This is a genomic window from Pseudomonas sp. EA_35y_Pfl2_R111 (genome assembly GCF_963970955.1).
Lineage (GTDB): Bacteria > Pseudomonadota > Gammaproteobacteria > Pseudomonadales > Pseudomonadaceae > Aquipseudomonas.
Window position 1 is genome coordinate 1 of record NZ_CAXAOM010000007.1, and the last position, 55,612, is coordinate 55,612.

Below are 55,612 nucleotides of genomic sequence, written 5' to 3' on the forward strand. Positions count from 1 at the left end.
GTGTGGGGTTTCCCCATGTGAGAGTAGGTCATCGTCAAGCACCTATACCAAAACCCCCGATCGTGAAAACGGTCGGGGGTTTTACTTTGCGCCGCGAAAACAAACTGAGCGTAGGGCAGCCTTTGATCCGAAAGGGCGGCGTCAAGGCGCGCTCTTCCGAGCGCGCCAGATAATCAGTTAATCGCGTCGCTCAGCGCTTTTGCCGGCACATATTTAATGACTTTCTTTGCTGCTATTTGCAAGGCTTGACCCGTTTGAGGATTGCGACCGGTGCGAGCAGGGCGTTCGCTTACTTTGAATTTCCCAATCCCCGGTAGAGTGATTTCGTCACTGTTTTCGAGCGCGTCACTGACAATTTCACTCAGTTGCTCGAGTGCGGCGCGCACGGTGCTTTTTGGGGTATCTATGGCCTCTGCAATATCGCTGATCAGTTGGTCTTTGGTCATCGCCATGGTGTTGCTCCTGGTTTGGGTATTGACCTGAGAGAGGTCGTGCGGTGAGTGTGCCATAACCCTAGTGATGAGGCGTGGTGGGATGGTTTTAGCTTTGTTTCGCGCGGCCAGCGGTAGTCTATGCTGATGCTACTTGGCCATTCTTTTGGAGCATCCAACCATGCTGCGCGCCTTCGCTGACTTAGGGTTTCGTTGGAAGATTGCTCTGCCGATTTTGTTGCTGGCGGTATTGATGATTACTATGGGTTTTCTTGGAATGCGAGGGATTGCCCAGGTTGCAGATTCAAGTACCAAGCTGACTAATCGTTTCTTGCCTGGTATCAGTTTTCTGCTTAATGCTGATCGGGATCTTTACCAAGCTTTTGTTGCTGAGCGCAGCTTACTTGACGAGGGTGTGGGGGCGCATGCGGAGGCTCTAACTGCCGCGCATACAGAGAACCTACAACAAGCTTATGATCGCGTGCATAAATTTGCTGACATGCAGCCCGGCAGTGAAGCAATGCAGTTGGTCACCCAGTTCGATACGGGGTTTGAACGGTGGAAAGCCACTTCGCAAAAGGTTTTGCAGTTGGCTTCTAGTGATCCTCAGGCAGCCAGTCTGTTAAGTTTTGGTGGTAGTGAAGAGCAGTTCGAGCTTATGCGCACAGCCATCGACAAGTTGGGTGAGATGGACGACGCAGCCGCTAATGCTGAAGGGTTGGCAGCTATTAAGCTGGGTGAAGCCTTGAGTTGGCAGCAGGGCGTGATTATTGCGATTGGCTTGGGCGTTTGCTTGGTGTTAGTGGTTGGCTTTCCAATTCTTGTCACTGGGCCTTTGCATAATTTGCTTAATCGTATCGAGCAGATTGCTGATGGTGATGGCGATCTGCGAGTGCGTCTGGACGTATTGTCTAATGATGAATTGGGCAAGCTCAGTCATGCGTTCAACCGGTTTCTCGATAAATTGCAGCCGTTAATCAAAGAGGTCGGGCGGGTTACCGGAGAGGTTGAAAGCTCTGCGCAAAGTCTGGCTGGGATGGCTGCAGCCAATGATAGGTTGATTAGCAGTGAGCATGCAGCAGTCGATCAGGTCAGCACCGCAGCAACAGAGATGAGTTCGGCTGTGCATGAAGTGGCGCGAAATGCGCAAAATGCAGCCGATGCTGCTCGTAGCGCTGAAGCCCAGTCACGAGAAGGCGCGCAAGTCGTGGGCGCTACGATCAACTCGATTCGCCAGTTAGCTCAAGAAGTTGAGAGTGCATCGGCAACCATTCAAACCCTTGAGCAAGAGGCCGCTAACATCGGCGCGGTATTGGCTGTTATCAGGGGCATTGCAGAGCAAACCAATTTGCTCGCACTCAATGCGGCTATTGAGGCGGCGCGTGCCGGCGAGCAGGGGCGCGGCTTTGCGGTTGTGGCTGATGAGGTGCGTGCACTAGCTGCGCGTACTCAGGAGTCGACTAAGGACATCCAAGTAATGATCGAACGCCTGCAGATCGGTGTGCAGAATGCTGTTAAAGCCACCCATTCTGGGAGCAGCAAGGCAAGGCAAAGTGTTGAGCAGGCAGCCGGGGTGGATCAGGCGCTCACTGACACCAGTGACTCGGTGCAGCGCATCAACGATATGACGGCGCAGATCGCAACGGCCTGTGAGGAGCAGAGTAGCGTAACCGAAGAAATCGCGCGCAATATTAGCGACATCCGTGACCTGTCCAATGAGGCGGCGCAAACCTCTGAACAGAGTGCCCAAGCCAGCCAGAAACTATCCGAGTTATCGCATGGTTTGAGTGCGCTGGTGGGGCGGTTTCGTGTCTGATGTGTGTTTCGAAGTGCTAAGTGTTTGAAACGGTTGTAACTTCGACTCAAGCCGGTACAATGGCGCGGCTCGCTTCCTGCGGGCTTCGTTATGGTGACCCTACCGGTCCCCTCGCAACGATCAGCCGTGAACCCGGTCAGGCCTGGAAGGGAGCAGCCGCAGCGGTGACATTGTGTGCCGAGGTGTGGCTGGTGGGGTTGCCTCCAGTTATCTAGCTGATTGATTAATAAAGGTTTTTCACTCTAGGCCATACGGTGGTACAAAGAGTGATACAACCGTTGTCCAGCGTTCCTTCCTACCTTCTACTGTCTCGCTATCCGGTCTACTACTTACGAATTGTGGGCCTGGCGCCATGCGTCCGTTGTTCCCTCAGAGGGAAGTCAGGCGCTCTCTCCGGGCCCGTTATAGGCGCGAAGCGTTGATCCGTGGGGAGGCTGGGTGCAAGTTCAGCAGCCATCCACCGAAGCTTTTCCAAATCTTTAAGCTGTCGGCTGACCGTTTACGGGATGAGCAGGATCGGGCGGAAAAAGACTCGCTGGCTGGGCGATTCAGAACAATAAATTTACTTGGCTGTTGAGTCGCTTGCCCTGCCGACGGGCAGGGCGCTGAGTGGTCTTAGCTTGTATGGTAGTTAAGCACGCTGTCTTGTTCCTTCAGTGCTTTTCGCATGTCCGCCGGGATACTGCCAGAGCGCACGGCAAGTTCTAGGCGGATGTCTTCCAGGCTTTGGGCGAAGGCTTGTGGGTCGATGCGCTGTGCTGTGCTGAGTACGCGACTGTAGGCGGTTGCGTCGCTGGCATCCAGCAGGGAGAGAACAACCCCGCCATCGGGGCGGGGTGAGCTGAATGTGGCGCGCAGTGGGGAAAACAGTTGTTCAACAAGTTCGCGGTTGATGTTATCCATGACCATGCTCCATCCTGAGGGTGATAATTTCAGACCTCTAAGATGCTCGATGGTTCTCGAGCCCCGTGAATCAGGCGGTCAGTGATTGTCGGGCACGCTCGATGACCTGTTCCAGATAAGCTCCGCTGTACTGGCCGGGATACAGGCGCTGACTGTGCTTGGCGATGCCGGCATCGTTGACGATGGTGAAGCTGAAGCTACCTTTACGGGCAGCTAGGATGCGGCAATCAAGCGGTGCAAATGCACTAGAGAGGGTGCGAATAGCATCCTGAATTTGGTGTTGAGTATTCATTTTTTTGGTATTTCCTAAAACAACAGGCGCGTCATTGCGCTAAATAGAGCTCCAGGCTGTCGACTTAAATTGTCGATTGCATGTGCAGATAGGAGCGGGACTGCGCGCACAAGTTCCCATTGAGGTCGCTTTGTGCGGGTCGGTACGTCGGAGGCGGGCTTGAGTCAGCGCTTGCGCGGGACGGCCAGATCAGTCAGCAGGTTGGGATATGGGTTAGAGCTGTGCGGCATTACCCGTGGGTGATGCGCTCTACCTGGAAACCATCGAGGGGGCCAAAAGGCCTGATTGACTTACAGCGTGGTACGAACGGGCGGATGATACCCGCTTGGTTAGTTTTTCGCTAGTTTATTTGCAAGCAATGCTGCCGGGTGGCCATTCGTAGGCTGCGCATTGGATGCAATTTGCCCCATGCTCCGTTAGGATTAGCCCCACTTTTGCTTTCCTCTCGTGACGGGTTTCGATGAGTTATCAGGTTCTTGCACGCAAGTGGCGTCCGCGCTCGTTCAACGAAATGGTTGGCCAGACTCATGTGCTCAAGGCGCTGATCAATGCGCTCGATAGCCAGCGTCTGCACCATGCCTATTTGTTCACGGGCACTCGTGGCGTGGGCAAGACTACGATTGCGCGAATTATTGCCAAATGCCTGAACTGCGAAACTGGCATCAGCTCGACGCCTTGCGGTGTCTGTTCGATTTGCAGAGAGATTGATGAGGGGCGCTTTATCGACCTGATCGAAGTAGATGCTGCCAGCCGAACCAAGGTCGAAGACACCCGCGAGCTGCTCGACAACGTGCAGTACTCGCCGAGCCGTGGACGCTTCAAGGTCTACCTGATCGACGAAGTGCACATGCTTTCCACCAGTTCGTTTAACGCGCTGTTGAAGACCCTGGAAGAGCCACCGCCCCACGTCAAATTCCTCCTGGCGACCACTGATCCGCAGAAGCTGCCGGTCACCGTATTGTCGCGTTGCCTGCAGTTTTCGCTGAAGAACATGCCGCCGGAGCGGGTGGTTGATCACCTCACGCATGTTCTGGCAGCGGAAAATATTCCGTTTGAAAATGACGCGCTCTGGTTGCTCGGCCGCGCGGCCGATGGCTCGATGCGCGATGCCATGAGTTTGACCGATCAGGCGATTGCCTTTGGCGAGGGTAAGGTGCTGGCGGCCGACGTGCGCGCCATGCTCGGTACGCTCGACCATGGGCAAGTGTATGGCGTGCTGCACGCATTGCTGGAGGGGGATGCGCGCGGTTTGATTGACGCGGTGCGGCATCTGGCGGAGCAGGGGCCGGACTGGAATGGTGTGTTGTCCGAGATGCTCAATGTGCTGCACCGGGTGGCCATTGCCCAGGCGTTGCCCGAGGCGGTGGATAACGGCCAGGGTGATCGTGAGCGGGTGCTTGAGTTGGCTCGAGTTCTGCCCAGCGAGGACGTGCAGTTCTATTATCAGATGGGCTTGATAGGGCGGCGCGATCTGCCATTGTCGCCCGATCCGCGCAGCGGCTTCGAGATGGTGTTGTTGCGTATGTTGGCCTTCCGCCCGGCGGATACCCACGATGCGCCGAGGGTGGCGCTAAAGCCGCTAGGGATTAGCCAGGCCACTGCTGATCCTTCGACCAACCCAGTGGCCGGTGCGGCTATCGCTGCACCGGTCAGCGTTCCTGTTGCGACCTCTCCTGCACGGCAGCCGGCTCCTGTTGTAGAGGCGGTCGCTGTCGCGCCTGTGGAGGTGTCCGAGGTTCCTGCTGCCGTCATATTGCAACCGCAGGCAGAACCTAAGATTGCCGAAGTGGTTGCGGCGCAGCCTCTGCCGGTCGAAATTGCACCTGCACCTGCACCTGCACCTGCACCTGCACCTGCACCTGCACCTGCACCTGCCGTCGCTGCTGTTGTTGATCTGCCCTGGGAAGAGCAGGTCCGAGCGCTAGTTGCTGAGGTGACTGAACCTGTCGCGGCTATTGCTCCCGAAGTGATTGCTGAGGCGGCGCAGCCCGCAATACTTGAAGAGCCGCCGGCCGAGTCTGTACCGCTAGCTGATGCTGATGACGACGAGCCGCCATTGGGTGACTACGACTACGTGGAGATGGATGCTGAGTCGTTCGATTATGATTTTGATGCAGTCGAGCGCACCGCATCTGCCGAGCCTGAAGTCTTGCCAGCGGCGCAGCCGGCGACCGGGCTGGCGGCTGACTGGCTGGAGTTGTTCCCGAAGCTTGGCTTGTCCGGTATGACCGGCAGCATCGGGGCTAACTGCACGTTGATCAGCGCTGAGGGCGATAATTGGCTGCTGCACTTGGATCCGGCGCATTCAGCGCTGTTCAACCCAACCCAGCAGCGACGTCTGAATGATGCGCTCAATCAATTTCATGGGCGCGAGCTCAAGGTATTGATCGAGTTATGCAAGCCCGAGCAAGAGACGCCGGCGCAGGCGGCGGCGAGCAAACGAGCCAATCGCCAGCGCGATGCAGAGGCATCCATCAAGCAGGACCCGGTTATTCAACAAATGATTCAGCAGTTCGCCGCAGTTATCCGCGCGGACAGCATTGAACCCCTGGACACTCCCGTTAACCCCTAATTACCGAGGACTTACACCATGATGAAAGGTGGCATGGCCGGCCTGATGAAGCAGGCTCAGCAAATGCAGGAAAAGATGCAGAAGATGCAGGAAGAGCTGGCGAACGCCGAAGTAACCGGTCAATCCGGTGCTGGGCTGGTCAGCGTGGTCATGACTGGGCGTCACGACGTCAAGCGTGTCAGCTTGGACGACAGTCTGATGCAGGAAGACAAGGAAATCCTTGAAGACCTTATCGCAGCAGCGGTAAACGATGCCGTGCGTAAGGTTGAGCAGAACAGCCAGGACAAGATGTCCGGTATGACTGCCGGTATGCAGTTGCCACCAGGCTTCAAAATGCCCTTCTAAGCGGTCATCCGCCGGCGCTGTATTGAAGCGCTGGGAGTCGGTGTGGGTATCCTCAGCCCACGCCGACTGTGCCTTGCTCTGTCAGGGCTCAATAGCCCGATAGGGTTTTGTTGGTAAAAGTTGTAGCCGTCGAGTATTTCTCCAATGAGTTTCAGCCCGCTGATTCGCCACCTGATCGATTCTCTGCGCATTCTTCCCGGCGTTGGACAGAAGACTGCTCAGCGTATGGCATTGCAGATGCTTGAGCGTGATCGCTCCGGCGCCTTACGCCTGGCCCAGGCGCTGACGCAGGCGATGGAAGGGGTTGGCCACTGTAAGCAGTGCCGCAGCCTAAGCGAGGACGAGGTGTGTCAGCTGTGCCTGGATCCGCGACGCGATGACAGCCTTTTGTGCGTGGTCGAAGGGCCTATGGATGTGTATGCGGTCGAGCATACCGGGTTTCGCGGTCGCTACTTTGTGCTCAAGGGGCATTTGTCGCCGCTCGATGGCTTGGGCCCGGAAGCGATTGGCATTCCCGAGTTGTTAGCGCGTATCGCTGCAGGCAGTTTTACCGAGGTGATTCTGGCCACTAACCCGACGGTGGAAGGCGAGGCCACCGCGCATTACATCGCTCAGCTGCTGGCAGGCAAAGGCCTGATTGCCTCGCGCATTGCCCATGGCATGCCGCTGGGCGGTGAGCTGGAGTTAGTTGATGGTGGCACCTTGGCGCACTCGATTGCAGGGCGTCGACCTATCCAGCTCTAGGCTTATAAGTTCAAGCGGCTTGATCGCCCTTGCGCATGGCGTAATCCTCTTCTTGTAAACCAAGCAAGCGCTTGGTAATTTCCCTGAAACCTCAGTGGGAATACCTCATGTCTGCCTTTCAGGAATATTTCGACGAATCCCATCAGTTGGTGCGCGATTCGGTCAGGCGCTTTGTCGAGCGCGAAATTCTGCCGCACATCAATGATTGGGAAGAGGCCGAGGAGTTTCCTCGCGAGCTCTATCTCAAGGCCGGTGCTGCAGGCATTCTTGGCATCGGTTACCCGGCAGCGTTCGGCGGCAGCCATGAGGGTGACGTTTTTGCCAAGGTCGCGGCCAGCGAGGAGTTGATGTGCTCGGGCTCTGGAGGCTTGGTGGCAGGGCTCGGCTCCCTGGATATCGGTTTGCCGCCTGTGGTGAAGTGGGCCACGCCGGAACTGCGCGAGCGCATCGTGCCGCAGGTGCTAACAGGCGAGAAAATCATGGCGCTGGCGGTGACTGAGCCGTCCGGTGGTTCGGATGTGGCCAATCTGAAAACCCGTGCGGTGCGTGATGGCGTTTTTTACCGTGTCAGCGGCAGTAAGACCTTTATTACCAGTGGCGTGCGCGCCGATTACTACACCGTTGCCGTGCGTACTGGGGGCGATGGCTTTGGCGGTGTCAGCTTGTTGCTGGTGGAGAAGGGCACGCCTGGCTTCACCGTGGGGTGCAAACTGAAGAAGATGGGCTGGTGGGCGTCGGATACAGCGGAGTTGTTCTTCGATGATTGCAGGGTGCCGGTAAGCAATCTGATCGGCGCCGAGAACATGGGCTTTGCCTGCATCATGGCGAATTTCCAGAGCGAGCGGTTATCGCTGGCGATCATGGCCAATATGACGGCGCAGCTGGCGCTTGAGGAAGCACTGAAATGGGCCAAGGAGCGCGAAGCGTTCGGTAAGCCTATCGGCAAGTTTCAGGTGCTCAAGCATCGTCTGGCGGAGATGGCGACCCAGCTTGAAGTGTCGCGCGACTTTACCTATCGGCAAGCGGCGAAGATGGCTGCGGGTAAAAGCGTGATCAAGGAAATATCCATGGCCAAAAACTTTGCCACTGATATTGCCGACCGACTGACCTACGATGCGGTGCAGATCATGGGTGGCATGGGCTATATGCGCGAAAGCCTGGTGGAGCGGCTATATCGCGATAACCGCATTCTGTCGATTGGCGGTGGCTCGCGTGAAATCATGAACGAGATCATCAGCAAGCAGATGGGCTTATAGAAAAGGCAGGTTTTACAAGCGCCATATAAAACAAACCCCGCGAGCGCGGGGTTTGTTTTAAAGCAGGACAGGGGCTTAAGCCACCTGTACCTCTTCAGCTTGCATACCTTTCTGACCGCGAGCGGCCACGTAGGTAACAGTCTGGCCTTCTTTCAGGCTTTTGAAACCGTCGCTTTGGATGGCTTTAAAGTGAACGAAGAGGTCATCGCCGCCGTTAGTCGGGGTAATGAAGCCGAAGCCTTTCTCATCGTTGAACCATTTGACGGTGCCAGTTTCGCGATTTGCCATGGTGTGTCTCTTAAATCGATACGAAGTGCGGTGCCAGAGTGCTCATAGCACCTATGCGGTTTTGCTGATAACTACAAGTCAGCTCAGCCATAATAGGCCGTTTTTACGGGAAGTGTTGGGTTTAACGTTAATTATTCATAATTTTCTCTGCTCACAATCCGCCAAGGCCCTATTTGTATGGGCTGCAGGGCGATTAAACATCTGTTAATTGCTGTTGCCGGTCACGGATTCTGGCCAGTTTTGCCTGCTGAGCGGTAATTTGACCCAAGTAGAACGCCCTGTTGCTTTCGAAAAGTGTCGGGGCGTTTTTTCAGTTTGCTTTAACCGTTTTATGCCGAACTGCGCAGGCGGGTCAGGTCGCGCAGCGGTGGAGCCCCGAACAGGCGGCTGTATTCACGACTGAACTGCGACGGGCTTTCATAGCCGACGCGGTAACTGGCTGAAGCCGCCTCCAGCCCTTCGCAGAGCATCAGGCGCCGCGCTTCCTGCAGGCGTAATTGCTTCTGGTATTGCAGTGGGCTGAGAGCGGTGACGGCCTTGAAGCGGTGATGCAGGGTCGAGGTGCTTAGGTTGACTTCGCGGGACAGGTCTTCGATGCGCAGGGGCTGGTCGAAATGCAGGTTCAGCCATTCGATGGCGCGGCTGATGCGCTGGCCTTGGCTGTCAGTGATTGCGATTTCGTGCAGGCGATGGCCCTGCGGACTGTGTAGCAGTCGGTAGAAAATCTCGCGCAGGGCCAGCGGCGCAAGCGTGGCTATATCGCGCGGGGTCTCCAGCAGGCGCAGCAGGCGCGATACCGCGTCGAGCAGTTGAGTGTCCAGGCGATCTAGGTACAGCGCTCGACGTGGGCCGGGGTCGGGCACGCCAATGGGGCCAATGTCGGCGATCAGGCTGGTGATCAGTGCCGGATCAATCTCCAGGCGCAGGCCCAGGAAGGGCTGCTCGGGGGTTGCACCGATCACTTGGCCGGTCACCGGCAGGGTGACGGAGGCCACCAAATAGTTTAGTGGGTCGTAGGTGTACTGCTCATCACCGAGGCGCACATCCTTGCGGCCCTGGGCAATGATGCACAGGCATGGCCGGTACAGCGTTGGTATGGGCAGGCTGGGCTGCGTTGCGCAGACCAGGTCGAGGCCCGCAATTGCGCTGCTATGCAGACCATCCCCCGGACATTGTTGCTGGATCAGGGCAGCCAGTTCAGCTTGGCGCGAGGCTAGGTTGTCATCGAGGGTTGAGATGTTTGCAGGTGATGTCATGGGCCGGGCTCCGGTTGCTGGCTGCAGACTATCTCGGTTTTTCAGGCAAGTCTGCGCTGCATGTAAGACGCTGCAGGATCAGGCAATAATTCGCCAGCAATAGGCAAATGGCCAATTTTTATGGGCTATCAGCATGATGCGGCCCTGGCCATGGATTCTGCTCAATGGTCTATGTCTAATTTGATACTTGCAGTTTTAGGCAATAATTCGCCAGAAATCGTCTAACCCTAAGTGCGTCATCTCGCTGAATCTGTTGCTGTCGCGGCAGCCCTGCCGCTTATCAGCAGAGGATTCGGCCATGTTGAATATTCAAGACAAAGTCATTCTGATCACAGGCGCCAGCAGCGGTATCGGCGAGGCCTGTGCGCGCTTGCTGGCCGAAAAGGGCGCGCGGGTGTTGCTCGGCGCAAGGCGTACCGAGCGCCTGGAGCAGTTGGTCGGCGAGATCCGCGAAGCAGGTGGTAACGCGGATTACCGCCGCCTGGATGTCACCAGCCAGGCCGACACTCAGGCATTTATCGATGCCGCCCTGGCGCAGTACGGCCGCATTGATGTGCTGATCAACAACGCCGGGGTTATGCCGCTGTCGCGCCTGGATGTGCTTAAGGTCGATGAGTGGAACCGCATGATCGACGTGAATATCCGTGGCGTTCTGCATGGCATCGCCGCCGCGCTGCCGGTGATGCAGCGTCAGCGCAGCGGTCAGTTCGTCAATATTGCCTCCATTGGGGCTTACAGCGTGGTGCCGACGGGCGCGGTGTATTGCGCGACCAAGTATGCGGTGCGCGCCATCTCCGAAGGCCTGCGTCAGGAAGTGGGCGGCGATATTCGCGTGACCCTGGTTTCGCCAGGCGTGGTCGAGTCGGAGCTGGCCGAGAGTATTTCCGATGAATCGAGCCGAGAGGCGATGAAGGCGTTCCGCAAGGTCGCCATCACCCCGGATGCGATTGCCCGCGCCATCGCTTATGCAGTCGAGCAGCCAGCAGATGTCGACGTCAGCGAGCTGATCGTGCGGCCGACTGCCAGCCCTTACTGAGGACGTGCCCATGAACAGTAAATGGTTACTGACGCCATTAGTGGTGGTGTTTGTTGCGACAGCTTGTCTTGACGCCCTTGCAACTGAGGACCGTCGCAGGAGTAAAGGTGAGGCAGTAATAGCCGAGCTGAGTGGCGGAGCAGGGCAACCGGTGTTGCAGGTCCTGCATAAGGATTTTCCTTTTCTAGCCAGCGCGACTACCGACTATGCCTTGGGCGAGGTTTGGGGGCGCAGTGAGCTGGATGCGCGTACGCGGCAACTGGCTACGGTGGCCGTGTTCGCCGCCCAGGGCAATTTGCCCCAGATGAAAATCCATGCCGGTTACGCATTGCGCGCCGGGGTGTTGCCAGCCGAACTCAAGGAAATGATTTACCTGACAACGGTCACCTCAGGTTTCCCCCGTGCTCTGGATGCGGCTCAGGCGCTGCGCGAGGTATTGGCCGCGCAGCCGTAACGTACTTTCACTGATAGAGGGAGTAACGAAGATGGTCACCCACACGACAGTGGTGCGCGCCGTTCGTGGGCGCTCTGAGCAATTGGGCCAGTGCCTGCATACATTGCAGGAACCCATGCAGCATATGGTCGGATGTCTGGGCTTTGCGGTAACGCGTGTGCCGGGGGATCCTGCGTCGTGGCAGTTGCAGGGCTGCTGGCAGTCGGATGCAGCCCTGCACGAATTTTTTGTGGCGCCCCGGTTGCAACAGGTATTCGACCAGGCCATCCGCCACTGTCTACTCGCCAGCGTGGAGTGCTAACGCCCGTTCTTGGGTGCCGCTTCGCTCGACTCCGACTACGAGAAGGCGGCCCGCACAAAAACGCCTTGGCGCACTGGCGCCAAGGCGTTTTTTCGGGTTGGACTACTGGAGGTTGGCTTTCAGCGCGGCGGCCGCTTGCTGTATGGCGCTTTGCGTACCAGGGATCTGACTGATCACGTTAAGCAAGCCGAAGTCATGGATCATGCCGTTGTAGCGCACGGAGGTGACGTTGACCCCGGCCGCATCCAGCTTGCGCGCATAGGCTTCGCCTTCATCACGCAGCACGTCGAACTCGGCGGTTTGCACCAGGGCTGACGGCAAGCCTTTCAATTGCTCCACCGATGCCTGCAGCGGCGATGCGTAGATTTCGGCGCGCTGTTTTGGGTCGGTGGTGTAGTTATCCCAAAACCACTGCATCAGGCTCTTGCTGAGGAAGTGACCGCCGGAGAACTGGTTATAGGAGGCGTTGTTGAAGTTGGCGTTGGTGACCGGCCACATCAGCAGCTGGAATTTGATCGCTGGGGTACCTTTGTCTTTGGCCATCAGGCTGACGACTGCAGCCATATTGCCGCCCACACTGTTGCCGGCCACTGCCAGGCGCTTGCCGTCGACACCGATCTGCGCGCCGTTCTGCGCCACCCACTGGGTTGCGGCGTAGGCCTGGTTGATCGCGGTTGGGTACTTGGCTTCGGGTGACGGGGTGTAATCGACATACACCGCCGCCGCGCCAGAGCCCACCACCAAATCATGGATCAGGCGTTCGTGGGTCGGGTAGTCGCCCAGCACCCAGCCGCCACCGTGGAAGAACATAAACACCGGCAGCGTGCTCTGGGCATCGGCCGGGCGCACGACTTTGAGTTGGATCGACTGGCCATCAACCTCAATGGTCTTGTCGACCACCTTGATGCCCGATACATCGACCTTGACCCCGGCCTGCGCGCCGACCAATACGGCGCGGGCCTCTTTCGGGCTCAGCTGTTCGAGGGGCTTGCCACCGCCAGCGGCGAGGGCATTGAGGAAACCTTGAGTAGTGCGCTCCACCCCGGGGCTACCAGCGGCAAATGCGCTGTTGACGGCAAGGGCGAGTACGGCGATCGACAAACCTTGTTTGATGTTCATGTGCAGCCTCCTGGGGCGGGCCGCTGACTGGCAGCGGCCGGGTGGTGAGTGGTTTGGGCTTAGTCGAGCAGCGTCAGGGTGACGTCGATATTGCCGCGGGTAGCGTTGGAGTAAGGGCAAACGATGTGTGCGCGGTCGATCAGGGTCTGCGCTTGCTCGCGGTCCATGCCCGGCAGGCTGATGCGCAGTTCAACTTCGATGCCGAAACCGTTGGGGATCGCGCCGATGCCCACTACACCTTCAATCGAAGCGTCTGCTGGCATCGCCAGCTTGTCGCGGCCAGCGACGAACTTCATTGCGCCGATAAAGCAGGCCGAGTAGCCCGCAGCGAACAGCTGCTCGGGGTTAGTGCCCGCACCGCCGGCACCGCCGAGTTCTTTTGGGGTGGTCAGGGCGACGTCGAGTACGCCGTCGGAGGAAATGGCACGGCCGTCACGGCCGCCGGTGGCTTCTGCATAGGCACGGTAAGCAATGGTTTGAATCGACATGGTGGTAATCCTCAAAAGCTGTTTGGGTTGGTTTGTTTAAGGCGTTGCGGTGTCAGGTGGCGATCAACCTTCGTGGTTGATCAGCCAGCTTGGGTAAAGGCCTTTGCCATCTGCCTGGCTGTCGTCAGCCAAAACCGGGGCGGAAAGAGCGAGCAGGGCGGTGAAGGCGATCAGGGTTTTCATAACGGTTCTCCACGAATCTCAGGGCTGTTGGGTTGGGTGAAGACAACTGCAGGTCTTCGTGGTCTTTTCGCGCTAATGTTTTGTGCGCTAATCAGTTCCATGGAACGAACTCTAGTGTGCATTAATTTAGTGTGCAAGATATATTTTTGAACATTTAGCGATAAGAGCTGCCGTGCTCAGGCATAAGTGAGGATTGGCGGCTATTGCGCGCTGTTTTCGAGGGCGACGGCAGGGCGAAATTGTTGTGCGGAGCGGGGAGGTGACGGGGGAGCGTGATGCGATTTGTGCGGCAAGATCGCTGGGGCGGGCGACAGGTCTGTCGCCCAGGTGCTTACACGGCCTGTTGCAGGCTACTGCGCAGGGCGACCAGCTCAGCCTTGAGAGCGCCGAGTTCCGCAGCGGATTGCTGGGTGGCAGTGAGGATGCAGCCGGGGATGCGCTTGGCTTGTTCGCGCAGGTCGCGGCCTTTGTCGGTGAGGAACAGCTCGACCACGCGCTCGTCGACACTGCTGCGGGTACGCTTGAGCAGGCCTTCGGCTTCCAGGCGTTTGAGCAGCGGGGTAACGGAGCCGGGGTCGGTGAGCAGACGGCTGCTGATGTCACCCACGGTGATGCCATCGCCTTCCCAGAGCACCATCATCGCCAGGTACTGTGGGTAGGTCAGGCCCAGCGCCTGCAGCAGCGGCTTGTAGACCTTGGTCAACAGCAGCGAAGTCGAATACAGGGCAAAGCACAGCTGGTTATCGAGCAGCAGTTCGGCGCAAGGGTCTTGCGTGTTCATAGCGTTCTCCAGCGGTACAGGACAGTTGGCGACAATTTATCGCGCTAACTACAGTTATGCCAATTGAATGTACGCGGCGTGCATCTCGCGCAGGCAAACGCCAGGCGTTAAAAATGGCCGGGAGCCATTTTTAACGTCGCATAGCGACGGCCCGCAGGGTGGCTGCCAGGGATGGCAGGCATAAAAAAGCCCCAGACACCGGCGGCGCTGGGGCTGTGGGCTGGCCGATTATTCCACGGCAGGCTGGGCTTTCTTGCTCGAACCTTTCGGCGCGAAGCGTGCTGCCAGGCGCATGGAGGCGGTCACCAGGCGCTGGTAGAAGGCTGGCAACAGGCGCTGCATGCCATCCAGGGCATAGGCATCCGGGCCGATCAGGATGCGCCGCCTGTTTGCCAATGCGCCGTTGATGATCACCTGGGCGGCTTTTTCCGGCGTGGTGCGCAGCAACTGGTCGTTGAACTGTTCACGCGCCTTGTCGGCATCCTGCCCGGTAACGCTGCTCAGGCTGGCGTTCATCCGCGCGGTTTTGGCGATATTGGTCTTGATCCCGCCGGGATGCACGCAGCTGGCCGATACACCGCAATCGGCCATGTCCAGCTCCTGGCGCAGCGACTCGGTAAAGCCGCGCACGGCGAATTTGCTGGCGTTGTAGGCGCTCATGCCCGGTTGAGCGAACAGACCGAACACGCTGGAGACGTTGACGATATGGCCGCTGCCGGATGCCTTGATATGCGGCAGGAAGGCTTTGGTGCCGTTGACCACGCCCCAGAAGTTGATGTTCATGATCCACTCGTAGTCGGCGTAGTCATTGCCTTCCACGGTGCCGCCCTGGGCTACTCCGGCGTTGTTGAAGATCGCGTTGACCCGGCCGAACTCAGCCACCACCTGGTCCGCCCAGGCATGTACCGCTTCACGGTCGGCGACGTTGACCAGGGTTTCGCTGACCTGCACACCGAGCTTGCGCGCCTGGGCGGCGGTTTCCGCCAGCCCTTCGGCATTCACATCGGAGAGCGCCAGCTGGCAACCCTGGCGGGCCAGACCGAAGGCCAGGGCGCGGCCAATGCCGGAACCGGCGCCGGTGATGGCGGCTACCTTGTTTTCAAACGACTTCATGCGCTGGCCTCCTGGGCAGTCAACTGGATAGCGCTGTTCTGCGCCGGGTGTGCCGCGTGCTTGCGGCTGAAATGATAGGCCGCTGGGTCAAAGTTGCGCGTCAGCAGGCGAAAGCGCCAGGTAAAACCAGGCCATACCGTGCAGTTACGGCCACTGTCCGGGTGCAGATACCAGCTGGTGCAGCCGCCGGCATTCCATACTGTGTTGCCCAGGCTGCCTTGCAGCTTGCCGTTGAATTTGTCCTGCACGGCCTGCTTGACCTCGAGGCTCTGCAGCTCTTGCTCACCAACCAGCTTGAGCGCGCCAAGCACGTAATGGATCTGCGACTCGATCATATAGACCATCGAGTTGTGGCCCAGGCCGGTGTTCGGCCCCATCAGGAAGAACAGGTTGGGGAAGCCGGCGGTCAGAGTGCCTTTGTAGGCCTGTGGGCCTTCGGGCCAGGTGTCGAGCAGGTCGACGCCGCCACGGCCAAACACCACACCGCGTGGCAGCGGGTCACCTGGGGTAAAGCCGGTGCCGAAGATGATCGCGTCGATCTCGCGCTCTTTACCGTCCACGGTGCGGATGCTACCGCTGCGGATTTCCTCGATGCCATCTGTGATCAAGTCGACGTTGGGCTGGGTCAGCGCCGGGAAGTAATCATTGGAGATCAGCACACGCTTGCAGCCCATCAGGTAATCCGGGGTGACCTTGGCGCGCAGGACCGGGTCCTTGATCTGCTTGTTGATGTACCACTTGCCGACTTTCTGGGCGAGGGTCATCACCTTGGGCAGCATGGCAAAGCCGATCACCCGGCTTTCCAGCAGCGCATAGATGGTGCCGCGCCAAAGCTTCTGCAGCAGCGGGAAGCGCTTGAAGCGGTTGCGCTCGCGCTCGCTGATGGCGCGGTCCGGCTTGGGCATGATCCACGGCGCGGTGCGCTGGTACAGATCGAGCTGGCTGACCTGCTTCTGGATCTGCGGCACGAACTGGATTGAAGAGGCGCCGGTGCCGATCACCGCGATGCGTTTGCCGGTGAGGTCATAGCTGTGATCCCACTGCTGCGAGTGAAAGATCTTGCCGGTGAAGTCGCCCAGGCCCTTGAGCGCCGGAATCGATGGGGTGGACAGCGCACCCATGCCGGACACCACAAACTGTGCGGTGTAGCTGTTGCCGGCGCGATCACTGATCTGCCACAGCTCTTGCTGCTCATCCCAGGTCAGGCGAGTGATTTCGGTGTTCAGCTGGGTGTGGTTTTGCAGGCGGTACTTGCTCCAACAGCCTTCCAGATAGCCCTGGATTTCCGGCTGCTTGGCGAACATCCGCGTCCAGTTGGGGTTCTGCTCAAACGAAAAGGAATACAGGTGTGATTGCACATCGCAGCCGCAGCCCGGGTAATTGTTCACCCGCCAGGTGCCGCCGACGCCGGCTTCTTTTTCGAACAGCAGGAAGTCATGTTCGCCGGCCTGCTTCAGGCGGATGGCCATACCCAGGCCGGAGAAGCCCGTGCCGATAATGGCGACCTTGCAGTGACGGGTGGCAGAAGGGGGTGAGACGGGTGCATTCATGGCCAAGCTCCTGTTATGTTTATTGCTGGCGTATACAGCTGTATACCAAGGTAGACAAATGTATACTCGCCAGCAAGTGCCATTCTCACAAGCCAACTTTTAGGTAGGGTTCGTCATGCAGGCAGACGCCAGCGAGCAGCAGCCAGCCGCAGAAAAAGCCACCGAGGCCCCGGGCAAGACCCTGTTACTGGAGGCCGCGTTACGTCTCACCTCAACCAGCCGCAGCCTGAGCAACCTGGGCCTACGCGAGTTGGCGCGTGAGGCGGGGCTAAATCCCAATACCTTCTATAGGCACTTCAAGGATGTCGATGACCTGGGGCTGACGGTGATCCGGCAAATCTCCACCCAGCTGCGTCAGCCGCTGCGCGACCTGCGCCGTGAAGCCGCCGAACGTGCGGTGCAATCGCCTAGTAAAAGCGTGGCCTTGCTGTTTGGTATCGACCTGGATCGCGGTCGGCGGGTGTGCCATGAAACCGTGCAGTTGTTCTTCGACTTCGTCGCGCAGAATCCAGCGGCCTTTATCATTGGCGTCCGTGAGTTGCATGGTGCGTCTGCTGTGCTGCGCGCAGCGTTGCAGGAGGTCATGGATGAGTTTGGCGCGGACATGGCCGAGGACATCGTGGCCTTCAAGTTGCTGCCAGGAGTCGTTAACCCCGACGTAGTGCTGCAGGTTTCCAACTTGATCAGCCGCAACCTGTTCCAGCTGTCGCTGGACTACATCGGCCAGCCCGAACGGCAAGCGGCGATCTGCGCGTTGGCTGAAGAGCAGATTGTTATGTTGTTTACCGGCGCCAGCGTGCTACAGGGCCTGGGGCAGCTAAAGTTGCCTGTACAGTAAGCGTGGTCGGAACTGAGGCAAATCAACGGCGGCGCCATCTGCTGGCGTTATGCTAGATCGGCATCACGACGCTAACGCTTTGCCCATTAAGGACCCCCTATGATCGAAGCCACCTGGATTGCCTTTGCCTTTGTCATGGGGCTGGTGGCGCGGGGCATTGGTCTGCCGCCGTTAGTGGGTTATTTGGGCGCTGGCTTTGCTCTGGCCGGTTTTGGCGAGCATATCGGGGTTGGCCCGCGCGACAGTGTGGCGTTGGATCACATCGCCCATCTGGGTGTGCTGCTGTTGCTGTTTACCGTGGGCCTCAAGTTGAAAGTCGGCAATCTGGTGCGGCGTGAAGTGATCGGCGGCGGCCTACTGCATTTCGCTCTTTCCAGTCTGATCTTCCTCCCGGCGATTCTGTTGCTGTTGGAGTTGCCCTGGCAGCAGGGGCTGCTGTTGGCCATTGCCCTGTCGTTTTCCAGCACGGTGCTGGCGGCCAAGGTACTGGAAGGTAAGCGCGAGCTGCGAGCCTTCCACGGGCGGGTGGCGATTGGTGTATTGATCATCCAGGATCTGATCGCGCTGGTGGTGATGAGCCTGGCCAGCGGGAAGGTGCCCTCGGCCTGGGCATTGCTGCTGTTTGGTTTGCCACTGCTGCGGCCGTTGCTGTTCAAGCTGCTCGATGTCAGCGGCCACGAGGAGTTGATGGTACTGCTCGGCCTGCTACTGGCGCTGGTGCTGGGCGGTTACGGCTTCGAGCAACTGGGGCTGAGTTCCGAACTGGGCGCGTTGGCCTTCGGTGCCATGCTGGCCAAGCACAAGCGCGCCACCGAGCTGGCCAACTCGCTGTGGGGCATCAAGGAAATCTTTCTGGTCGGCTTCTTTCTGCAAATCGGCATTGGCGGCCTGCCGGATGCCGCTGCCTTGAAGTTTGCTCTGGTCATGGTGGTTCTACTGCCGCTCAAGGGCGTGCTGTTCTTCTTTCTCTTTCTGCTGTTCCGTCTGCGCGCGCGCAGTGCCTTTCTCAGCAGCGTCAGCCTGACCAATTACAGCGAGTTCGGCCTGATCATGGCCAGCGTAGTGTTGCCGGAGTGGATGATTCCCCTGGCGATTACCGTCGCGCTGTCCTTTGTGATTTCCGCGCCACTCAACCGGGTTGTTCACCCGCTATACGAGCGCCTGGCTAAACGCCTGACTGCCCTGGAGCGCAATATCCGTCATCCGGATGAACAGCCGGTTTCACTCGGTCTTTCCCAGGTCCTGGTGATGGGCATGGGGCGCACCGGGCGTGCAGCCTATGACTACTTGCAGGAGAAGGGCTATCAGGTGGTGGGCCTGGACTCCGACCCGGTGGTGATTGAGCAGAGCAACAAAGTGGGACGTAGCGTGCTGTTTGCCGACGGTGAGGACCCGATGTTCTGGCAGCACCTGCAGATGCCCAATATCGACGCAGTGATTCTTGCGCTCAACGATGAAGAGGCCAAGGTGATTGCCACGCAGAAGCTGCGCGAGCGCGGCTTTAACGGTTTGGTGGTGTCCCACGCGTTGTACGAGGATATCGCCATGCGTATCCAGCAGGCCGGGGCCGACCGTACTTACCTGACGATGAGCGAAGCGGGTGCCGGCCTGGCCGAGCATGTGTTGCGCACGCTGAAAAGCCGTGCCGAGGCTGACGCAAATTAGCGGTCAGCCTCGTTACACCTGGCTTAGTTGAAGCCCAGTCGCTGGCGCCAGCGCTGTTCCAGGGCCTTGCTGTCGTGGTCCAGCGGGTGGAAGCCGGGGCGGTAGTAGTCCAGGTACGGCAGGAGCAGTTTGGTCAGGAAGCCGTTACGTGGGCCGAACAGGGTTTTCAGGCCTTTGCCCCAGCTGCGCCAGTTGAACAGCTGGCCGTCCTTGCGCAGCAGGTGCAGCTGGAACCAGCCGATCACGCCGAAGAAGATCACGGTGGAAATCGCCATCATGCCGACGCGGGTGAAGTAGCCGCCGTAGACCTTCTGGTACACGTCGTAGCACACCGCTTTGTGTTCGTTTTCTTCAATCGCGTGCCACATCCACAGCTGATACAGCTTGGGGTCGTTCATCTGGGTGGTCAGGTCTTCGCGCTGCAGCAGCTGCTCGGCCATGGTCGCGGTGAAGTGCTCCAAGGCGCAGGTGGCGGCCAGTCGCTGCTTCTTGGTGGTGATCTTGGTCACCCATTCGAGCAGCACCTTGATGCGCAGTTCCAGCAGTTCCAGGTCAATATTGTGCTCGGCGGCGTAGTCGTTATAGGCCGCGTGCTCCTTGGAATGCATGGCTTCCTGGCCGATAAAGGCGCTGATGTCCTTCTTCAGTTGTGGCTCGGTCACCTGGTCGCGCACGGCGCGCACGCTGTCGACGAAGAACTTCTCGCCATAAGGAAACAGCGACGACAGGTTGTTCATGAAATGGCTCATAAAGGGATCGCCGGCAAACCAGAACTTCTGGCTTTCATCGAAGCTGAAGTCCATGCGACGCACGGGAAAGCTGGCGGTTGGGGTGCTGGTTTTGGCTGTCATAAGGGCGACTCCTCGGCATCTTGGTCGCGGTTCGCGACCGCTCTTGTTATGGGGCTTGGGACGACAGGTGAGGCTGTCTCGGGCCGTGATTTATCTTTAGCCGAGGGCGTTTTAGGCGCGAGGTCATTCCTGGCCAGGGCAGCCGGAATTGCGCCAACTTATGGATAGTTGTCGGACAGTTGGTCAGGCCTGGCGCTTTAGTGGCGTGAGCAATCAGGGAGAGGGGGCGTGCGGGAATGCGATCTATGCCAGTACTGCATCGCGCTAGGGCGGCGCGATGCAGTACTGATAGTTGCGGCTTGGCAGCCGTCGGCCTCAGCGTTGCTGGCGCAGTTCGGCGACTTCCGCACGCAGGGCGCGCAGTTCATCAAGCAGCAATTGCTCAGTGGGCGAAGGCGGGGCCAGCTTGGCTTCCTGTTCATGGGTGGTCTGCATGGCATTGACCACCACGGCGATAAACAGGTTGAGCATCATAAAGGTGGCAATCAGGATAAACGGCAGGAAATACAGCCACGCCAGCGGGAAGGTTTCCATCACCGGGCGCACGATGCCCATCGACCAGCTTTCCAGCGTCATCACCTGGAACAGGGTATAGAGGCTGGCACCGAGGCTGCCGAACCACTCGGGGAAGGCTGCACCGAACAGCTGCGTGGCCATCACCGCTGCCACGTAGAACACCAGACCCAGCAACATGGCGATGCTGCCCATGCCCGGCAACGAGGACAGCAGCGCCTCGACCACCCGGCGCATGTTCGGGTTGATCGAAATCAGCCGCAGTACGCGCAATACGCGCAGCGCACGCAGCACGGCGAACGGACCGCTGGATGGCACCAGGGCCACGCCCACCACCAGGCAGTCAAATACCGCCCAAGGATCGCGCAACAGGCCCAGGCCGCGGGCAACAAAGCGCAGTGCCAGCTCCAGGATAAACACCGCGAGAATCAGTTGATCGAGCGTCAGCAGCAGCTCGCCCCAGTCGGCCATCAGGCCGGGGTAGGTCTGAATGCCGAGAATCGCCGCGTTGAGCACGATGAGGGTGGTGATCAGGCGAGTGATGGCCGTGCTTTCCATCAGCGCACCGAGGCGCAGACGCCAGTGGCTGGCCGTCGGGCTCATGGATATTTCAGTCATGGTCTATGGGTACTTGTGCAAACGGTGGCGCGAGTCAGGTCGCGAGGGTCAGCCTGGCCCCGACATGCAGCGCTACCGTCAGGGCCGTGAAGCAGATTTATTGGTCGGTGAGGGCGAAGCTGGTCAGGGCGAAGGTGGGGATGCCGCTGTCCTGCAGCTTCTGCGAGCCGCCCAATTCAGGCAGATCAATGATCGCGGCGGCTTCGATGATGCTCGCGCCCATGCGCCGTACCAGTTGTGCGGCGGCTAACAGGGTGCCGCCAGTGGCAATCAGGTCATCGAAAATCAGCACCTTGTCACCTTCGCAGAGGCTGTCGGCGTGTACTTCCAGTTTGGCTTCGCCGTATTCGGTCTGGTAGCTCTCGCTGAGCACGTCGGCGGGTAGTTTGCCTTGCTTGCGGAACAGAATCAGCGGCTTGTTCAGTTCATAGGCGATGATTGAACCGATCAGAAAACCACGCGCATCCATGGCGCCGATGTGGCTGAAATCGGCTTCGACGTAACGCTGGATAAAACTGTCGGCGACCATGCGCAGTGCACGTGGCGACTGGAACAGCGGGGTGATATCGCGAAAGATCACCCCCGGCTTGGGGAAGTCCACCACCGGGCGGATCAGGGTTTTGATGCTGAATTCGTCGAAGATCATCGGCTAGGTCCTGCGCTGTGCGGGTCGATCAGCCCTCAAGGTTGCCGCCGGCCAAGGCGCACAGCTCGATGGGATCGAGGATATGCACTTCCTTGCCTTCAGCTTCGAGCAGCTTGTTCTGTTGGAAGCGGGTAAATACCCGCGATACGGTCTCCACCGCAAGGCCCAAATAGTTACCAATTTCGTTACGCGACATGGCCAGACGGAACTGGTTGGCCGAGAAGCCGCGTGCGCGGAAGCGCGCTGAGAGGTTGACCAGGAAGGTAGCGATGCGTTCGTCGGCGGTTTTCTTCGACAGCAACAGCATCATCTGCTGATCGTCGCGGATCTCCCGGCTCATAACGCGCATCAGCTGGCGGCGCAGTTGCGGCAGTTGTACCGACAACTCGTCGAGGCGCTCGAAGGGGATTTCGCACACCGAGGTGGTTTCCAGAGCCATGGCTGACACCGGGTACGCGTCACTGTCCATGCCGGACAGACCGACTAGCTCGCTGGGCAGGTGGAAGCCGGTGATCTGTTCGTCGCCGCTGTCGCTCAGGCTGAAGGTTTTCAGTGCGCCGGAACGTACCGCGAACACCGAGTTGAAGGCATCGCCCTGGCGGAACAGGAATTCGCCCTTTTTCAGCGGGCGGCCGCGTTTGACGATTTCGTCGAGCGCGTCCATGTCTTCCAGGTTCAGCGACAGCGGGAGGCACAAGCTCGCCAGGCTGCAATCCTTGCAATGGGCTTGGTGTGGGGTATGCAACTTGATGCTTTCGGACATCGCTGGCGATCCTGAGGGTAAACACACAATAGCCGTAAGGTTACAGCAGGGTGCAGGGTAGGGCCACTAGGACGCAGTCTGATCGAATGTTCAAGTTTTATCCGGTGCGGCCGATAAGCCGGGCGGCTTTTAATATCTGCAAGGAGCATCTGTATGCGTCTGGAATCGGCTCAATTAAGCACCCGCATGAACCTGGCGCTGGAGCGCAAGAGCGCTGTGGCCGAAGGCGTTGTAGAGAGCAGCGAGGCTGATCAGCAGGCGCTGCGCGACAGCCTGCGGGTGAGCCTGTCGGAGCTGGGCAAGGCGCGCTCCGCCGCTGCGCAAAAGAATCGCGATATCGATGAGAGCAGCCTGCCGGATGTGCTCAAGGATATTCTCAAGATGATCCGCGAGCTCAAGGCGCAGATCGAGGCGAAGAAAGCCGAGCTGAAAGAGGTGATGAGCGATCAGAGCCTCGACCCCGAAGCCAAACGCATAAAGATCGAAATGCTGCAGGGCGAACTGGCCTCGTTGCAGGGCGCCCTGAGCAGCGCCAACGCGACGCTGATCAAGACCATGCGCGAGCAGGACCTCAGTGATCAGCAGATGCAGGAAGTGGCCAGCCTGGTAATGAAATAGCTCCGTTGCTAGATCACCCGGGAAAAGCGCTGCTGATTTAGCTCGCTAAGGTAGCGATCAAACAGCATGCACAGCGAGCGCACCAGCAGGCGACCCGCTGGCCGCACTTCGATGCCCTGGGCATTCAATTCAATCAACCCATCACTGGCCATCTGCTGCAGCTGCGGCCAGACCTCGGCAAAGTAACTGCGAAAATCGATGGCATAGGCCTGCTCAATATCGGCAAAGCGCAGCTGGAAATGGCAGATCAGCTGCTGAATTACCGCGCGGCGTAGGCGGTCGTCGTCGTCGCAGTGCAGGCCGCGCAGGGTGGCCAGTTCGCTGTGGCCGAGGCTATTCTGGTATTTGCTCAGGTCGCTGTTGTTCTGGCAGTAGAGATCACCAATCTGGCTGATCGATGACACCCCAAGACCAATCAGGTCGCAATGGCCGTGGGTGGTGTAGCCCTGGAAGTTGCGTTGCAGGCTGCCATCCTCCTGAGCGCTGGCCAGTTCGTCGTCGGGTAGGGCGAAGTGATCCATTCCTATATAGCGGTAACCGGCGGCGCTCAGCTGCTCGATGCTGGCCTGCAGCATGGCCAACTTGTCGCCTGGGCTGGGCAGGTCGCTGGTGTTGATCCGCCGCTGCGGCATAAAGCGTTCCGGCAGGTGGGCGTAGTTGAACAGCGACAGGCGATCCGGTTGCAGGGCAATCACTTCGGCCACGGTGCGGGCGAAACGCTCCGGGGTTTGCAGCGGCAGGCCGTAGATCAGGTCGATGTTTATTGAGCGGAACTGCAGGGTGCGCGCGGCTTCGACGATGGCGCGGGTTTCTTCCAGGGTCTGCAGGCGATTGACCGCCCGTTGCACGGCCGGGTCGAGGTCCTGTACGCCCAGGCTGACGCGGTTGAAACCCAGCTCGCGGAGCAGGCCCATGGTCGACCAATCGGCTTCGCGCGGGTCGATCTCGATGCTGTAGTCGCCCGTATCGTCATCCAGCAGGTTGAAGTGCTGGCGCAGGTGGCCCATCAGGTGGCGCAGTTCATCGTGGCTGAGAAAGGTAGGGGTGCCGCCACCGAAGTGCAGCTGCTCGACCTTTTGCTGCTTGTCCAGATGGCGGCCGATTATCTCTATTTCGCGTTCGAGTTTTTCCAGATAGGGCTGGGTACGACCGCGATCCTTGGTGATCACCTTGTTGCAGGCGCAGTAGTAGCAGATGTGCGCGCAGAACGGGATGTGCACATACAGCGACAGCGGCTTTAGGGCTTTGCGGCTCTCGCGCAGGGCATGCAGCAGGTCGAACTGGCTGATGCGCTCATGAAATTGCACGGCGGTTGGGTAGGAGGTGTAGCGCGGGCCGGCTTGGTCGTAGCGGCGGATCAGAGTGCTGTCCCACTGGATGGCATTGAGCATGCGGGTATTCCCGGTTTGGCTTTCAATGCCGGGAAGTCTAAGAGCGCTGCGCCTGGTGTGTTTTGACTTGTATCAAGCGGCCGGCTAGTGGCCCATCAGCCAGTGCTGGTGCGGGCCGGGCAGGGTCCACAGGCCGAACAGGATCACCAGGATGCCGCCGGCCATGCGCACACCCTGCTTGCGCAGCAGGGCGGTCAGGCGTTCGGCGGCCATGCCGGTGGCCAGCAGCACCGGCAGGGTGCCGAGGCCGAAGGCCAACATCAGTGCTGCGCTGCTTAACGCATTGCCCTGGCTCGCGGCCCACAGCAGGGTGCTGTAGACCAGGCCGCAGGGCAGCCAGCCCCACAGGCTGCCCAGCACTAAGGCGCGCGGCAGGCTGGTGACGGGCATAAAGCGCCGGGTCAGCGGCTGGATATACCGCCACAGGCCACGGCCGAGGGCTTCGATGCGGGTCAGGCCGCTCCACCAACCGGCCAGGTACAGACCCATGGCGATCAGCAGGAGCGCCGCGACAATGCGTAGGCCCATGACCAACGGGCTATTGGCTACTGCCCAGCCGGCCAGGCCCAGTAACAGACCGGCCAGGCTGTAGCTGAAGATGCGCCCCAGGTTATAGGCCAGCAGCAGCTGAAAACGCTGGGCGCGCCGTTCGGGCGGAATCGCCAGGGTCAGTGCGCCCATCAGGCCGCCGCACATGCCCAGGCAGTGGCCGCCGCCGAGTAGTCCGAGAATCAGCGCCGAAACCAGCAGCGGCAGTAGCTCAAGCACCGGGCTTGTCCCCTGACTGCCTGGACTGATCCTCTCGCTGCACCTGACTGACCGCCGCCTGGTGCTTGGGGTCTTCATCGTCGAACAGGATGCTATGCGCCGGGCCGTCGAGGTCGTCGTACTGACCGCTGTCCACCGCCCAGAAGAACAGCCAGATGCAGAAGCCGACCAGAACAATGGCCACCGGAATCAAAATATAAAGCGCGGGCATAAAGTCTCCGAGTACGGCTTGGGCGTAGGGTGGATCGGGGCGCGTAGCTGTCGCCTTTTACGTCCACCGGAGTAACGCTGTGGTGGATCGATGAAGCGCGATCCACCCTACGGGCGTGTCAGGCGCAGAGCGTTAAGCACCACCAGCAGTGAGCTGACCGACATACCCAGCGCGGCCCAGATTGGGGTGATCCAGCCAATGGCGGCGAAGGGCAGCACGAGGCCATTGTACAGGCTGGCCCAGGTCAGGTTCTCGATGATGATGCGCCGCGTTCGTTGCGCCATGTGTAGCGCCTGCACCAGGCTAATGAGGCGATTGGACAGCAATACGGCATCGGCATTGGTTTTCGCCAGGTCGGTGGCGCTGCCCATGGCCACGCTGATATCGGCGGCGGCCAAGACCGGTACATCGTTAACCCCGTCACCCAGCATCAGCACCCGGCGGCCCTGGCTGTGCAGCTGCTTGAGCACGTCCAGCTTGGCATCCGGGGTGAGGCCACCACGGGCGTCAGTGATGCCCAGTTGACGCGCCACTTCGCCGACCATGGGCGAGCTGTCGCCGGATAGCAGCATGATCTGCCAGCCCTTGGTTTTGGCCATGTCGATCAGTTGCGGCGCGTCGTCGCGCAGGCGGTCATCTAGGACGAACCAGGCCAGCGGGCCCTGTTCATCACCCAGTAACAGCCATTGGCCGTGCTCACCGGCAATCGCCGGCGCGGGTTGCGCACTCAGCGCGCAGACAAAACCCGCCTCACCGATGCGCAGTACCCGGTTGCCGACACGCCCCTGGAGGCCTAGGCCTGGATGGCTGTCGACTGCTTCTGCGGCTTTCGGGGCTTGGCCAAAGGCGCGGGCAATCGGGTGCTCGGAGCGGCTTTCCAGGGCGGCGGCCAGGGCCAGGCAGCTGTCAGCATCCAGCTCGCGCAGCGGGTGGATGGCGCTAAGGGTCAGGCGACCTTCGGTGAGGGTGCCGGTTTTGTCCAGCACCAGGGTGTCGATCTGGTTCAGCCCTTCCAGCACATGGCCACGGGTCAGCAGCATACCGAGCTTGTGCAGTGAGCCGGTCGCTGCGGTCAGTGCCGTGGGTGTAGCCAATGCCAGGGCGCAAGGGCAGGTGGCGACCAGCAGGGCCAGGACGATCCAGAAGGCGCGGGAAGGATCGAGCTGCCACCAGACCAGACCGACGATGGCGGCCACCACCAGCACGATCAACAGGAACCACTGCGCGACCTGATCGGCCAATACCGCCAGGCGCGGCTTATCGCTCTGTGCGCGCTCCAGCAGGCGGACGATAGCCGACAGCCGCGTGGCATCGCCCAAGGCTTGCACTTCAATCTGTAACGGCCCTTCGACGTTCAGGGTGCCGGCGGTGACGGCATCGCCGACCTTACGCGGTTGTGGCAGGTATTCGCCGGTGAGCAGTGATTCATCCACGCTCGATTGGCCCTGAACAATGCGCCCGTCCGCCGGTAGCAGGGCGCCAGGCGGCACCAGTACCTGATCGCCGACGTGCAGCTCGCTGAGCAGAATACGCTGGCTCTGGCCGTCAGCAGCCAGGCGCAGGCAGGAGGCCGGCAGCAGATTGACCAGCTGCGCCGTGGCGGCAGCCGTACGCTCGCGGGCGCGGCGTTCCAGATAGCGGCCAGCCAGGAGAAACAGGGCAAACATGCCCACGGCATCGAAATACAGCTCGCCCTGGCCGGTAACGGTTGACCAGATACCGGCGACATAAGCGCCGCCAATCGCCAGCGACACCGACACATCCATGGTTAGGTGGCGGGTGCGCAAGTCGCGTAGCGCGCCACGGAAGAACTGGCCGCAGCAGTAGAAAACAATCGGCGTGGTGAGAAACAGGCTGACCCAGCGCAGGATCTTGTCCAGCTCGGGGCTGAGGTCGATGTTGAATTCTGGCCAGGTGGCCATGGTCGCCATCATCACCTGCATCCACAGCATGCCGGCCACGCCCAGTTCGCGCATGGCGCGGCGATTCTCTCGCTGCAGCTGTTCGGCGGCGGCATCGGCCTGCCAGGGGTGGGCAGCGTAGCCGATCTTGCGCAGGGCCTTGAGTAGGCTGCTGAGCGGCAACTGACTATCAGCCCAGCGCACTTGCAGGCGATGGTTGGACAGGTTGAGGTGCGCCTCGCTGACGCCCGGCAGGTCGCGCAGGTGCTTTTCAATCAGCCAGCCACAGGCCGCGCAGCTGATGCCTTCGATCAGCAGGCAGGTTTCGCTGAGTTCGCCGTCATGTTCGACAAAGGGTCGCTGCACGTCGCTGCGGTCATACAGCGCCAGTTCATCGGGCAGCGCCTGGGGCAGGCTCTGCGGGTTGGCGGCGCTTTCGCTGCGGTGCTTGTAGTAATGCTCAAGGCCGCCGCTGACGATGGCTTCGGCCACTGCCTGACAGCCCGGGCAGCACATCTCGCGGGTTGCGCCCAGTACCTGGGCCTGGAATCGGCTGCCGGCGGGTACCGGCAGGCCACAGTGGTAGCAAGGAGTCGGGTTGGCCATCGGTGCGCTTACTGAGCATCCCCGAGGAGGATGTTCTGCCCGCTTTGCACGTTTTCTTCTTCGAACAGGCGCCAGTCCTTGCCGCCTTCTTGGCCGATCAGCTCGACAAAGCGGCGACCTTCCACGGCATCGATCATCTGCCCGCTGTAACTGCCGTCAGCCTGCGGCTGCAGAATTACCCGACGATCGCGTTCGGGCTGGGTCGGCGAGATCAGGTTAAGCACCAGTTGCTGCGGCCGGCTGTTGCCGCTCAGCTGCAGGGTGGCGGTGCCGTTGTCATCGTTGAGCAACAGGCTGGCGTGCAGCTTGAGACGAATGGCGTGGTTTTCCCGCTCCAGTGACTGGTTGATGCCTTTGCCAACGTCGTAATAGTCATCGGAAATCAGCCCCGGCGGGTTCTTCGTGGCGATGGTCAGCAGGGTCAGCCCCTGGACTACTGAATAGGCCAGCAAGCCAATCAGGAACCAGGGCCAGAATTGCTTGTACCAGGGTTTGATGATCTCGGCGTTCTTTTCAGGCATGGGCTCAGACATGGTCTTCTCTGTTCAGCGCACGCTGGGGCCGATAAAGCGGCTGGCGGCGTCGGTTTTGATACTTGGGTCATCCGCCGAGTGCAGGCGGAAGGTGATTTCATTGGCGCTTGAAGGTAGTTTTTCCGGGTCGATGGACAGTTCGACTGGCAGCGACAGCACCTCGCCAGCGATTGCCTTGATCTCGCGCTTGCCTTCGTAGACCAGACCGTCGAGACCGTCGGCCTCAATCAGGTAAGTGACCTCATGCTGGGCCTTGTTCATGATCTTCAAGGTGTAGACGTTCTCGATCCGGCCTTCTTCATTCTCCCGGTAGAGCACGCGGTCTTTGAGCACATCCAGTTCCACCAGCGAGCGGTCGGCAACTGCCCAGGCAAATACGCAGAACATCGCGACCAGAGCTACGGCGTAACCAATCAGGCGTGGTCGTACCAGGTGGGTCTTCTGTCCGGAGAGGTTGTGCTCGGTGGTGTAGCTGATCAGCCCTTTCGGGTAATTCATCTTGTCCATGATGCTGTCGCAGGCGTCGATGCAGGCGGCGCAGCCGATGCACTCGATCTGCAGGCCGTCGCGGATGTCGATGCCGGTGGGGCAGACGTGCACGCACATTTTGCAGTCGATGCAGTCGCCCAGGCCTTCTGCCTTGTAGTCGGCATCGCGCTTACGCGGGCCGCGTTGTTCGCCGCGGCGCGGGTCGTAGGAAACGATCAGGGTGTCCTGGTCAAACATCACGCTCTGGAAGCGCGCATAGGGGCACATATAGATGCACACCTGCTCGCGCAAATAACCGGCGTTGCCGTAGGTGGCGAGGGTAAAGAAACCAACCCAGAACAGTGCCCAGCCGCCCGCTTGCAGGGTAAACAGCTCGGGGATCAGTTCGCGAATCGGTGTGAAGTAGCCGACAAAGGTAATCGCGGTGACCAGCGACACACCGACCCAGATACTGTGCTTGGCCAGTTTGCGCAGAAATTTCTGCGTGGTCATCGGCGCCTTGTCGAGCTTCATGCGCTGGTTGCGATCACCTTCGGTGACCTTTTCCGCCCACATAAAGACCCAGGTAAATACGCTCTGTGGGCAGGTGTAGCCGCACCAGACGCGGCCAGCGAATACGGTAATAAAGAACAGGCCGAAGGCGGCGATGATCAACAGCGCCGAGAGCAGGACGAAATCCTGCGGCCAGTAGGTAGCGCCGAAAATATAGAATTTGCGCTCCGGCAGGTTCCACCAGACGGCCTGACGGCCATTCCAAGTTAACCATACGGTGCCGAAGTACAGCAGAAAGAGGGCTGCGCCACCGAGCATGCGCAAGTTACGGAAAATGCCGGTGAAGGAGCGGGTGTAGATCTTTTCGCGGTTGGCGTACAGGTCAACAACTTCGACCTTGGCCGGGGCAGGGGTGATGTCTTTAACTGGAATCTGTGCACTCATCAGTTCGTACCACGGCGGTTGATTGGCTGCCCTGGTCGATACGTGCCGACCGGGGTCATACGGGCTCTTGCGCTATGGTACGCCTGACGATTGCCTGACAGGTGCGACCTGCAGTCGCGCCTGTCAGGCTGGAGAATTACTTCTCGGTTTTTGCTTGCGACAGGCTGTACACGTATGCCGCCAGCAGATGCACCTTATCGTTGCCAAGGAAGTCTTCCTGGGCTGGCATCTTGCCGTTACGGCCATAGCGCAGAGTTTGTTGCACCTGAGCGAAACTGGAGCCGTAGAGCCAGATTTTGTCGGTCAGGTTAGGGGCGCCCATGGCCTGTTGGCCCTTACCTTCAGCGCCATGACAGACTGCACAATTGGCAGCAAAGATGTCTTGACCTGCGGCAAGGTCAACCTCAATACCTTCCGGATTCTTCAAGCCAGACAGCGTGCGGATGTAGCCGGCAACGTTGCGGATGCCTTCTTCGCCGATGTTGTCTTTCCACGCAGGCATGGCTGCCTGACGGCCGCCCATGATGGTGGTCTTGATGGTTTCCGGCTCGCCGCCATACAGCCAATCGTTGTCAGTCAAGTTCGGGAAGCCGTAGGCACCCTTGGCATCGGAGCCATGGCAGACCGAGCAGTTGGAGGCAAACAGACGACCGCCCATTTTCAGCGCTTGCTCGTCCTGGGCTACTTGCTCGATCGGCATGGCTGCATATTTGGCGAAGATCGGCCCGTATTGGCCTTCCGCCTTAGCCATTTCCTTTTCCCACTGGTGCACACCGGTCCAGCCTGCATTGCGCTCTGCACCACCGGCAATTTGGATATTGGTGGCGAAGGGCGTTTTGGCCTCGGTGTCGAGGTAGTCGTAGCCTGGCAGCAGACCTTTCCAGTTACCCAGGCCCGGGTAGAGCACCAGGTAGCCGAGGGCAAAGATGATGGTGCCGACAAACAGCATGAACCACCATTTGGGCAGCGGGTTGTCGAACTCTTCGATACCGTCAAATTCATGCCCGACGGTTTCTTCGGTGGTTTCTTCGCGCTGGCCCTTACGGGTGCCGAAGATCAGCCAAGTCAGGGCAAAGATGGTGCCCAGAGACAGAATGGTTACGTACCAACTCCAGAACGTGGTCATTGGTTATTGCTCCTGGAAGATTGCTCGTCACGCTCATTGGGTTTGGGATCATCGGCGAAGGGCAGGTTGGCGGCCTCGTCGAAGCTGGATTTACGCTTGCTGCTGTAGGCCCAGAGCACCACGCTAATAAAAGCGATGAACACCACTGCTGTGCCTATGCCGCGAATCATCCCGATATCCATAGTGCGTTACCGTTTGTTCTTGATGGATGTGCCGAGAACCTGCAGGTACGCAACGAGTGCGTCCATTTCGGTCTTGCCTTTTACTGCGTCCTTGGCCCCAGCGATGTCTTCATCGGTGTAGGGGATGCCAAAGCCACGCATGACTTCCATCTTCTTGGCGGTGTCCTTGCCGTCGAGTTTGTGCTCGACCAGCCAGGGGTATGCCGGCATCTTCGACTCAGGCACTACGTTGCGCGGGTTGTACAGGTGCGCACGTTGCCATTCATCCGAGTAACGACCGCCGACGCGGGCCAGGTCCGGACCGGTACGCTTGGAGCCCCACAGGAAGGGGTGGTCCCAAACGCTTTCACCGGCAACCGAGTAGTGGCCGTAGCGTTCGGTTTCAGCACGGAACGGACGGATCATCTGCGAGTGGCAGCCGACACAGCCGTTGGCGATGTATACATCGCGGCCTTCCAGTTGCAGCGCGGTGTAGGGCTTGAGGCCTTCAACCGGTTCGTTGGTCACGTCCTGGAAAAACAGCGGAACGATTTGAGTCAGGCCGCCGACGCTGACGGCCAGAACCATCAGCAGCGCCATCAGGCCAATATTCTTCTCAATGATTTCGTGTTTCATCAGTGCGCTACTCCGGCAGGAATCTGTGCAGCCGCTTCGTATTCCGAAGCCTTGGCGGCACGCACGGTGCGGTAGGTGTTGTAAGCCATCAGCAGCATGCCGGCGACGAAGAAGGCGCCACCAATCATGCGCACCACATAACCCGGGTGGCTGGCTTCCAGCGCTTCAACGAAGGAATAGGTGAGGGTGCCGTCTTCGTTGACTGCACGCCACATCAGGCCCTGGGTGATGCCGTTAACCCACATCGAGGCGATGTACAGCACGGTGCCGATGGTGGCGAGCCAGAAGTGCGCGTTGATCAGGCCGATGCTGTGCATCTGCGGGCGACCAAATACCTTAGGCAGCAGGTGATACAGCGCGCCGATGGAGATCATCGCCACCCAGCCGAGAGCGCCGGCATGTACGTGGCCGATGGTCCAGTCGGTGTAGTGGGACAAGGCGTTGACGGTCTTGATCGCCATCATCGGACCTTCGAAGGTCGACATGCCGTAGAACGCCAGCGATACCACCAAAAAGCGCAGGATTGGGTCCGTGCGCAGCTTATGCCAGGCGCCCGACAGGCTCATCATGCCGTTGATCATGCCGCCCCAGCTTGGTGCCAGGAGGATGATCGACATCGCCATACCGAGAGACTGTGCCCAATCCGGCAGTGCGGTGTAGTGCAGGTGGTGCGGACCTGCCCAGATGTACAGGGTGATCAGCGCCCAGAAGTGCACGATGGACAAGCGATAGGAATAGATCGGACGCTCGGCCTGCTTGGGCACGAAGTAGTACATCATCCCCAGGAAGCCGGTGGTCAGGAAGAAGCCTACGGCGTTGTGGCCGTACCACCACTGGATCATCGCATCAGTCGCACCGGCGTAGGCCGAGTAGGACTTGAACAGGCTGACCGGAACGGCCGCGCTGTTAACGATGTGCAGCATCGCAGTAACCAGAATGAAAGCACCGTAGAACCAGTTACCGACATAGATGTGCTTGGTCTGGCGCTTGACGATAGTGCCGAAGAACACCACCGCATAAGCAACCCAAACGATGCCCAGGAGGATATCGATTGGCCACTCAAGCTCAGCGTATTCCTTGGAACCAGTGAAACCCATTGGCAGGGTGATCACCGCAGCGACGATCACGGCTTGCCAGCCCCAGAATACGAATGCGGCAAGGCCATCGGAGATCAGGCGTACCTGGCTGGTGCGTTGCACCACGTAGAACGAGGTTGCCATCAGCGCGCAGCCGCCGAAGGCGAAGATCACCGCGTTGGTGTGCAGCGGACGCAGACGGCCGAAGCTCGTCCATTCCATACCCAGGTTGAGTTCAGGCCACACCAGCTGTGCGGCAATGAAAACACCCAGGCTCATGCCAATGACTCCCCAAATCACCGTCATTACGGCGAACTGGCGAACCACCTTGTAGTTATAAGCAGTCGGACTGATTGCAGTGCTCATTATGGGTTCCACGGTTAATGGATTTTTTAGGGGCAAAAATCGGCGGCAAGTATGGAGAAAGCAGATTCTCATTGCAACGACACAAGCCGGCGCGATAAGGCTTTCAGGGCTGTTGGCAAGCATGCACGGCCGCTTATGCAGGGCATTGCCGCAAGCATAAAACGCCTTAAACAGGCGTAGCGCAAAGATGGGAATCGCCTTGGAGTTATGACAGGTGGCGACTGTCGACAAGATTAGCTCAAGTCAAAGGGCGCGCATGCACTTGGTCGGAAGGGTGCGACCTTGGGTCGCATGGCTCGGACGGCTGTCCGGGCGCGGGAGAGGCTTGGTTGAGTGGCTGGCGACCTGCGGTCGCCAGCCGGGTGCTACGGTTTTAGCGGTTACTGTGCGGCGGCTTTCTGTTGGTGCTGGCTCAGGCTCAGTACATAAGCGGCCAGCAGATGCACCTTGTCGTTGCCCAGATACTGCTCTTGCGCGGGCATCTGGCCGTTACGGCCATGGCGGATGGTTTGCTGCAACTGCACCAGGCTGCTGCCGTAGATCCAGCCAGCTGGGCTGGTCAAATCAGGCGCGCCGAGCATGGCCAGGCCTTTGCCTTCCGCGCCGTGGCAGGCTTGGCAGTTGGAGGCAAATATGGCGGCGCCTTGTTGCAGGTCGACGCTCTTGTCGGCGGGCAGCGGCAGGCCGGCCAGGTCCTTGCGTACATAAGCTGCAACCTGTTGCACGCCGTCTTCACCAATGACAGCAGCCCAGGCGGGCATGGCGCCCATACGGCCATTGAGGATGCTGGTCTTGATCACAGTAGGCTCGCCGCCCCAGCGCCAGTGGTTGTCGGCCAGATTGGGGAAGCCCACTGCACCCTTGGCGTCGGAGCCATGGCAGACTGAGCAGTAGGTAGCAAACATGCGTCCACCCATTTTCAGAGCCTGTTCATCTTTGGCGACTTCTTCCAGGGGCATGGCTGCGTATTTGGCGAAGATCGGCCCATACAGCTCGTCCGCCTTGTCGACTTCGCGCTGCCACTGCTTGACTTGGGTCCAGCCGTCTTCATAGCCCGGCAGCACGCCTTTCCAGTTACCTAGGCCGGGGTACAGCACCAGGTAGCCAATCGAGAAGACGATGGTGCCGATAAACAGCATGAACCACCATTTGGGCAGCGGGTTGTCATATTCCTCGATGCCGTCGAAGGCATGTCCCATGGTCTGCTCGGTGGGGTTCTTGTGAACTTCGCTTTTGCGGGTGGCGAAAATCAGCCAGAACAGGGCGAGCAAGGTGCCGACGGTCAGCAGTGTGATGTACCAGCTCCAAAACGTGCTCATGGGGTCTTGCTCCTTGGGGCAGCCAGCTTGGGTTCATCGGCAAAGGGCAAAAGGGCGGCTTCATCAAACGCCGGGGGGCGCTTGCCGCTGTAAGCCCATAGCGTGACGCAGACAAACGACAGCAGAACCAGTGCCGTGCCGATGCCACGCAGGGTGCCTGTATCAATAAATTCGAATGACATGGCGCTACCTCTTGTTCTTCACGGCAATGCCGAGCACTTGCAGGTAGGCGACCATGGCGTCCATCTCGCTCTTGCCTTTGACGGCAGCGGAGGCGCCGGCGATGTCTTCCTCGCTGTACGGCACGCCGAGAAAGCGCAGGGCCTGCATCTTCTTGGCGGTGTCCTGGCCATCCAGGGTGCTTTCCACCAACCATGGATAGGCAGGCATTTTTGACTCCGGCACTACGTTGCGTGGGTTGTACAGGTGCGCGCGGTGCCATTCATCCGAGTAGCGCCCGCCAACCCGAGCCAGGTCCGGCCCGGTGCGCTTGGAGCCCCAGAGGAACGGGTGGTCATAAACGCTTTCACCGGCTACCGAGTAATGGCCATAACGTTCGGTTTCGGCGCGAAACGGGCGGATCATCTGCGAATGGCAGCCAACGCAGCCCTCGCGGATATAGATGTCGCGGCCTTCCAGTTGCAGCGCGGTATAGGGCTTGAGTCCGGCCACTGGCTCATTGGTGACGTCCTGAAAGAACAGCGGGACGATCTGCGTCAGGCCACCGATGCTCACGGCCAGCACCATCATCAGCGCCATCAGGCCGATGTTCTTTTCGAGTATTTCGTGTCTCATCAGTGGGCTCCCTCAAGCGAAAACTGCGCGGCGGCGTCCATCTCTGCAGCCTTGGTATGACGCACGGTCTGCCAGACGTTCCAAGCCATCACCAGCATGCCGACGAAGAAGATCGCGCCGCCGATCACCCGCACTACAAAGCCGGGGTGACTGGCTTCCAGCGCTTCGACGAAGGAGTAGGTGAGGGTGCCGTCTTCGTTTACTGCTCGCCACATCAGGCCCTGGGCGATGCCGTTGACCCACATCGAGGCGATATAGAGCACGGTGCCGATGGTGGCGAGCCAGAAGTGCACGTTGATCAGGGCGATGCTGTGCATGTCCTCGCGGCCGAAGACTTTCGGCAGCATGTGATACAGCGAGCCGATCGACACCATGGCGACCCAGCCGAGTGCGCCGGCATGTACGTGGCCGATGGTCCAGTCGGTGTAGTGGGACAGGGCGTTGACGGTCTTGATCGCCATCATCGGACCTTCGAAGGTCGACATGCCGTAGAACGCTAGGGAGACGACCAGAAAGCGCAGGATCGGGTCGGTGCGCAGCTTATGCCAGGCCCCGGAGAGGGTCATCATGCCGTTGATCATACCGCCCCAGCTCGGCGCCAGGAGGATCAGCGACATCACCATGCCCAGGCTCTGCGCCCAGTCCGGCAGCGCGGTGTAGTGCAGGTGGTGCGGACCAGCCCAGATGTACACGGCAATCAGCGCCCAGAAGTGCACGATGGACAGTCGGTAGGAGTACACCGGACGCCCGGCCTGCTTGGGCACGAAGTAGTACATCATCCCCAGAAAGCCCGCAGTGAGGAAAAAACCTACGGCGTTGTGGCCGTACCACCACTGGATCATCGCATCGGTGGCCCCGGCGTAGGCCGAGTAGGATTTGGTCAGGGTGACCGGCACTTCCAGGTTATTGACTAGGTGCAGCAGCGCCACGGTAAGGATAAAACCACCGAAGAACCAGTTGCCCACATAGATATGGCTAACGTTACGCTTGACCACCGTGCCGAAGAACACCACGGCGTAGCTGACCCAGACAATGGTGATCAGAATGTCGATCGGCCATTCCAGCTCGGCGTATTCCTTGGAGCTGGTCCAGCCCATGGGCAAACTGATGGCCGCCAGGACGATCACCAGTTGCCAGCCCCAGAAGGTAAAGGCGGCAAGTTTGGGCGCGAACAGGGTGGCCTGCGAGGTACGTTGCACCGCGTAGTAGCTGGTGGCGAACAGCGCGCAACCACCGAAGGCGAAGATCACCGCATTGGTGTGCAGCGGGCGCAGACGGCCGAAGCTGGTCCACGGCAGGTTGAAGTTGAGCTCGGGCCAGGCCAGTTGCGCGGCGATAAACACGCCGAGCCCCATCCCGACAATGCCCCACACCACCGTCATGATGGCGAATTGGCGAACCACCTTGTAGTTGTAGGCGGAACTGCTGGTTGTGTTCCCGTTTATGTTCATTTCAGGGGGCTTCCATCCACGGTTATAGGCAGATCATCGAAAATCCATGGCTGCGGGCCTGTACGATCTGCGCCGCAGTCCAACGGATTCTTTAAGCGAGGCAAGCATGAGCAAAGGGCAGATTGCGGGTATTGACGAGGATCAATGCGCGCAGTGGCAGGGTGATAGCAGTTGGCGGTGGGATCGCCCGCTTGGCGAGGTGCGCGCCACCCTGATTCTGGCCCACGGCGCCGGTGCGCCGATGGACAGCGACTTTATGCAGCAGGTGGCGCAAAACCTTGCTGCACGCGGGGTTGCCGTGTTGCGCTTCGAGTTCGCCTATATGGCGGCGCGGCGTCTTGACGGCAAAAAGCGCCCACCCAACCCCCAGGCACAGCTGCTCGAACAGTGGCGCGAGGTCTACACCCAGGTGCGCCAACAGGTCGCAGGGCCGCTGGCCATCGGCGGCAAGTCCATGGGCGGACGCATGGCCAGCCTGCTGGCCGATGAGTTGGGCGTCGATGCGCTGGTGTGCCTGGGTTATCCCTTTTATGCCGTCGGCAAACCGGAAAAGCCGCGCGTCGCGCACCTGGCCGAACTGCGCACGCCGACTTTGATCATTCAGGGTGAGCGAGATGCCTTGGGGGATCGCCAAGCGGTGGCCGGCTACGCACTGTCTGAGGCGATCAAACTGCACTGGCTGAGCGCTGGGGATCACGACCTTAAGCCGCTAAAAAGCTCGGGCTTCACCCATCAGCAGCACATGCAAACGGCGGCCGATGCGATTGCGCAGTTCCTCTGGGCATAGGCGGCAGGGCTGGCGTTTAATGAATGACTGTTATTCCTACTAAAACACTAGGACTTTGCCGGCGCGGGTGAGTGGCGTACACTGCGCCCATGTTTGCGAGGAGTTGCCATGAGCACCATTACCATTACCGACGCTGCCCACGATTATCTGGCTGATCTGCTGAGCAAGCAGAACACCCCGGGCATCGGCATTCGCGTATTTATCACCCAGCCGGGCACCCAGTACGCCGAAACCTGCATTGCCTACTGCAAGCCGGGCGAGCAGAAGGGTGAAGACACCGCACTGGGTCTGGCCAGTTTTACCGCCTGGATTGATGCCGTCAGCGAGCCGTTTCTGGAAGACGCCGTGGTCGACTACGCCACCGACCGCATGGGTGGCCAGCTGACCATCAAGGCGCCGAACGCCAAAGTGCCGATGGTCAATGAAGACAGCCCGATCAACGAGCGCATCAGCTACTACCTGCAGACCGAGATCAACCCCGGTCTGGCCAGCCATGGCGGTGAAGTCAGCCTGATCGATGTGGTCGACGACGGTATCGCCGTATTGAAGTTCGGTGGCGGCTGCCAGGGCTGCGGCCAGGTTGACCTGACGCTCAAGGAAGGCATCGAGAAAACCCTGCTTGAGCGGATTCCCGAGCTTAAAGGTGTGCGTGATGTGACCGACCACACCAACAAGGAAAACGCCTACTACTAAGTAGATGGCTAAATAAAAATGCCCGCGATCTGCGGGCATTTTTTATGGCGGTTACCTAGCGTGGGAGGGGCTTTAGCCGCGACGCAACGGTGCCGTCATGACTTATGCGCGGCTTTTGCGCCGATCCAGCACCTCGGTTGCCCGTGCACGCAGTTGTCCGCAGCCACCATCAATGTCCTGGCCCGCCGAGTTGCGCACTTTGGTCAGTACGCCGCGGCTGTGCAGGTAGCGCACGATCTGCACGATACGGTCGCCATCGGGGCGCTGAAACTCGTCTGCTTCCAGGCTGTTGTAGGGGATCAGGTTCATGATCGCGTACTTGCCCTTGAGCAGACGCAGGATGCCGTCCATTTCCGCCTGACTGTCGTTGATGCCTTTGAGCAGCGTCCACTGGTACTGGATCGGGTAATCGATCTGCCGCGCGTAGGTCTCGCCCAGCTCGACCAGCTCTTCAGGGTCAATACGCGGGGCGCGCGGCAGCAGCGTCTGGCGCAGTTCGGCATCGGTGGTGTGCAGCGACAACGCCAGCGCCGGCTTGATCTGTTGCTGTGGTAAACGCTCGAACACCCGTGGGTCGCCGACCGTGGAAAACACCAGGTTGCGCTGGCCGATGCCGCCCTCGGTGCCGAGCAGGTTGATCGCTTCGAGTACGTTATCCAGGTTATGCGCCGGCTCGCCCATGCCCATAAATACCACTTTCTTCACCGCTCGGAAGCGCCGCGCCAGGGCCACCTGAGCGACGATTTCCGCGGTGCTCAGCTGGCGCAACAGGCCGCTCTTGCCGGTCATGCAGAACACGCAGCCCACCGCGCAACCGACCTGGCTGGACACGCACAGGCCATCGCGCGGCAGCAGCACGCTTTCCACCATCTGCTTGTCGGCCAGCTCTACCAATAAACGAGCCGAGCCATCCGTCGCCGGGTGTTCGGAGCTTAGGCGTGCCAGCCCATCGAGCTCGCTGCTTATTTCCGGCAGGGCATTACGCACCGCCAGCGGCAGAAAGTTTTCGGTCTTCTGATTACGCGTACCGGTATCCAGCGGCATGCCGCGCAGCCAGGCACGGGTAATCCGCCCGATGTGCATGGGCTTGGCACCGAGATCGGTGAGACGTTGGTGAAAGTCGTGAATATGCATGGGGCGCGCATGCTACCACTGTGCGCGGGGGCGGCGAAGCGTGACCGGCTCGGCGGACCTGAGTCCGCGAGCGGTATGGATTACTGGGCTTGCGCGCGAATAACCAGCGCCGAACTCAGGCGAATGACCACCTGGCGATTGAGGTGTTCGGTCTTGAGCTGGACGTCAGGGCGTACTTTTACCGTCTTGCGGGTGCCATCGGCGAACTCAAGAGTGGCGGTTTGCAGGACGGTGTCGATGCCTTTAACCAGCGCGGTGACTTCGACGCTATCGGCAATCAGCATGCCTGGTTTGGTGCCGGCTGGCGCCGTGGCGATCACGCCAGCGCCACCATCTGCACTGGGCTCGCCGGGCTCACGCAAGTACACCATTTGTTCTAGAACGACGGTGGCATTAACCGTGTCACCGACTTTCAATTGCGGAAAGTTGATCATTTCCGGACTGGCAGTGAAGCTGCTCTGATGGCCTTGCGCATCCTCTAGCGTGACGCTGCTGGTGGCGTAGTTGATGGAGCTGACCACGGCGTTGATCTCTTCGACTTGAGTGGCCACGCCACCTGGCACGCCTTCTTGAATGACTCGGGTGGTCTGGCCCTCGCTGGCTAGCGCCTCATCCTTCCCCTGGCTGCTGCAGCCGGTGAGCAGGGAAGCACTGAGCATTAAAAGTCCCAGATGTTTGCTGATTGGCATGCGCGATCTCCTAGGGCTACTGCGGCTTGGTGTGGCGAATTTCGTAGACGGCGTCTTCGCTGCGCATCGGGGTTAGGCGGATGTTATAGCGGGGCCCGGGTTGGCCCAGTACCATTTCATCCAACTGGTACTGCACATTCAGCTTCAGGTAGGTGATTTGCGCCGGTTTAAGAGTGAGTGATTGTTCTATATCACGGGGTTCCCACTTGGCTGCTGGGCTCAGCCCGGTTATGCGTACGCTGTGCTTACCCGGTGCCAGCTCGACATGCCGATGGCCATTGAATTTCAATGTGCCAATGCTCTGTCCGTCGATAAACACTTCCGGGTAGTCATAGCGCAGCGGTTGCATCAGCCCTGGATTGCTGGCTTCCGGTCTATACAGATAAAGCACTGCCTGCTGCGGACTGGACGGCTGCACAGCCTCGAAGTAGCTGGGCGAGCTGCATCCGGTGATAAGCAGAGGGAGAAGCAGCAAAAGCCGACGGGGCATGGGAGCATCCTTGTCCGGACATGATTGATCGAGAGGATATCGCGCTTGGGTACGGCTGACCGGCTAAGGTTAGCTGGCAAACGTTCAGCTTGCCTGGGTGCTGCTGTGCTATGGTCGCGCCCGGAAAAATGTGTGGGGACACAGCATGAAATTTATACACCAGCGCGAACACCTTAACGAAGACGACGTGGTCGTCATCGAGTGCTCGCAGACCTGCAACATTCGCCTGATGAGCGATGCCAACTTTCGCAGCTTCAAAAATGGCGGCCGGCATACCTACCACGGCGGCGCGTTTGACACCTTTCCGGCGAAGATCACCGTGCCTAGCAGTGGGTTCTGGAATATCACCATCGATACGGTCTCGCGCAAAGCCATCAGCGTTACGCGCAAGCCGACGCTCAAGCATTCGATCAAGATCGTGCGTAAATCAACTTCTCGCCTGAGTTGATGCGTTGGGGGGACGCATAAGCGCCCTTGTTCCTAGTCCTTCTATCGCTGTGTACCCATTCGCTCTGCTTTTGCCGCACTTTTGTGCGGCCACGAACGGCTGAACGGGTAGCTGAGGAGGCCGCGAATATCGTGCTCGTCTGGCTGCTCGGAGCTGGTTTTTACACCCAGTGCCGCAGGCTCGCCAGCGCTCCAGCGGAAAGTGCCGAATAACTGGTCCCAGAGCGGTAGCGCGGTGCCGAAGTTTTGCGCCTCGGCAACATTCACGCTGTGATGCCAGCGGTGCAGCTCGGCACTGCCGATCAGATAATTCAACCAGCCCAAGGTGCCGCGGCTATTGGCGTGAGTGGCGAACGATTGGGTTTGCGAGAACAGCGCTGCCAGGGCAATGGCCATGGGCTCGAAGCCCAATAACCAGAGCGGCAGGATATGCACCGATTTGCGCAGCAGCAGATCCAGCGGGTGCGTGGTGAAGTTGTTGCTGACGTTCAGGGCGCTGGGGCGGTGGTGCACGAAGTGCACACGCCACAGCCAGCCACCGCGATGCTTGTAGCGATGCAACCAGTAGTCGCCAAACTCCCCCAGCAGCGCCGCCAAGGGCACCGCCAGCCACAGTGGCAGCCCCGTGGCGGGGCCTTGGGCGTCGGCGTTAAACAGCATCACCAGGCTGCGTATCAATGTGTCGGTCAGGGCATCGGTGGCGGATAACGCGAGCATGAATAGCCCATCACGCTTGCGGTCGGCGGGCTGGGCTTGCCAATCCGCGCGGTGTGGCCAGCGCCATTCCCACAGGCCAAACCAGAGCAGCACCAGTAGCAGTCCGCCACTCAGCAGCACGAAACTGCTCCAGCCCGTGTAGAGCCCTAGCGTTGCCCAGCCAGTGATTAGCAGCAGGGCGCCGAGGTGGGCCCAGTTCAGGCCGCTGTGTAGGGCTTTTCTGTCAGTATTTGAGCGTGTAGGTTGTTTTAGGCTGTGCATGCGGGGTGTCATCCAGAACGAGGTGGTGCTAGCTTCATGCCTGCGCCACCGGCTGCGCATTAACCTCGGTTTATCGATGTCCTCAGATTCTCTCTATGACTGCCTGGCCTGTGCGCCGCAGTTGCTCGGCATGCTCGAGCAATACCCGCAACTCACCGATCTCTGGCAGAACCTTCCGCGCCAGAGCTACGCGGCCAATCAGACGGTGCTACGGCCGGGTCAACTCAGTGACCGTTGCTGGTTCGTGGTCAGCGGCCTGCTGCGTGTGGTGCATTTGTCCGAGCAGGGGCTGGAGCGTACTGCGGCCTTTCATGCCGAGGGCAACTGGGTCGGTTGGGGGACGCCGCCCTATGCCGTCACCAGTGCTGTGGGCATCGTGACCCTGGAGCCGACCGTGCTGCTGGAGTTGCGTTATGAGGTGCTGCGCCATTGGCAGGCTGAGTTGCCGGTGGTGCAGGAAATTCTTAGCGACGGTATTCGTGCTGTGTTGGAGCGCAGTGCCCAGCGTGAAGCCGAGCTGCTGTTGCTGGATGCGGGGGAACGCTACCGCTTGTTTCTGCAGCAGCGTGCCGCCCTGGCGCCGCGTATTGCGCTGCAGCACGTGGCCAGCTATCTGGGCATCACCAATGTGGCGCTGTCACGCATCCGCTCGCGTATGGGTTTGGTGCAGGGGCGCAGCAAGCCGCAGTAGCACTGCCGAGCGCTCGTAAAAATACGAGGCTCGGCAGTCATAGGGCTCTATTCGCGGTTTGGGCTGCTTAGTTGTCGTAGCCCAGGTTTGGCGCCAGCCAGCGTTCGCTGACGTTCAGGTCCTGCTTTTTGCGCGCGGTGTAGCTTTCCACCTGGTCTTTGTCGATCTTGCCGACGGCGAAATACTGCGCCTGTGGGTGGGCGAAGTACCAACCGCTGACCGAGGCCGCCGGGAACATGGCGTAGTGCTCGGTGAGAAATACGCCGCTGCAACCGGCCTGGTTGTGGGTGGCTGCCGGGTCGAGCAGGTTGAACAGCGTGCCTTTCTCGGTGTGATCGGGGCAGGCTGGATAACCAGGGGCAGGGCGGATGCCTTTATAGGCTTCCTTGATCAGCTCGTCGTTGTTCAGCTGCTCGTCCGGCTCGTAGCCCCAATGCGTGGTGCGCACCTCTTTGTGCAGCCACTCGGCGCAGGCTTCGGCCAGACGGTCGGCCAGGGCTTTAACCATGATCGAGTTGTAGTCGTCGCCGGCGTCCTGGTAAGCCTTGGCCACTTCTTCGGCACCGATGCCGGCGGTGGTGATAAAGCCGCCGACATAGTCGGTGATGCCACTGTCTTTCGGCGCGACGAAGTCGGCCAGGGAGTAGTTCGGCTTGCCGTCCGGCTTGATCGTTTGCTGGCGCAGGTGGTGCAGGGTGGCCAGTTTCTCGCCGTTGCCTGAGTAGACGTCCAGATCGTCGTCATTCACTTGGTTGGCTGGCCAGAAGCCGAACACGGCGCGGGCGCTGATCAGTTTCTCGTCGATCAGCTTGTTCAGCATTTCCTTGGCATCGGCATAAAGCGCGGTGGCCGCTTCGCCAACCACTTCGTCGGTAAGGATGCGTGGGAACTTGCCGGCCAGGTCCCAGGAGATAAAGAACGGCGTCCAGTCGATATATTCGGCCAGCACCTTGAGGTCGATATTCTCCAGCACCTTGACGCCGGTAAACGTCGGCACGGTCGGCTGATAGGTTGCCCAGTCGAACTTGGGTTTGTTTTCCACCGACTTGGCGTAGCTCAGGCGTTCGGTGCGGGCGCTGCGGTTGGCGGTGCGTTCGCGCACTTCGATGTAGTCCAGGCGGGTGCGCTCGACAAAATCGGCCTTGAGTTCCTTGGACAGCAACTGAGTGGCCACGCCGACCGCACGCGAGGCGTCGGTAACGTAGACCACCGCATCGTTCTGGTACTTGGGCTCTATCTTCACCGCGGTGTGGGCTTTGGAGGTGGTCGCGCCGCCGATCATCAGCGGCAGGTGGAAGCCCTGGCGCTGCATCTCGCGGGCGACATGCACCATCTCATCCAGCGACGGGGTGATCAGCCCGGATAGGCCGATGATGTCGCACTTCTCGGCAATCGCGGTTTGCAGGATCTTCTCCGCCGGCACCATCACGCCCAGATCGACGATGTCGTAACCGTTACAGCCGAGTACCACACCGACGATATTCTTGCCGATATCGTGCACGTCGCCTTTGACCGTGGCCATAAGGATCTTGCCCTTGGCTTCCGGCTTGTCGCCTTTTTCCAGCTCGATAAAGGGGATCAGGTGACCGACCGCCTGCTTCATTACCCGGGCGGATTTCACCACCTGGGGCAGAAACATCTTGCCGGCGCCGAACAGGTCGCCGACCACGTTCATCCCGGCCATCAGTGGGCCTTCGATGACTTCGATGGGGCGCGCGCACTGCTGGCGGCACTCTTCGGTGTCTTCGATGATGTGGCTGGTGATGCCCTTGACCAGCGCGTGCTTGAGGCGGTCAACCACGTTCCAGGTGCGCCACTCTTCGGTTTCTACTTCCTTGACGCTGCCGTCACCCTTGTAGTTGTCGGCAATCGCCAGCAACGCTTCAGTCGCGCCTTCGTTGCGGTTAAGCACCACGTCTTCCACCGCGTCGCGCAGCTCTTTAGGAATCTCGTCGTAGATTTCCAACTGGCCGGCGTTGACGATGCCCATGGTCAGGCCGTTCTGGATCGCGTAGTACAAGAACACCGAGTGAATGGCTTCACGCACCGGGTTGTTGCCGCGGAAGGAGAACGACACGTTAGACACGCCGCCGCTCGACAGGGCGTGGGGCAGGTGGTCGCGGATATAGGCGCAGGCCTCGATAAAGTCGACCGCGTAGTTGTTGTGTTCCTCGATGCCGGTGGCCACGGCGAATATGTTCGGGTCGAAGATGATGTCTTCCGGCGGGAAGCCCACTTCATTGACCAGAATGTCGTAGCTGCGCTGGCAGATCTCGCGTTTGCGCGCGGCGGTGTCGGCCTGGCCGGCTTCGTCGAAGGCCATTACCACCACAGCGGCGCCGTAGCGTTTGCACAGCTTGGCGTGGTGCTTGAACTGCTCGACGCCTTCTTTCATGGAAATCGAGTTGACGATGCCCTTGCCCTGGATGCACTTGAGGCCGGCTTCGATCACTTCCCACTTGGAGGAGTCGATCATGATCGGCACGCGGGAGATGTCCGGCTCGCCGGCGATCAGATTCAAGAAGGTAACCATGGCCTTCTGTGAATCGAGCATGCCCTCGTCCATGTTGATGTCGATCACCTGGGCACCGGCTTCCACCTGCTGCAGGGCGACTTCCAGGGCTTCGGTGTAGTTGTCCTCACGGATCAACCGGGCGAACTTGGCCGAGCCGGTGATATTGGTGCGCTCGCCAACGTTGATAAACAGCGAGTTGCGGTCGATGGTGAAGGGCTCCAGGCCGGACAGGCGGCAGGCCTTGGGAATATCCGGAATGGCGCGCGGCGGGTATTTGCTCACCGCTTCGGCAATCGCCTGGATATGCGCCGGTGTGGTGCCGCAGCAGCCGCCAACGATGTTCAAAAAGCCCGAGGCAGCGAATTCTTCCACCACTGCGGCCATTTCCGCCGGGGTTTCGTCGTATTCACCGAAGGCATTCGGCAGGCCGGCGTTGGGGTGGGCCGACACATGGGTGCCGGCCTTGGCCGACAGTTCTTCCAGATACGGGCGCAGGTCCTTGGCACCGAGGGCGCAGTTCAGGCCCACGGAAATCGGCTTGGCGTGATTGATCGAGTTCCAGAAGGCTTCGGTGGTCTGCCCGGACAGGGTGCGGCCGGAGGCATCGGTGATGGTGCCGGAAATCATGATCGGCAGCTCAACGCCATCGTCCTCGAACACCTGCTGCACGGCGAAGATTGCCGCCTTGGCATTGAGGGTGTCGAAGATGGTTTCGATCAGGATCATGTCCGCGCCGCCCTCGATCAGGCCGCGGGTGGCTTCCACGTAGTTTTCCACCAGCTCGTCGAAGGTGACGTTGCGGTAGCCGGGGTTGTTCACGTCCGGGGAGATCGAGCAGGTGCGGCTGGTAGGGCCGAGCACGCCGGCAACAAAGCGCGGGCGATCCGGGGTTTCCAGGGTCTTGGCATCGGCCACGCTACGGGCCAGGCGCGCGCCTTCGACGTTCAACTCATACACCAGACTCTCCATGCCGTAATCGGCCTGGGATACCTGGGTGGCGTTGAAGGTGTTGGTTTCGAGGATGTCGGCGCCGGCATCCAGGTAGGCCTTCTCGATCGCGCCGATCACATCCGGGCGGCTGAGGATCAGCAGGTCGTTGTTGCCTTTGACATCCTGCGACCAATCGGCGAAGCGCGCGCCACGGTAGTCCTCTTCCTCCAGCTTGTAGCTCTGGATCATGGTGCCCATGCCGCCGTCGAGAATCAGGATGCGTTCCTTCAGGGCTTGCTGAAGTGCGTGGAGGCGGGCGCTGCGATCGGACAGAGACATGGAGATAACTACCTGGGACGCGTGAAAAAAAGATGCGCGATGATAACAAAGCTGCACGCTTTTGCAGTGGGTTGCGCTTTTACATGAATCTGACTCATGTTTGCGGATTGGCCTTGGTCAGCCGGCGCCAGCTAGAATCGGCGCTTAAGCCATTTTAGAGATGTTTCCATGGTCTGCCGCTTACTGCTTGGCGTGTGTTTGTTGTTCATCGGCTCATTACAGGCGGCTGAACCCATCTCCTACAGCCGTGATATTCAACCGATTTTTACCAAGAACTGCGTGGCCTGCCATGCCTGCTACGACGCTGCCTGCCAGCTCAACCTGGGCAGCGGTGAAGGCGTGCAGCGCGGCGCCAGCAAGGCCACGGTGTACAACGGCACGCGCACCCAGGCGCAGGCCACCACGCGCTTGTTTGTTGATGCCCATGGCGCAGCAGCCTGGCAGCGCAAGGGTTTTACCTCCGTATTGGACTCGCAGGGCAGCCAGGCCGCGCTGATGGCGCGGATGCTGGAGTTGGGCCATCAGCAGCCGTTTGTCGGCAACAGCAAATTGCCGGCTGAGCTGAATATCAGTATCGACCGGGTCAACCAATGTCCGTTGCCGCAGGAATTCGACAAGTTTGCCCGCAATAATCCGCAAGCCGGCATGCCGTTCGCGGTGACCGGCTTGAGTGAGGCCGACTACCAGACGCTGCAGGCTTGGATCGAGCAGGGTGCGCCGATTGACCAGCAGGCGCTGCAGGCCAGCACAGCCGAGGCGCAGCAGATCGCCAGCTGGGAAGCCTTTATGAACGCCCCCGGAGCCCGCGAGGCGCTGGTGTCGCGTTGGCTGTACGAGCATCTGTTTCTTGCTCATCTGCATTTTGCCGGCGGCGAGCCAGGGCATTTCTTCCAGATGGTGCGTTCGCGCACCGCCAGCGGTCAGCCGGTGGATATCATCGCCACGCGCCTACCTAACGAGGACCCAGGCAATGAGTTCTATTACCGCCTGACGCCAGTGCAGGGCGTGATTGTGCACAAGACCCATATCACCTATGGGCTGAGTGCGGCGAAGCTGGACCGGGTTAAACAGTTGTTTTTCGCCAGCGATTGGCCGGTCGATGCGGTGCCGGGCTACAGCCTGTTGCGCCGCGCCAACCCTTTCGAGACCTTTGCCGCGATTCCAGCCCAGGCGCGTTACCAATTTATGCTGGATAACGCCGAATACTTTGTGCGCACCTTTATTCGCGGCCCGGTGTGCCGTGGGCAGATTGCTACGGATGTGATTCGCGATAACTTCTGGGCGGTGTTCCAAGACCCGCAGCACGACCTGTATATCACCGACCCCGAGTATCGCGATCAAGCCAAGGAACTGCTGGCCATGCCTGGTCAGCAGGACAGCATCGGTGACTTGATCGGCCTGTGGCGCACCTACCGTGACAAGCGTAATCAGTACGAAGCGCTGCGCATGCAGCGCTATGCCAATGCCCCCGCGCCGAGTTGGTCGCATATCTGGGCCGGTAACGACAACGCGCTGCTGTCGATCTTCCGCCAGCATGACAGCGCCTCGGTGCGCAAAGGTTTGATCGGCGAGGTGCCGCAAACGCTCTGGTGGCTGGACTTCCCGTTGTTGGAGCGCACCTACTACCAACTGGTGGTGAATTTCGATGTGTTCGGCAATGTGTCGCACCAGGCGCAGACGCGGTTGTACTTCGATTTGATCCGCAACGGCGCCGAGGTCAATTTCCTGCGGCTTATGCCGGCTGAGTCTCGTCAGGGCTACCTGGATGACTGGTACCAGAGCGGTGGCAAACTTAAGGCCTGGCTGGACTATCAAGCTATCGACAGTGACAGCCCGAGCGCCTTGCAGTTGCCAGGCAGTGATCCCAAACGCAGTTTTGTCGAAGCCCTGTTGGCCCGATATGGCAGCCTCAATGCACGACCCGACCCGATCAACCGCTGCGCTGGTGCGCATTGCCACCGCTCGGGGCTGGACGCCGAATTGCAGCGCGCCGAACAATCGCTGAGCCGTCTGACCGGCAAACCGGGTGGCACGCTCAAGGTGATCAAGCAACTGCCGGAGGCAACCTTGCTGCGGTTGGAAATGGCCAACGGTCAGCGTGAGGTTTACAGCCTGCTGCGCAACCGTGCGCACACCAACGTGGCTTTTATGCTCGGTGAGGAACTGCGCTACCAGCCTGGGCTAGATACCCTGACGGTGTATCCGGGCGTGCTCAGCAGCTACCCGAACTTTATCTTCAATATCCAGATAGAGCAGACGGCGGAGTTTGTTACGGCGCTGGAGCAGGCGCGCGATGCAACAGCCTTCGAGAAAGTCGTCGAGCATTGGGGCATTCGCCGTACACACCCAGACTTCTGGCGCTACTTCCACGATATGTCGACATATATCCAGCAAACCGAACCGCTGGAAGCCGGCGTGCTGGATATGAACCGTTACGAGAATCTGTAAGGGCTAAAGGAGGATAGGCAGCAAGCCGCCGGGAGCGGCTGCTGCTTGGCGCTCAGGCTAGCGGTTAAAGCGTTCTACCAGCGCATACTGGCCCTGCGCGGTTGCCGTCAGGGCTTCGCTGAGCAGAGCGGTGTCATGCGCTTCGCCAGCGGTTTGGTCGGCCAGTTGGGCGATGGTGGTGATGCTGCGATTGACCTCATCAGCGACTGCGCTTTGCTCCTCGGCAGCGGCGGCGATCTGGTTGGCCATGTCGGCGATATTGGCCACCGCATCACTGATGCCGGCCAGCGCCTCGTCCGCTTGCTGCACGCGCTCAACCCCTTCGTCCGCTTGTTTGCGGCCGACTTCCATAGTCAGCACCGCTTCTTCGGCGGTGCGCTGCAACTTGGCGATCAGCTGGTGAATCTGCCCGGTGGATTCGGCGGTGCGCTGCGCCAATGAGCGCACTTCATCGGCGACCACGGCAAAGCCCCGGCCCATTTCGCCAGCGCGAGCGGCCTCGATGGCGGCGTTCAGGGCGAGCAGGTTGGTCTGGTCGGCGATGCCTTTGATCACATCGACCACGCCGCCGATTTCATTGCTGTCCTGGGCCAGGCGGGTCACCGTTTCACCGGTATCACCGACCGATTGCGACAGGCGTTGAATGGCCTGGCGGGTTTCGCTGGCAATGCTGCGCCCCGCGCTGGTCAGGCGGTTGGCATCCTGAGTGGCGATGGCCGTGCGCGCCACGTTGCTCGCGACTTCCAAGGTGGTGGCGGCCATTTCATTGATGGCAGTGGCCACCTGGTCAGTTTCGTTGCGCTGGCGCTCAAGCCCGGCGGAGCTGTTGTGTGCGAGGCTGTCGGCCTGTTTGGCTTGCTGGGTGAGCTGCTCGGCGGTGTCCTGCAGACGGGTTAAGCAGGTTTTCAGGCGGGCCTCCTGGCTGAGAATGGACATCTCCAGACGGCCCTGGGCGCCGCGGCTGTCGGTGTACATCTGCGCAATCAGCGGGTCGGAAGTGGTCTGGTCGGCCAGGCGCAGTAGGCGCTTGAGGCCACGCTGTTGCCAGTTCAGGCCAGCCAGACCCAGCGGCACCGACAAGCCAGCGGCAATGGCAAAGCCCCAGCTGGAATCGAGCCACACGCCGATCAGGAAGCCGACCTGGCTGACCAGGATAAACGGCAGCCAGTTCTGCAGTACCGGTAGCCAGCGATCACTGTTGGGGATCGCCGACTGGCCGGCATTGATACGTTGATACAACCCTTCGGCGCGGCGCACTTGCTCAGCTGTCGGCTTGACCCGCACCGATTCATAACCCACCACCTGATTGTTTTCCGTTACCGGCGTGACGTAGGCGTTGACCCAGTAATGATCACCGCTCTTGCAGCGGTTTTTGACGATGCCCATCCACGGCCGGCCCTTCTTCAGGGTGTCCCACATATGCTGAAACACGGCTGCCGGCACGTCTGGGTGGCGCACCAGATTGTGCGGCGCACGAATCAGCTCATCGTGACTAAACCCGCTGATCTCGACAAAGGCGTCATTGCAGTAGGTGATCTGGCCTTTGAGGTCGGTGGTGGAGATCAGCCGTTGTTGCGCCGGGAAGGTGCGCTCGCGCTGAGTAATAGGTTGGTTATTGCGCATGGTGCTGGCATTCCTTTGGTCGATGTCAGGTAATCGGCCGCTTGAGCCTGAAATTTAATAATCATTGCAGCGCAAATGCCTGGCTCAAGGGGCAGCGATCAACTGGCGCAGCACGTAGTGGAGAATGCCGCCGGCCTTAAAATACTCCACTTCATTGAGGGTATCGATGCGGCATACGACTTCGAAGCTCTCACGGCTGCCATCCTCGCGCAGGATGTCCAGAGACAGTGGCATTGAGGGGTGCAGTTCCACGCCATCCAGGCCGCAGACATTGAGTATTTCCCTACCGCTGAGCTTTAGAGTTTTGCGGTTTTGCCCAGGTTTGAACTGCAACGGCAGCACGCCCATGCCGACCAGGTTGGAGCGGTGGATACGCTCGAAACTCTCGGCGAGCACGGCCTTGATGCCCAGCAGGTTGGTGCCCTTGGCGGCCCAGTCGCGACTCGAGCCGGTGCCGTATTCCTTGCCGGCGATCACCAGCAGCGGCGTGCCGTCCTTCTGGTAGCGCATGGCTGCATCGTAAATCGACAGCTGCTCGCCGCTGGGCACGTGCAAGGTGTTGCCGCCTTCCTCACCGCCGAGCATTTCATTACGGATGCGGATATTGGCGAAGGTGCCGCGCATCATCACGTGGTGGTTGCCGCGGCGCGAACCGTAGGAGTTGAAGTCCTCAGGCGCCACGCCTTGGTCGCGCAGGTAACGGCCAGCCGGGCTGTCGGCCTTGATGTTGCCGGCCGGCGAGATGTGGTCGGTGGTCACCGAGTCGCCGAGCAAGGCGAGGATGCGTGCCTGATGAATATCGCCGATATGCGGCGGTGCCTCGTTGATGGCTTCGAAGAATGGCGGATGCTGGATGTAGGTGGAATCGGCCTGCCAGGCATAAGTATCGCTATGCGGCACTTGGATCGCCTGCCAATGCTCATCACCGGCAAACACTTCGGCATATTCCTTATGAAACATCGCGGTATCGACCTTCTGAATCGCCTCGGCGATTTCCGCCTGGCTAGGCCAGATATCGCGCAGGTACACCGGCTCACCGCTGCTGCCGATACCCAACGGGTCTTTGCTCAGGTCCAGGCGCACGCTGCCGGCCAGGGCATAAGCCACCACGAGAGGCGGGGAGGCCAGCCAGTTGGTTTTCACCAGCGGATGCACGCGGCCTTCGAAGTTGCGGTTGCCGGAAAGTACCGAGGCCACCGTTAGGCTGTGCTGCTGGATCGCCTGTTCGATGGGTTTGAGCAGCGGTCCGGAATTGCCGATGCAGGTGGTGCAACCGTAACCGACCAGGTCGAAGCCCAAGCGGTCCAGGTACTGGGTCAGATCGGCTGCTTTGAAGTAGTCGGTCACCACCTTGGAGCCCGGTGCCAGGGAACTCTTGACCCAGGGTTTGCGCTGCAGGCCTTTCTCGCAGGCCTTCTTCGCCAGCAGGCCGGCTGCCATCATCACGCTGGGGTTGGAGGTGTTGGTGCAGGAGGTGATGGCGGCGATCACCACCGCACCGTTGCGCAGGCGGTGGGTTTCGCCTTCGTACTCATATTCGTATGCCTCACACGACTCATCGCTGCCGATGGCTGTGCCGCCACCGCCTTCGCTCAGCAGGCGGCCTTCCTCTTTAATGGGCGGTTTGAGCCCCAGGCCAACGAAGTCATCGAAGGTCTGTTTGACCTGGGGCAGGGTGACTCTGTCCTGCGGGCGTTTCGGTCCCGCTACGCAGGCTTCGACGCTGCTCATATCCAGGTTCAGGCTGTCGCTGAATACCGGCTCCTGGCCCTGCTCGCGCCACAGGCCCTGAGCCTTGCAATAGGCCTCGACCAATTTCACCGTCTGCTCGGGGCGGCCGGACAGGCGCAGGTAGCCCAGGGTGATTTCATCGACCGGGAAGAAGCCGCAGGTGGCGCCGTACTCTGGGGCCATATTGGCGATGGTCGCGCGATCCGCCAGGGGCAGCTCGGCCAGACCGTCGCCGTAAAACTCGACGAACTTGCCGACTACGCCCTTGCTGCGCAGCATCTGCGTGACGGTCAGCACCAGGTCGGTGGCGGTGATACCTTCGCGCAGCTTGCCGCTGAGCTTGAAGCCGATTACCTCGGGAATCAGCATCGACACCGGCTGGCCGAGCATCGCCGCTTCCGCTTCGATACCACCAACGCCCCAGCCGAGCACGCCGAGGCCGTTGATCATGGTGGTGTGCGAGTCGGTGCCAACCAGGGTGTCGGGGAAGGCATAGGTCAGGCCGTCTTCCTCTTTGCTCCATACGGTGCGGCCGAGGTATTCCAGGTTGACCTGGTGGCAGATACCGGTGCCTGGTGGCACCACGCGGAAATTGTCGAAAGCCTGTTGGCCCCAGCGCAGGAAGGCGTAACGCTCGCCGTTGCGCTGTATTTCCAGGGCGACGTTTTCCGCGAATGCGGCAGGGCTGGCGAATTTATCGACCATCACCGAGTGGTCGATCACCAGATCGACCGGTGACAGCGGGTTGATCATCTGCGGGTCGCCGCCGGCCTTGGCCATGGCATCACGCATGGCCGCGAGGTCGACGACCGCCGGCACGCCGGTGAAGTCCTGCATCAATACGCGCGCGGGGCGGTATTGGATTTCGCGCTCCGAACTGCGGGTTTTCAGCCAATCGGCCATGGCTTGCAGGTCGTTGCCAGTGACGGTTTTACCATCCTCCCAGCGCAACAGGTTCTCTAGCAGCACTTTTAACGACATCGGCAAACGGTCGATATTGCCGAGGGATTTGGCGGCTTCGAGGAGGCTGAAGTAGTGGAAGGTCTGGCCGTCTACATCGAGGCTGCGGCGGCTGTTCAGGCTGTCTAAGGAAGGCATTGCGCGTCTCCTGGGGCTTGTCACGGTATAAGCCGGGTTGTTTGCAACAGAGTCTTAAACTAGCTCTGTTTGGTGATTGCTGCCCTTTAACTGGACAGGTTGCAAGCGCTGAGGGTTCCCGACTCGGCTATGATGCGCGCCTTGAGGAGAGTCCCTATGAATACCTTGCTGCTGCACTGTCGCCCCGGTTTTGAAAATGAGGTGTGTGCGGAGATTGCCGAACATGCGGCACGCCTGGATGTTGCCGGTTATGCCAAGGCCAAGCCCAGCACCGCCTGCGCCGAATTTATCTGCACCGAGGACGATGGTGCCGAGCGCCTGATGCGCGGTGTGCGTTTCAATCAGCTGATCTTTCCGCGGCAGTGGGCGCGTGGGGTGTTTATTGACTTGCCGGAGCTGGACCGCATCAGCGTGCTGTTGTCCCATCTGGCCGGCTCGCCGGTATTCGGCAGCCTGTGGTTGGAGGTACTGGATACCAACGATGGCAAGGAGCTGTCGAATTTCTGCAAGAAGTTCGAGGCGCCGCTGCGCAACGCCCTGAGCAAAGCCGGCAAGCTGGTCGAGGACGCGCAGAAACCGCGTCTGCTGCTGACCTTTAAAAGCGGCCGCGAAGTGTTTGTTGGCCTGGCCGAGGCGAACAACTCGGCGCTTTGGCCCATGGGCATTCCACGGCTGAAGTTCCCCCGCGAGGCGCCAAGCCGTTCGACCCTCAAGCTGGAAGAAGCCTGGCACACCTTTATCCCGCGCGAACAGTGGGATGAGCGCCTGTCTGGTGAGATGACCGGCGTCGACCTTGGTGCGGCGCCTGGCGGCTGGACCTATCAGCTGGTCAAGCGCGGCATGCTGGTGACTGCCATCGACAATGGGCCGATGGCCGAAAGCCTGATGGACACGGGCCTGGTGACCCACCTGATGGTCGACGGCTTCACCTGGAAGCCCAAGCATCCGGTTGACTGGATGGTCTGCGATATCGTCGAAAAACCCGCGCGCAGCGCCGCCTTGCTGGAAGCCTGGATCGGCGAGGGTCACTGCCGAGAGGCGGTGGTTAACCTCAAGTTGCCGATGAAGCAGCGCTATGCCGAAGTGCGCCGCCTGTTGCAGCGCCTGGAAGATGGCTTTGCCGAACGCAAGATCAAGGTCTCGATCGCCTGCAAACAGCTCTATCACGACCGCGAGGAAGTGACCTGCCACCTGCGTCGGTTAGGCAAATAGCTTCAATGTTTGGCCAGTGCCTAGGGTGGATGACGTTTTATCCATTCACCAACATCGATGGTGGATGAAAACGGCGTCATCCACCCTACATAGCGCGGCAGCTGATCCTATGCCGTCTACTTTTCCACTAGCTGTTGCAAGAGTGGCAGCAGGCGCGGCAGTTCGAGCGTCCCTTGCAGGGTGCTGCTGGAGAGCTGCCAGGAGCTGTTGAGCAGGTATTGGCCGCTAAAACCGCTGATACGCAAGCCCAAGGTGTCGCCCGGTTGCAGCTGTGCGCTGACGGCCGCCAGTTCGGTGCTGGCCTGGCCGTTTAGCGGGGTGACTTGCTCGCCCAGCACCTCACTAGTGCCGTTGGCGCGTTTGACCACCATGGCGGCAAACAGCGTCGGCAACTGTGCTGCGTTATCCAGATGCACGCGCGGCACGCCAACAAGGGCGTTGCTCTTCTGTACCTGTTGCAGTGGGATAAAGCGCGATGGTTGCAGCAGCCCGCTGCTAAGCGGCCGGATCACGGTCGCAGGCAGGACGATCCGCTGGTTGCTAGGCAGTTGCTGCAAGGCCAGGCCCTGATCCAGATTGAGGCTGACGCAGAACTCGGGAAT

53 protein-coding genes, 1 other RNA gene and 1 pseudogene (1 of these 55 cut by a window edge) are annotated in these 55,612 nt (G+C 59.9%); 19 read left to right on the forward strand and 36 right to left on the reverse strand.

Features of this window, described 5'->3' with window-relative positions; all coding sequences use genetic code 11:
• Positions 1–173: 173 nt before the first annotated feature.
• Entirely contained in the window at positions 174–452 is a 279-nt protein-coding gene (locus tag AACY25_RS19985; protein ID WP_339527024.1) for an HU family DNA-binding protein, read from the reverse strand.
• Between the two features lie 160 nt (positions 453–612).
• Here AACY25_RS19985 and AACY25_RS21065 point away from each other — a divergent pair.
• The 3 genes and pseudogenes from AACY25_RS21065 to ffs all read left to right on the forward strand — a co-directional run.
• Positions 613–1,389 (forward strand): annotated as a pseudogene (locus tag AACY25_RS21065) (MCP four helix bundle domain-containing protein); the annotation flags it as partial.
• Positions 1,390–1,467: 78 nt separating this feature from the next.
• Positions 1,468–2,247, forward strand: coding sequence for a methyl-accepting chemotaxis protein (locus tag AACY25_RS21070; RefSeq protein ID WP_445261893.1), 780 nt, complete (start codon positions 1,468–1,470; stop codon positions 2,245–2,247).
• 100 nt (positions 2,248–2,347) lie between these two features.
• An RNA gene (gene ffs / locus AACY25_RS19995) (signal recognition particle sRNA small type) lies at positions 2,348–2,444 on the forward strand.
• 418 nt (positions 2,445–2,862) lie between these two features.
• Here the strand turns inward: ffs and AACY25_RS20000 are convergent.
• The gene (locus AACY25_RS20000) at positions 2,863–3,150 is read right to left on the reverse strand and encodes a DUF3509 domain-containing protein (protein ID WP_339527026.1); all 288 of its coding nucleotides are present in this window, start codon (positions 3,148–3,150) and stop codon (positions 2,863–2,865) included.
• Between the two features lie 70 nt (positions 3,151–3,220).
• Complete coding sequence (locus AACY25_RS20005; protein ID WP_339527028.1) at positions 3,221–3,442, reverse strand: hypothetical protein; 222 nt, start codon at positions 3,440–3,442, stop codon at positions 3,221–3,223.
• A 460-nt stretch (positions 3,443–3,902) separates the two neighbouring features.
• Between AACY25_RS20005 and dnaX the strand changes: the two genes are divergently transcribed.
• From dnaX to AACY25_RS20025, 4 genes are all read left to right on the forward strand, one after another.
• Positions 3,903–6,014 (forward strand): DNA polymerase III subunit gamma/tau, encoded by a 2,112-nt coding sequence (dnaX, locus tag AACY25_RS20010; RefSeq protein WP_339527030.1) that lies wholly within the window; start codon positions 3,903–3,905, stop codon positions 6,012–6,014.
• A gap of 18 nt (positions 6,015–6,032) precedes the next feature.
• Complete coding sequence (locus AACY25_RS20015) at positions 6,033–6,359, forward strand: YbaB/EbfC family nucleoid-associated protein (protein WP_090385942.1); 327 nt, start codon at positions 6,033–6,035, stop codon at positions 6,357–6,359.
• 144 nt (positions 6,360–6,503) lie between these two features.
• Positions 6,504–7,103 (forward strand): recombination mediator RecR, encoded by a 600-nt coding sequence (gene recR, locus AACY25_RS20020; RefSeq protein WP_289238368.1) that lies wholly within the window; start codon positions 6,504–6,506, stop codon positions 7,101–7,103.
• A gap of 107 nt (positions 7,104–7,210) precedes the next feature.
• The gene (locus AACY25_RS20025; protein ID WP_339527034.1) at positions 7,211–8,359 is read left to right on the forward strand and encodes an acyl-CoA dehydrogenase family protein; all 1,149 of its coding nucleotides are present in this window, start codon (positions 7,211–7,213) and stop codon (positions 8,357–8,359) included.
• A 75-nt stretch (positions 8,360–8,434) separates the two neighbouring features.
• Here the strand turns inward: AACY25_RS20025 and AACY25_RS20030 are convergent, their stop codons facing one another.
• On the reverse strand, positions 8,435–8,647 hold the full coding sequence (locus AACY25_RS20030; RefSeq protein WP_069516724.1) for a cold-shock protein: 213 nt from the start codon (positions 8,645–8,647) through the stop codon (positions 8,435–8,437).
• 329 nt (positions 8,648–8,976) lie between these two features.
• Positions 8,977–9,903: an AraC family transcriptional regulator gene (locus tag AACY25_RS20035; RefSeq protein WP_339527035.1), complete on the reverse strand. Its 927-nt coding sequence runs from the start codon at positions 9,901–9,903 to the stop codon at positions 8,977–8,979.
• Positions 9,904–10,201: 298 nt separating this feature from the next.
• Between AACY25_RS20035 and AACY25_RS20040 the strand changes: the two genes are divergently transcribed.
• From AACY25_RS20040 to AACY25_RS21075, 3 genes are read left to right on the forward strand one after another with little or no spacing between them, the layout of a single operon-like run.
• On the forward strand, positions 10,202–10,939 hold the full coding sequence (locus tag AACY25_RS20040; RefSeq protein ID WP_339527037.1) for an SDR family oxidoreductase: 738 nt from the start codon (positions 10,202–10,204) through the stop codon (positions 10,937–10,939).
• Between the two features lie 10 nt (positions 10,940–10,949).
• Positions 10,950–11,393: a carboxymuconolactone decarboxylase family protein gene (locus AACY25_RS20045; protein ID WP_339527038.1), complete on the forward strand. Its 444-nt coding sequence runs from the start codon at positions 10,950–10,952 to the stop codon at positions 11,391–11,393.
• Positions 11,394–11,424: 31 nt separating this feature from the next.
• Positions 11,425–11,694: a putative quinol monooxygenase gene (locus tag AACY25_RS21075; protein ID WP_445262172.1), complete on the forward strand. Its 270-nt coding sequence runs from the start codon at positions 11,425–11,427 to the stop codon at positions 11,692–11,694.
• A 102-nt stretch (positions 11,695–11,796) separates the two neighbouring features.
• On the opposite strand, the gene AACY25_RS20050 is transcribed toward AACY25_RS21075, so the two are convergent.
• From AACY25_RS20050 to AACY25_RS20070, 5 genes are all read right to left on the reverse strand, one after another.
• Positions 11,797–12,813: an alpha/beta hydrolase gene (locus tag AACY25_RS20050; RefSeq protein ID WP_339527039.1), complete on the reverse strand. Its 1,017-nt coding sequence runs from the start codon at positions 12,811–12,813 to the stop codon at positions 11,797–11,799.
• A gap of 59 nt (positions 12,814–12,872) precedes the next feature.
• A complete protein-coding gene (locus AACY25_RS20055) occupies positions 12,873–13,301 on the reverse strand; it encodes an organic hydroperoxide resistance protein (protein WP_160014499.1) in 429 nt (142 codons plus the stop codon).
• Between the two features lie 514 nt (positions 13,302–13,815).
• Positions 13,816–14,265 (reverse strand): MarR family winged helix-turn-helix transcriptional regulator, encoded by a 450-nt coding sequence (locus AACY25_RS20060; protein ID WP_339527041.1) that lies wholly within the window; start codon positions 14,263–14,265, stop codon positions 13,816–13,818.
• A 228-nt stretch (positions 14,266–14,493) separates the two neighbouring features.
• The gene (locus tag AACY25_RS20065) at positions 14,494–15,378 is read right to left on the reverse strand and encodes an SDR family NAD(P)-dependent oxidoreductase (protein WP_339527043.1); all 885 of its coding nucleotides are present in this window, start codon (positions 15,376–15,378) and stop codon (positions 14,494–14,496) included.
• A complete protein-coding gene (locus tag AACY25_RS20070) occupies positions 15,375–16,928 on the reverse strand; it encodes a flavin-containing monooxygenase (protein WP_339527045.1) in 1,554 nt (517 codons plus the stop codon). Before AACY25_RS20070 ends, AACY25_RS20065 begins: the two co-directional genes overlap by 4 nt.
• Before the next feature lie 115 nt (positions 16,929–17,043).
• On the opposite strand from AACY25_RS20070, the gene AACY25_RS20075 reads away from it, so the two are divergent.
• Both AACY25_RS20075 and AACY25_RS20080 read left to right on the forward strand, forming a co-directional pair.
• Positions 17,044–17,766 (forward strand): TetR family transcriptional regulator, encoded by a 723-nt coding sequence (locus AACY25_RS20075; RefSeq protein WP_339527046.1) that lies wholly within the window; start codon positions 17,044–17,046, stop codon positions 17,764–17,766.
• Positions 17,767–17,865: 99 nt separating this feature from the next.
• On the forward strand, positions 17,866–19,431 hold the full coding sequence (locus tag AACY25_RS20080; RefSeq protein WP_339527048.1) for a cation:proton antiporter family protein: 1,566 nt from the start codon (positions 17,866–17,868) through the stop codon (positions 19,429–19,431).
• Between the two features lie 23 nt (positions 19,432–19,454).
• Here the strand turns inward: AACY25_RS20080 and AACY25_RS20085 are convergent, their stop codons facing one another.
• The 4 genes from AACY25_RS20085 to fnr all read right to left on the reverse strand — a co-directional run bounded on the left by AACY25_RS20085 (position 19,455) and on the right by fnr (position 22,822).
• On the reverse strand, positions 19,455–20,282 hold the full coding sequence (locus tag AACY25_RS20085; protein ID WP_339527049.1) for a metal-dependent hydrolase: 828 nt from the start codon (positions 20,280–20,282) through the stop codon (positions 19,455–19,457).
• A gap of 315 nt (positions 20,283–20,597) precedes the next feature.
• Complete coding sequence (locus AACY25_RS20090) at positions 20,598–21,413, reverse strand: ion transporter (RefSeq protein ID WP_339527050.1); 816 nt, start codon at positions 21,411–21,413, stop codon at positions 20,598–20,600.
• Positions 21,414–21,510: 97 nt separating this feature from the next.
• Positions 21,511–22,059 (reverse strand): adenine phosphoribosyltransferase, encoded by a 549-nt coding sequence (locus AACY25_RS20095; RefSeq protein ID WP_339527052.1) that lies wholly within the window; start codon positions 22,057–22,059, stop codon positions 21,511–21,513.
• A 28-nt stretch (positions 22,060–22,087) separates the two neighbouring features.
• Positions 22,088–22,822: a fumarate/nitrate reduction transcriptional regulator Fnr gene (gene fnr, locus AACY25_RS20100; RefSeq protein ID WP_339527053.1), complete on the reverse strand. Its 735-nt coding sequence runs from the start codon at positions 22,820–22,822 to the stop codon at positions 22,088–22,090.
• Between the two features lie 153 nt (positions 22,823–22,975).
• On the opposite strand from fnr, the gene AACY25_RS20105 reads away from it, so the two are divergent.
• On the forward strand, positions 22,976–23,440 hold the full coding sequence (locus tag AACY25_RS20105; RefSeq protein ID WP_339527055.1) for a hypothetical protein: 465 nt from the start codon (positions 22,976–22,978) through the stop codon (positions 23,438–23,440).
• Between the two features lie 8 nt (positions 23,441–23,448).
• Here the strand turns inward: AACY25_RS20105 and hemN are convergent, their stop codons facing one another.
• The 14 genes from hemN to ccoN (AACY25_RS20175) all read right to left on the reverse strand — a co-directional run bounded on the left by hemN (position 23,449) and on the right by ccoN (AACY25_RS20175) (position 37,205).
• The gene (hemN, locus tag AACY25_RS20110) at positions 23,449–24,831 is read right to left on the reverse strand and encodes an oxygen-independent coproporphyrinogen III oxidase (RefSeq protein ID WP_339527056.1); all 1,383 of its coding nucleotides are present in this window, start codon (positions 24,829–24,831) and stop codon (positions 23,449–23,451) included.
• 84 nt (positions 24,832–24,915) lie between these two features.
• On the reverse strand, positions 24,916–25,599 hold the full coding sequence (locus AACY25_RS20115; protein WP_339527058.1) for a sulfite exporter TauE/SafE family protein: 684 nt from the start codon (positions 25,597–25,599) through the stop codon (positions 24,916–24,918).
• A complete protein-coding gene (gene ccoS, locus AACY25_RS20120) occupies positions 25,592–25,810 on the reverse strand; it encodes a cbb3-type cytochrome oxidase assembly protein CcoS (RefSeq protein ID WP_339527060.1) in 219 nt (72 codons plus the stop codon). The genes AACY25_RS20115 and ccoS overlap by 8 nt, the downstream gene beginning before the upstream one ends.
• Before the next feature lie 107 nt (positions 25,811–25,917).
• Positions 25,918–28,317, reverse strand: coding sequence for a heavy metal translocating P-type ATPase (locus tag AACY25_RS20125; protein WP_339527062.1), 2,400 nt, complete (start codon positions 28,315–28,317; stop codon positions 25,918–25,920).
• 8 nt (positions 28,318–28,325) lie between these two features.
• Positions 28,326–28,850: a FixH family protein gene (locus AACY25_RS20130; protein WP_339414377.1), complete on the reverse strand. Its 525-nt coding sequence runs from the start codon at positions 28,848–28,850 to the stop codon at positions 28,326–28,328.
• Positions 28,851–28,862: 12 nt separating this feature from the next.
• Positions 28,863–30,275 (reverse strand): cytochrome c oxidase accessory protein CcoG, encoded by a 1,413-nt coding sequence (gene ccoG, locus AACY25_RS20135; RefSeq protein ID WP_339527064.1) that lies wholly within the window; start codon positions 30,273–30,275, stop codon positions 28,863–28,865.
• Between the two features lie 136 nt (positions 30,276–30,411).
• Positions 30,412–31,401: a cytochrome-c oxidase, cbb3-type subunit III gene (ccoP, locus tag AACY25_RS20140; protein ID WP_339527066.1), complete on the reverse strand. Its 990-nt coding sequence runs from the start codon at positions 31,399–31,401 to the stop codon at positions 30,412–30,414.
• Complete coding sequence (locus tag AACY25_RS20145; RefSeq protein ID WP_339414380.1) at positions 31,398–31,583, reverse strand: cbb3-type cytochrome oxidase subunit 3; 186 nt, start codon at positions 31,581–31,583, stop codon at positions 31,398–31,400. Before AACY25_RS20145 ends, ccoP (AACY25_RS20140) begins: the two co-directional genes overlap by 4 nt.
• Before the next feature lie 6 nt (positions 31,584–31,589).
• A complete protein-coding gene (gene ccoO / locus AACY25_RS20150) occupies positions 31,590–32,198 on the reverse strand; it encodes a cytochrome-c oxidase, cbb3-type subunit II (protein WP_339414381.1) in 609 nt (202 codons plus the stop codon).
• Positions 32,198–33,640 (reverse strand): cytochrome-c oxidase, cbb3-type subunit I, encoded by a 1,443-nt coding sequence (gene ccoN, locus AACY25_RS20155; RefSeq protein WP_339414382.1) that lies wholly within the window; start codon positions 33,638–33,640, stop codon positions 32,198–32,200. The genes ccoO (AACY25_RS20150) and ccoN (AACY25_RS20155) overlap by 1 nt, the downstream gene beginning before the upstream one ends.
• Before the next feature lie 380 nt (positions 33,641–34,020).
• On the reverse strand, positions 34,021–34,959 hold the full coding sequence (gene ccoP, locus AACY25_RS20160; RefSeq protein ID WP_339527068.1) for a cytochrome-c oxidase, cbb3-type subunit III: 939 nt from the start codon (positions 34,957–34,959) through the stop codon (positions 34,021–34,023).
• Positions 34,956–35,141, reverse strand: coding sequence for a cbb3-type cytochrome oxidase subunit 3 (locus AACY25_RS20165; protein ID WP_339527070.1), 186 nt, complete (start codon positions 35,139–35,141; stop codon positions 34,956–34,958). The genes ccoP (AACY25_RS20160) and AACY25_RS20165 overlap by 4 nt, the downstream gene beginning before the upstream one ends.
• 4 nt (positions 35,142–35,145) lie before the next feature.
• On the reverse strand, positions 35,146–35,754 hold the full coding sequence (gene ccoO / locus AACY25_RS20170) for a cytochrome-c oxidase, cbb3-type subunit II (protein WP_339414385.1): 609 nt from the start codon (positions 35,752–35,754) through the stop codon (positions 35,146–35,148).
• On the reverse strand, positions 35,754–37,205 hold the full coding sequence (gene ccoN, locus AACY25_RS20175; protein WP_339414386.1) for a cytochrome-c oxidase, cbb3-type subunit I: 1,452 nt from the start codon (positions 37,203–37,205) through the stop codon (positions 35,754–35,756). Before ccoN (AACY25_RS20175) ends, ccoO (AACY25_RS20170) begins: the two co-directional genes overlap by 1 nt.
• A gap of 106 nt (positions 37,206–37,311) precedes the next feature.
• On the opposite strand from ccoN (AACY25_RS20175), the gene AACY25_RS20180 reads away from it, so the two are divergent.
• Complete coding sequence (locus tag AACY25_RS20180) at positions 37,312–37,992, forward strand: alpha/beta family hydrolase (protein WP_339527072.1); 681 nt, start codon at positions 37,312–37,314, stop codon at positions 37,990–37,992.
• Positions 37,993–38,100: 108 nt separating this feature from the next.
• The gene (nfuA, locus tag AACY25_RS20185; protein WP_339527074.1) at positions 38,101–38,685 is read left to right on the forward strand and encodes a Fe-S biogenesis protein NfuA; all 585 of its coding nucleotides are present in this window, start codon (positions 38,101–38,103) and stop codon (positions 38,683–38,685) included.
• A 102-nt stretch (positions 38,686–38,787) separates the two neighbouring features.
• Here nfuA and AACY25_RS20190 read toward each other — a convergent pair whose 3' ends face one another.
• The 3 genes from AACY25_RS20190 to AACY25_RS20200 form a co-directional block, all read right to left on the reverse strand.
• The gene (locus AACY25_RS20190) at positions 38,788–39,819 is read right to left on the reverse strand and encodes an RNA methyltransferase (protein ID WP_339527076.1); all 1,032 of its coding nucleotides are present in this window, start codon (positions 39,817–39,819) and stop codon (positions 38,788–38,790) included.
• A gap of 80 nt (positions 39,820–39,899) precedes the next feature.
• On the reverse strand, positions 39,900–40,508 hold the full coding sequence (locus AACY25_RS20195; RefSeq protein ID WP_339527077.1) for a hypothetical protein: 609 nt from the start codon (positions 40,506–40,508) through the stop codon (positions 39,900–39,902).
• A gap of 16 nt (positions 40,509–40,524) precedes the next feature.
• Complete coding sequence (locus AACY25_RS20200; RefSeq protein WP_339527079.1) at positions 40,525–40,998, reverse strand: hypothetical protein; 474 nt, start codon at positions 40,996–40,998, stop codon at positions 40,525–40,527.
• Positions 40,999–41,143: 145 nt separating this feature from the next.
• Between AACY25_RS20200 and AACY25_RS20205 the strand changes: the two genes are divergently transcribed.
• On the forward strand, positions 41,144–41,446 hold the full coding sequence (locus AACY25_RS20205) for a DUF1883 domain-containing protein (protein WP_090256153.1): 303 nt from the start codon (positions 41,144–41,146) through the stop codon (positions 41,444–41,446).
• A gap of 41 nt (positions 41,447–41,487) precedes the next feature.
• Here AACY25_RS20205 and AACY25_RS20210 read toward each other — a convergent pair whose 3' ends face one another.
• Positions 41,488–42,423 (reverse strand): sterol desaturase family protein, encoded by a 936-nt coding sequence (locus AACY25_RS20210; RefSeq protein WP_339527081.1) that lies wholly within the window; start codon positions 42,421–42,423, stop codon positions 41,488–41,490.
• A 76-nt stretch (positions 42,424–42,499) separates the two neighbouring features.
• Between AACY25_RS20210 and AACY25_RS20215 the strand changes: the two genes are divergently transcribed.
• Positions 42,500–43,114, forward strand: a complete 615-nt coding sequence (locus AACY25_RS20215) for a Crp/Fnr family transcriptional regulator (protein ID WP_339527082.1) — start codon at positions 42,500–42,502, stop codon at positions 43,112–43,114.
• A 67-nt stretch (positions 43,115–43,181) separates the two neighbouring features.
• On the opposite strand, the gene metH is transcribed toward AACY25_RS20215, so the two are convergent.
• Entirely contained in the window at positions 43,182–46,904 is a 3,723-nt protein-coding gene (gene metH / locus AACY25_RS20220) for a methionine synthase (RefSeq protein WP_339527206.1), read from the reverse strand.
• Between the two features lie 162 nt (positions 46,905–47,066).
• Here metH and AACY25_RS20225 point away from each other — a divergent pair, with 162 nt between their 5' ends.
• Positions 47,067–49,346 carry a fatty acid cis/trans isomerase gene (locus tag AACY25_RS20225; protein ID WP_339527083.1) on the forward strand — a complete coding sequence of 760 codons (2,280 nt, stop codon included), beginning with the start codon at positions 47,067–47,069 and terminating at the stop codon, positions 49,344–49,346.
• Positions 49,347–49,403: 57 nt separating this feature from the next.
• Here the strand turns inward: AACY25_RS20225 and AACY25_RS20230 are convergent, their stop codons facing one another.
• Together AACY25_RS20230 and acnA are read right to left on the reverse strand one after the other, a co-directional pair.
• On the reverse strand, positions 49,404–50,969 hold the full coding sequence (locus AACY25_RS20230) for a methyl-accepting chemotaxis protein (RefSeq protein ID WP_339527085.1): 1,566 nt from the start codon (positions 50,967–50,969) through the stop codon (positions 49,404–49,406).
• An 84-nt stretch (positions 50,970–51,053) separates the two neighbouring features.
• Positions 51,054–53,798, reverse strand: a complete 2,745-nt coding sequence (acnA, locus tag AACY25_RS20235; protein ID WP_339527086.1) for an aconitate hydratase AcnA — start codon at positions 53,796–53,798, stop codon at positions 51,054–51,056.
• 156 nt (positions 53,799–53,954) lie between these two features.
• Here acnA and rlmM point away from each other — a divergent pair, with 156 nt between their 5' ends.
• Positions 53,955–55,010, forward strand: a complete 1,056-nt coding sequence (rlmM, locus tag AACY25_RS20240) for a 23S rRNA (cytidine(2498)-2'-O)-methyltransferase RlmM (protein WP_339527088.1) — start codon at positions 53,955–53,957, stop codon at positions 55,008–55,010.
• A gap of 116 nt (positions 55,011–55,126) precedes the next feature.
• On the opposite strand, the gene AACY25_RS20245 is transcribed toward rlmM, so the two are convergent.
• Positions 55,127–55,612, reverse strand: partial view of an alpha/beta hydrolase family protein gene (locus AACY25_RS20245; protein ID WP_339527089.1) — the end only. 1,056 nt of this gene lie beyond the right edge of the window; the window shows 486 of its 1,542 coding nt (coding positions 1,057–1,542); its start codon lies beyond the right edge, outside the window; its stop codon occupies positions 55,127–55,129.

Bases quoted from the DNA above. Each gene is read 5' to 3' on its own strand.
- AACY25_RS20005 (WP_339527028.1), bottom strand. From the start codon at position 3,442: ATGAATACTCAACACCAAATTCAGGATGCTATTCGCACCCTCTCTAGT.
- AACY25_RS20055 (WP_160014499.1), bottom strand. From the start codon at position 13,301: ATGTCGATTCAAACCATTGCTTACCGTGCCTATGCAGAAGCCACCGGC.
- fnr (WP_339527053.1), bottom strand. From the start codon at position 22,822: ATGTCCGAAAGCATCAAGTTGCATACCCCACACCAAGCCCATTGCAAG.
- AACY25_RS20030 (WP_069516724.1), bottom strand. From the start codon at position 8,647: ATGGCAAATCGCGAAACTGGCACCGTCAAATGGTTCAACGATGAGAAA.
- AACY25_RS20165 (WP_339527070.1), bottom strand. From the start codon at position 35,141: ATGTCATTCGAATTTATTGATACAGGCACCCTGCGTGGCATCGGCACG.
- AACY25_RS21070 (WP_445261893.1), top strand. From the start codon at position 1,468: ATGGCTGCAGCCAATGATAGGTTGATTAGCAGTGAGCATGCAGCAGTC.
- AACY25_RS20070 (WP_339527045.1), bottom strand. From the start codon at position 16,928: ATGAATGCACCCGTCTCACCCCCTTCTGCCACCCGTCACTGCAAGGTC.
- AACY25_RS20035 (WP_339527035.1), bottom strand. From the start codon at position 9,903: ATGACATCACCTGCAAACATCTCAACCCTCGATGACAACCTAGCCTCG.
- ccoS (WP_339527060.1), bottom strand. From the start codon at position 25,810: ATGCCCGCGCTTTATATTTTGATTCCGGTGGCCATTGTTCTGGTCGGC.
- AACY25_RS20060 (WP_339527041.1), bottom strand. From the start codon at position 14,265: ATGAACACGCAAGACCCTTGCGCCGAACTGCTGCTCGATAACCAGCTG.
- AACY25_RS20205 (WP_090256153.1), top strand. From the start codon at position 41,144: ATGAAATTTATACACCAGCGCGAACACCTTAACGAAGACGACGTGGTC.
- AACY25_RS20040 (WP_339527037.1), top strand. From the start codon at position 10,202: ATGTTGAATATTCAAGACAAAGTCATTCTGATCACAGGCGCCAGCAGC.
- dnaX (WP_339527030.1), top strand. From the start codon at position 3,903: ATGAGTTATCAGGTTCTTGCACGCAAGTGGCGTCCGCGCTCGTTCAAC.
- AACY25_RS20015 (WP_090385942.1), top strand. From the start codon at position 6,033: ATGATGAAAGGTGGCATGGCCGGCCTGATGAAGCAGGCTCAGCAAATG.
- ccoN (WP_339414386.1), bottom strand. From the start codon at position 37,205: ATGAACATAAACGGGAACACAACCAGCAGTTCCGCCTACAACTACAAG.
- AACY25_RS19985 (WP_339527024.1), bottom strand. From the start codon at position 452: ATGGCGATGACCAAAGACCAACTGATCAGCGATATTGCAGAGGCCATA.
- AACY25_RS20105 (WP_339527055.1), top strand. From the start codon at position 22,976: ATGCGTCTGGAATCGGCTCAATTAAGCACCCGCATGAACCTGGCGCTG.
- AACY25_RS20075 (WP_339527046.1), top strand. From the start codon at position 17,044: ATGCAGGCAGACGCCAGCGAGCAGCAGCCAGCCGCAGAAAAAGCCACC.
- AACY25_RS20065 (WP_339527043.1), bottom strand. From the start codon at position 15,378: ATGAAGTCGTTTGAAAACAAGGTAGCCGCCATCACCGGCGCCGGTTCC.
- recR (WP_289238368.1), top strand. From the start codon at position 6,504: ATGAGTTTCAGCCCGCTGATTCGCCACCTGATCGATTCTCTGCGCATT.
- AACY25_RS20230 (WP_339527085.1), bottom strand. From the start codon at position 50,969: ATGCGCAATAACCAACCTATTACTCAGCGCGAGCGCACCTTCCCGGCG.
- AACY25_RS20095 (WP_339527052.1), bottom strand. From the start codon at position 22,059: ATGATCTTCGACGAATTCAGCATCAAAACCCTGATCCGCCCGGTGGTG.
- AACY25_RS20145 (WP_339414380.1), bottom strand. From the start codon at position 31,583: ATGGATATCGGGATGATTCGCGGCATAGGCACAGCAGTGGTGTTCATC.
- AACY25_RS20225 (WP_339527083.1), top strand. From the start codon at position 47,067: ATGGTCTGCCGCTTACTGCTTGGCGTGTGTTTGTTGTTCATCGGCTCA.
- AACY25_RS20180 (WP_339527072.1), top strand. From the start codon at position 37,312: ATGAGCAAAGGGCAGATTGCGGGTATTGACGAGGATCAATGCGCGCAG.
- ccoN (WP_339414382.1), bottom strand. From the start codon at position 33,640: ATGAGCACTGCAATCAGTCCGACTGCTTATAACTACAAGGTGGTTCGC.
- AACY25_RS20200 (WP_339527079.1), bottom strand. From the start codon at position 40,998: ATGCCCCGTCGGCTTTTGCTGCTTCTCCCTCTGCTTATCACCGGATGC.
- ccoG (WP_339527064.1), bottom strand. From the start codon at position 30,275: ATGAGTGCACAGATTCCAGTTAAAGACATCACCCCTGCCCCGGCCAAG.
- AACY25_RS20000 (WP_339527026.1), bottom strand. From the start codon at position 3,150: ATGGATAACATCAACCGCGAACTTGTTGAACAACTGTTTTCCCCACTG.
- AACY25_RS20050 (WP_339527039.1), bottom strand. From the start codon at position 12,813: ATGAACATCAAACAAGGTTTGTCGATCGCCGTACTCGCCCTTGCCGTC.
- AACY25_RS20025 (WP_339527034.1), top strand. From the start codon at position 7,211: ATGTCTGCCTTTCAGGAATATTTCGACGAATCCCATCAGTTGGTGCGC.
- rlmM (WP_339527088.1), top strand. From the start codon at position 53,955: ATGAATACCTTGCTGCTGCACTGTCGCCCCGGTTTTGAAAATGAGGTG.
- ccoO (WP_339414385.1), bottom strand. From the start codon at position 35,754: ATGAGACACGAAATACTCGAAAAGAACATCGGCCTGATGGCGCTGATG.
- AACY25_RS20085 (WP_339527049.1), bottom strand. From the start codon at position 20,282: ATGACAGCCAAAACCAGCACCCCAACCGCCAGCTTTCCCGTGCGTCGC.
- AACY25_RS20210 (WP_339527081.1), bottom strand. From the start codon at position 42,423: ATGCACAGCCTAAAACAACCTACACGCTCAAATACTGACAGAAAAGCC.
- acnA (WP_339527086.1), bottom strand. From the start codon at position 53,798: ATGCCTTCCTTAGACAGCCTGAACAGCCGCCGCAGCCTCGATGTAGAC.
- AACY25_RS20195 (WP_339527077.1), bottom strand. From the start codon at position 40,508: ATGCCAATCAGCAAACATCTGGGACTTTTAATGCTCAGTGCTTCCCTG.
- AACY25_RS20090 (WP_339527050.1), bottom strand. From the start codon at position 21,413: ATGACTGAAATATCCATGAGCCCGACGGCCAGCCACTGGCGTCTGCGC.
- hemN (WP_339527056.1), bottom strand. From the start codon at position 24,831: ATGCTCAATGCCATCCAGTGGGACAGCACTCTGATCCGCCGCTACGAC.
- AACY25_RS20130 (WP_339414377.1), bottom strand. From the start codon at position 28,850: ATGTCTGAGCCCATGCCTGAAAAGAACGCCGAGATCATCAAACCCTGG.
- AACY25_RS20125 (WP_339527062.1), bottom strand. From the start codon at position 28,317: ATGGCCAACCCGACTCCTTGCTACCACTGTGGCCTGCCGGTACCCGCC.
- AACY25_RS20215 (WP_339527082.1), top strand. From the start codon at position 42,500: ATGTCCTCAGATTCTCTCTATGACTGCCTGGCCTGTGCGCCGCAGTTG.
- ccoP (WP_339527068.1), bottom strand. From the start codon at position 34,959: ATGAGCACGTTTTGGAGCTGGTACATCACACTGCTGACCGTCGGCACC.
- nfuA (WP_339527074.1), top strand. From the start codon at position 38,101: ATGAGCACCATTACCATTACCGACGCTGCCCACGATTATCTGGCTGAT.
- ccoP (WP_339527066.1), bottom strand. From the start codon at position 31,401: ATGACCACGTTCTGGAGTTGGTACGTAACCATTCTGTCTCTGGGCACC.
- AACY25_RS20080 (WP_339527048.1), top strand. From the start codon at position 17,866: ATGATCGAAGCCACCTGGATTGCCTTTGCCTTTGTCATGGGGCTGGTG.
- AACY25_RS21075 (WP_445262172.1), top strand. From the start codon at position 11,425: ATGGTCACCCACACGACAGTGGTGCGCGCCGTTCGTGGGCGCTCTGAG.
- ccoO (WP_339414381.1), bottom strand. From the start codon at position 32,198: ATGAAACACGAAATCATTGAGAAGAATATTGGCCTGATGGCGCTGCTG.
- AACY25_RS20190 (WP_339527076.1), bottom strand. From the start codon at position 39,819: ATGCATATTCACGACTTTCACCAACGTCTCACCGATCTCGGTGCCAAG.
- AACY25_RS20045 (WP_339527038.1), top strand. From the start codon at position 10,950: ATGAACAGTAAATGGTTACTGACGCCATTAGTGGTGGTGTTTGTTGCG.